This is a genomic window from Mesorhizobium mediterraneum, from assembly GCF_002284565.1.
Classification (GTDB): Bacteria; Pseudomonadota; Alphaproteobacteria; order Rhizobiales; family Rhizobiaceae; genus Mesorhizobium; species Mesorhizobium mediterraneum.
In genome coordinates this window covers 274096-329119 of sequence record NZ_NPKI01000032.1, presented here as the reverse complement: position 1 = coordinate 329119, position 55024 = coordinate 274096, and the positions used below count along the sequence as shown (strand labels likewise).

The 55024-nt window shown below is 63.3% G+C and carries 58 protein-coding genes, 1 tRNA gene and 1 pseudogene (2 of these 60 running past the window's edge); 47 read left to right on the top strand and 13 right to left on the bottom strand.

The genetic code is table 11. From position 1 onward, the window contains the following. The 4 genes and pseudogenes from CIT25_RS25440 to CIT25_RS25425 form a co-directional block, all read left to right on the top strand. Window positions 1–183, top strand: partial view of a F0F1 ATP synthase subunit gamma gene (locus tag CIT25_RS25440; protein WP_095487562.1) — the final stretch only. The gene continues 702 nt to the left of window position 1, outside the view; the window shows 183 of its 885 coding nt (coding positions 703–885); its start codon lies beyond the left edge, outside the window; its stop codon occupies window positions 181–183. 73 nt (window positions 184–256) lie between these two features. Then, complete coding sequence (gene atpD / locus CIT25_RS25435) at window positions 257–1840, top strand: F0F1 ATP synthase subunit beta (RefSeq protein ID WP_164897789.1); 1584 nt, start codon at window positions 257–259, stop codon at window positions 1838–1840. 109 nt (window positions 1841–1949) lie between these two features. Continuing rightward, window positions 1950–2357 carry a F0F1 ATP synthase subunit epsilon gene (locus CIT25_RS25430; RefSeq protein ID WP_095487560.1) on the top strand — a complete coding sequence of 136 codons (408 nt, stop codon included), beginning with the start codon at window positions 1950–1952 and terminating at the stop codon, window positions 2355–2357. Between the two features lie 44 nt (window positions 2358–2401). Beyond that, a pseudogene (locus CIT25_RS25425) lies at window positions 2402–2496 on the top strand (F0F1 ATP synthase subunit epsilon); the annotation flags it as partial. Between the two features lie 337 nt (window positions 2497–2833). Here CIT25_RS25425 and CIT25_RS25415 read toward each other — a convergent pair. After that, window positions 2834–4384, bottom strand: coding sequence for a mannitol dehydrogenase family protein (locus CIT25_RS25415; protein ID WP_164547087.1), 1551 nt, complete (start codon window positions 4382–4384; stop codon window positions 2834–2836). Window positions 4385–4545: 161 nt separating this feature from the next. Between CIT25_RS25415 and uxaC the strand changes: the two genes are divergently transcribed. The 10 genes from uxaC to recQ all read left to right on the top strand — a co-directional run bounded on the left by uxaC (window position 4546) and on the right by recQ (window position 13959). Next, window positions 4546–5955: a glucuronate isomerase gene (uxaC, locus tag CIT25_RS25410; RefSeq protein WP_095487556.1), complete on the top strand. Its 1410-nt coding sequence runs from the start codon at window positions 4546–4548 to the stop codon at window positions 5953–5955. Window positions 5956–5992: 37 nt separating this feature from the next. Then, window positions 5993–6970 (top strand): TRAP transporter substrate-binding protein, encoded by a 978-nt coding sequence (locus CIT25_RS25405; RefSeq protein ID WP_095487554.1) that lies wholly within the window; start codon window positions 5993–5995, stop codon window positions 6968–6970. Between the two features lie 103 nt (window positions 6971–7073). Continuing rightward, window positions 7074–7601 carry a TRAP transporter small permease gene (locus tag CIT25_RS25400; RefSeq protein WP_091600171.1) on the top strand — a complete coding sequence of 176 codons (528 nt, stop codon included), beginning with the start codon at window positions 7074–7076 and terminating at the stop codon, window positions 7599–7601. A 4-nt stretch (window positions 7602–7605) separates the two neighbouring features. Continuing rightward, window positions 7606–8886, top strand: coding sequence for a TRAP transporter large permease (locus CIT25_RS25395; protein ID WP_095487552.1), 1281 nt, complete (start codon window positions 7606–7608; stop codon window positions 8884–8886). Between the two features lie 9 nt (window positions 8887–8895). Further along, a complete protein-coding gene (locus CIT25_RS25390) occupies window positions 8896–9672 on the top strand; it encodes a FadR/GntR family transcriptional regulator (protein WP_095487550.1) in 777 nt (258 codons plus the stop codon). A gap of 27 nt (window positions 9673–9699) precedes the next feature. Beyond that, window positions 9700–10557 carry a 5-dehydro-4-deoxy-D-glucuronate isomerase gene (gene kduI, locus CIT25_RS25385; protein ID WP_095487549.1) on the top strand — a complete coding sequence of 286 codons (858 nt, stop codon included), beginning with the start codon at window positions 9700–9702 and terminating at the stop codon, window positions 10555–10557. Beyond that, window positions 10554–11321: a 2-dehydro-3-deoxy-D-gluconate 5-dehydrogenase KduD gene (kduD, locus tag CIT25_RS25380; protein ID WP_095487547.1), complete on the top strand. Its 768-nt coding sequence runs from the start codon at window positions 10554–10556 to the stop codon at window positions 11319–11321. Before kduI ends, kduD begins: the two co-directional genes overlap by 4 nt. A 13-nt stretch (window positions 11322–11334) precedes the next feature. Further along, complete coding sequence (locus CIT25_RS25375) at window positions 11335–11673, top strand: cupin domain-containing protein (protein WP_095487715.1); 339 nt, start codon at window positions 11335–11337, stop codon at window positions 11671–11673. A 304-nt stretch (window positions 11674–11977) separates the two neighbouring features. Further along, on the top strand, window positions 11978–12121 hold the full coding sequence (locus tag CIT25_RS36485) for a hypothetical protein (RefSeq protein ID WP_158302646.1): 144 nt from the start codon (window positions 11978–11980) through the stop codon (window positions 12119–12121). Continuing rightward, window positions 12121–13959, top strand: coding sequence for a DNA helicase RecQ (gene recQ / locus CIT25_RS25370; protein WP_095487545.1), 1839 nt, complete (start codon window positions 12121–12123; stop codon window positions 13957–13959). Before CIT25_RS36485 ends, recQ begins: the two co-directional genes overlap by 1 nt. Window positions 13960–14043: 84 nt before the next feature. Here the strand turns inward: recQ and CIT25_RS25365 are convergent, their stop codons facing one another. Next, window positions 14044–14433: a hypothetical protein gene (locus CIT25_RS25365; RefSeq protein ID WP_095487543.1), complete on the bottom strand. Its 390-nt coding sequence runs from the start codon at window positions 14431–14433 to the stop codon at window positions 14044–14046. Window positions 14434–14514: 81 nt separating this feature from the next. Here CIT25_RS25365 and CIT25_RS25360 point away from each other — a divergent pair, with 81 nt between their 5' ends. From CIT25_RS25360 to CIT25_RS25345, 4 genes are all read left to right on the top strand, one after another. Then, the gene (locus CIT25_RS25360) at window positions 14515–14925 is read left to right on the top strand and encodes a DUF3024 domain-containing protein (RefSeq protein ID WP_095487541.1); all 411 of its coding nucleotides are present in this window, start codon (window positions 14515–14517) and stop codon (window positions 14923–14925) included. Window positions 14926–14989: 64 nt separating this feature from the next. Further along, entirely contained in the window at window positions 14990–16135 is a 1146-nt protein-coding gene (locus CIT25_RS25355; protein WP_095487540.1) for a hypothetical protein, read from the top strand. Between the two features lie 124 nt (window positions 16136–16259). Beyond that, the gene (locus tag CIT25_RS25350; protein WP_164759292.1) at window positions 16260–16484 is read left to right on the top strand and encodes an antitoxin MazE family protein; all 225 of its coding nucleotides are present in this window, start codon (window positions 16260–16262) and stop codon (window positions 16482–16484) included. After that, on the top strand, window positions 16481–16828 hold the full coding sequence (locus CIT25_RS25345; protein ID WP_095487536.1) for a type II toxin-antitoxin system PemK/MazF family toxin: 348 nt from the start codon (window positions 16481–16483) through the stop codon (window positions 16826–16828). The genes CIT25_RS25350 and CIT25_RS25345 overlap by 4 nt, the downstream gene beginning before the upstream one ends. A gap of 109 nt (window positions 16829–16937) precedes the next feature. Here the strand turns inward: CIT25_RS25345 and CIT25_RS25340 are convergent, their stop codons facing one another. After that, window positions 16938–17261, bottom strand: coding sequence for a hypothetical protein (locus CIT25_RS25340; protein ID WP_095487534.1), 324 nt, complete (start codon window positions 17259–17261; stop codon window positions 16938–16940). 104 nt (window positions 17262–17365) lie between these two features. Further along, on the bottom strand, window positions 17366–18289 hold the full coding sequence (locus tag CIT25_RS25335; protein ID WP_095487532.1) for an alpha/beta fold hydrolase: 924 nt from the start codon (window positions 18287–18289) through the stop codon (window positions 17366–17368). Between the two features lie 184 nt (window positions 18290–18473). Between CIT25_RS25335 and CIT25_RS25330 the strand changes: the two genes are divergently transcribed. After that, window positions 18474–19448 carry a Tim44 domain-containing protein gene (locus CIT25_RS25330; RefSeq protein ID WP_095487713.1) on the top strand — a complete coding sequence of 325 codons (975 nt, stop codon included), beginning with the start codon at window positions 18474–18476 and terminating at the stop codon, window positions 19446–19448. Window positions 19449–19472: 24 nt separating this feature from the next. On the opposite strand, the gene CIT25_RS25325 is transcribed toward CIT25_RS25330, so the two are convergent. The 4 genes from CIT25_RS25325 to CIT25_RS25315 all read right to left on the bottom strand — a co-directional run bounded on the left by CIT25_RS25325 (window position 19473) and on the right by CIT25_RS25315 (window position 21977). Next, window positions 19473–20114, bottom strand: coding sequence for a class I SAM-dependent methyltransferase (locus CIT25_RS25325; protein WP_095487530.1), 642 nt, complete (start codon window positions 20112–20114; stop codon window positions 19473–19475). Between the two features lie 211 nt (window positions 20115–20325). Continuing rightward, the gene (locus CIT25_RS35935) at window positions 20326–20508 is read right to left on the bottom strand and encodes a hypothetical protein (RefSeq protein WP_127205609.1); all 183 of its coding nucleotides are present in this window, start codon (window positions 20506–20508) and stop codon (window positions 20326–20328) included. 189 nt (window positions 20509–20697) lie between these two features. Next, window positions 20698–21414, bottom strand: a complete 717-nt coding sequence (locus tag CIT25_RS25320) for a pentapeptide repeat-containing protein (RefSeq protein WP_095487528.1) — start codon at window positions 21412–21414, stop codon at window positions 20698–20700. Window positions 21415–21887: 473 nt separating this feature from the next. After that, a tRNA-Ser gene (locus CIT25_RS25315) sits at window positions 21888–21977 on the bottom strand. A 303-nt stretch (window positions 21978–22280) separates the two neighbouring features. Between CIT25_RS25315 and CIT25_RS25310 the strand changes: the two genes are divergently transcribed. The 3 genes from CIT25_RS25310 to CIT25_RS25300 all read left to right on the top strand — a co-directional run bounded on the left by CIT25_RS25310 (window position 22281) and on the right by CIT25_RS25300 (window position 24010). Beyond that, complete coding sequence (locus CIT25_RS25310; RefSeq protein ID WP_095487711.1) at window positions 22281–22934, top strand: 50S ribosomal protein L21; 654 nt, start codon at window positions 22281–22283, stop codon at window positions 22932–22934. A gap of 100 nt (window positions 22935–23034) precedes the next feature. After that, on the top strand, window positions 23035–23304 hold the full coding sequence (gene rpmA / locus CIT25_RS25305) for a 50S ribosomal protein L27 (protein WP_095487526.1): 270 nt from the start codon (window positions 23035–23037) through the stop codon (window positions 23302–23304). Window positions 23305–23422: 118 nt separating this feature from the next. Further along, window positions 23423–24010 (top strand): GNAT family N-acetyltransferase, encoded by a 588-nt coding sequence (locus tag CIT25_RS25300; RefSeq protein WP_095487524.1) that lies wholly within the window; start codon window positions 23423–23425, stop codon window positions 24008–24010. 218 nt (window positions 24011–24228) lie between these two features. On the opposite strand, the gene CIT25_RS25295 is transcribed toward CIT25_RS25300, so the two are convergent. After that, window positions 24229–25098: an endonuclease/exonuclease/phosphatase family protein gene (locus CIT25_RS25295; protein ID WP_095487522.1), complete on the bottom strand. Its 870-nt coding sequence runs from the start codon at window positions 25096–25098 to the stop codon at window positions 24229–24231. 114 nt (window positions 25099–25212) lie between these two features. Here CIT25_RS25295 and obgE point away from each other — a divergent pair, with 114 nt between their 5' ends. Both obgE and proB read left to right on the top strand, forming a co-directional pair. Continuing rightward, window positions 25213–26244: a GTPase ObgE gene (gene obgE / locus CIT25_RS25290; protein WP_095487520.1), complete on the top strand. Its 1032-nt coding sequence runs from the start codon at window positions 25213–25215 to the stop codon at window positions 26242–26244. Window positions 26245–26246: 2 nt separating this feature from the next. Next, window positions 26247–27392, top strand: a complete 1146-nt coding sequence (proB, locus tag CIT25_RS25285) for a glutamate 5-kinase (protein WP_095487518.1) — start codon at window positions 26247–26249, stop codon at window positions 27390–27392. A gap of 7 nt (window positions 27393–27399) precedes the next feature. Here the strand turns inward: proB and CIT25_RS25280 are convergent, their stop codons facing one another. Further along, window positions 27400–27888: a hypothetical protein gene (locus tag CIT25_RS25280; RefSeq protein WP_095487517.1), complete on the bottom strand. Its 489-nt coding sequence runs from the start codon at window positions 27886–27888 to the stop codon at window positions 27400–27402. 77 nt (window positions 27889–27965) lie between these two features. Between CIT25_RS25280 and CIT25_RS25275 the strand changes: the two genes are divergently transcribed. From CIT25_RS25275 to CIT25_RS25260, 3 genes are all read left to right on the top strand, one after another. Beyond that, window positions 27966–29246, top strand: coding sequence for a glutamate-5-semialdehyde dehydrogenase (locus tag CIT25_RS25275; RefSeq protein ID WP_095487516.1), 1281 nt, complete (start codon window positions 27966–27968; stop codon window positions 29244–29246). A 249-nt stretch (window positions 29247–29495) separates the two neighbouring features. Further along, the gene (locus tag CIT25_RS25265) at window positions 29496–30083 is read left to right on the top strand and encodes a nicotinate-nucleotide adenylyltransferase (protein ID WP_095487709.1); all 588 of its coding nucleotides are present in this window, start codon (window positions 29496–29498) and stop codon (window positions 30081–30083) included. A gap of 100 nt (window positions 30084–30183) precedes the next feature. Then, a complete protein-coding gene (locus CIT25_RS25260; protein WP_095487514.1) occupies window positions 30184–31479 on the top strand; it encodes an MFS transporter in 1296 nt (431 codons plus the stop codon). 20 nt (window positions 31480–31499) lie between these two features. Here CIT25_RS25260 and CIT25_RS25255 read toward each other — a convergent pair whose 3' ends face one another. Beyond that, the gene (locus CIT25_RS25255; RefSeq protein WP_095487707.1) at window positions 31500–32354 is read right to left on the bottom strand and encodes a mechanosensitive ion channel family protein; all 855 of its coding nucleotides are present in this window, start codon (window positions 32352–32354) and stop codon (window positions 31500–31502) included. A 238-nt stretch (window positions 32355–32592) separates the two neighbouring features. Here CIT25_RS25255 and rsfS point away from each other — a divergent pair, with 238 nt between their 5' ends. The 8 genes from rsfS (at window position 32593) to CIT25_RS25215 (ending at window position 40833) form a co-directional block, all read left to right on the top strand. Beyond that, a complete protein-coding gene (rsfS, locus tag CIT25_RS25250) occupies window positions 32593–32970 on the top strand; it encodes a ribosome silencing factor (RefSeq protein ID WP_095487705.1) in 378 nt (125 codons plus the stop codon). A gap of 83 nt (window positions 32971–33053) precedes the next feature. Further along, entirely contained in the window at window positions 33054–33536 is a 483-nt protein-coding gene (gene rlmH, locus CIT25_RS25245) for a 23S rRNA (pseudouridine(1915)-N(3))-methyltransferase RlmH (RefSeq protein ID WP_095487512.1), read from the top strand. A gap of 148 nt (window positions 33537–33684) precedes the next feature. Beyond that, window positions 33685–35046 (top strand): murein hydrolase activator EnvC family protein, encoded by a 1362-nt coding sequence (locus CIT25_RS25240; RefSeq protein WP_095487510.1) that lies wholly within the window; start codon window positions 33685–33687, stop codon window positions 35044–35046. A gap of 1 nt (window position 35047) precedes the next feature. After that, window positions 35048–36373, top strand: coding sequence for a S41 family peptidase (locus CIT25_RS25235; protein WP_095487508.1), 1326 nt, complete (start codon window positions 35048–35050; stop codon window positions 36371–36373). A gap of 112 nt (window positions 36374–36485) precedes the next feature. Further along, a complete protein-coding gene (locus CIT25_RS25230) occupies window positions 36486–37655 on the top strand; it encodes a divergent polysaccharide deacetylase family protein (protein ID WP_095487703.1) in 1170 nt (389 codons plus the stop codon). Window positions 37656–37657: 2 nt separating this feature from the next. Continuing rightward, window positions 37658–38179, top strand: a complete 522-nt coding sequence (locus tag CIT25_RS25225) for an RNA pyrophosphohydrolase (protein WP_095487505.1) — start codon at window positions 37658–37660, stop codon at window positions 38177–38179. 89 nt (window positions 38180–38268) lie between these two features. Then, window positions 38269–39411 (top strand): alanine racemase, encoded by a 1143-nt coding sequence (gene alr / locus CIT25_RS25220; protein WP_095487503.1) that lies wholly within the window; start codon window positions 38269–38271, stop codon window positions 39409–39411. Window positions 39412–39576: 165 nt separating this feature from the next. Next, window positions 39577–40833, top strand: a complete 1257-nt coding sequence (locus tag CIT25_RS25215) for a D-amino acid dehydrogenase (RefSeq protein WP_095487501.1) — start codon at window positions 39577–39579, stop codon at window positions 40831–40833. 109 nt (window positions 40834–40942) lie between these two features. Here the strand turns inward: CIT25_RS25215 and CIT25_RS25210 are convergent, their stop codons facing one another. Then, a complete protein-coding gene (locus tag CIT25_RS25210; RefSeq protein WP_095487499.1) occupies window positions 40943–41824 on the bottom strand; it encodes a LysR family transcriptional regulator in 882 nt (293 codons plus the stop codon). Between the two features lie 380 nt (window positions 41825–42204). On the opposite strand from CIT25_RS25210, the gene CIT25_RS25200 reads away from it, so the two are divergent. The 3 genes from CIT25_RS25200 (at window position 42205) to CIT25_RS25190 (ending at window position 44833) form a co-directional block, all read left to right on the top strand. After that, window positions 42205–43701 carry a CoA-acylating methylmalonate-semialdehyde dehydrogenase gene (locus CIT25_RS25200; RefSeq protein ID WP_095487497.1) on the top strand — a complete coding sequence of 499 codons (1497 nt, stop codon included), beginning with the start codon at window positions 42205–42207 and terminating at the stop codon, window positions 43699–43701. A 223-nt stretch (window positions 43702–43924) separates the two neighbouring features. Next, a complete protein-coding gene (locus CIT25_RS25195) occupies window positions 43925–44224 on the top strand; it encodes a hypothetical protein (protein ID WP_095487495.1) in 300 nt (99 codons plus the stop codon). A gap of 294 nt (window positions 44225–44518) precedes the next feature. Next, entirely contained in the window at window positions 44519–44833 is a 315-nt protein-coding gene (locus CIT25_RS25190) for a hypothetical protein (RefSeq protein ID WP_095487493.1), read from the top strand. Window positions 44834–44864: 31 nt separating this feature from the next. On the opposite strand, the gene CIT25_RS25185 is transcribed toward CIT25_RS25190, so the two are convergent. After that, on the bottom strand, window positions 44865–45557 hold the full coding sequence (locus CIT25_RS25185; protein WP_245329984.1) for a GntR family transcriptional regulator: 693 nt from the start codon (window positions 45555–45557) through the stop codon (window positions 44865–44867). Window positions 45558–45626: 69 nt separating this feature from the next. On the opposite strand from CIT25_RS25185, the gene CIT25_RS25180 reads away from it, so the two are divergent. The 9 genes from CIT25_RS25180 to CIT25_RS25140 form a co-directional block, all read left to right on the top strand. After that, window positions 45627–46520: a dihydrodipicolinate synthase family protein gene (locus CIT25_RS25180; RefSeq protein ID WP_095487491.1), complete on the top strand. Its 894-nt coding sequence runs from the start codon at window positions 45627–45629 to the stop codon at window positions 46518–46520. Window positions 46521–46568: 48 nt separating this feature from the next. Further along, entirely contained in the window at window positions 46569–47906 is a 1338-nt protein-coding gene (locus tag CIT25_RS25175; RefSeq protein WP_095487489.1) for an NAD(P)/FAD-dependent oxidoreductase, read from the top strand. Window positions 47907–47918: 12 nt separating this feature from the next. Next, a complete protein-coding gene (locus CIT25_RS25170; protein ID WP_095487487.1) occupies window positions 47919–48920 on the top strand; it encodes a 4-hydroxyproline epimerase in 1002 nt (333 codons plus the stop codon). A gap of 336 nt (window positions 48921–49256) precedes the next feature. After that, window positions 49257–50159: a branched-chain amino acid ABC transporter permease gene (locus CIT25_RS25165; protein WP_095487485.1), complete on the top strand. Its 903-nt coding sequence runs from the start codon at window positions 49257–49259 to the stop codon at window positions 50157–50159. A 4-nt stretch (window positions 50160–50163) separates the two neighbouring features. Next, complete coding sequence (gene livM, locus CIT25_RS25160) at window positions 50164–51759, top strand: high-affinity branched-chain amino acid ABC transporter permease LivM (protein ID WP_095487483.1); 1596 nt, start codon at window positions 50164–50166, stop codon at window positions 51757–51759. Then, window positions 51759–53219 carry an ATP-binding cassette domain-containing protein gene (locus CIT25_RS25155; protein ID WP_095487481.1) on the top strand — a complete coding sequence of 487 codons (1461 nt, stop codon included), beginning with the start codon at window positions 51759–51761 and terminating at the stop codon, window positions 53217–53219. The genes livM and CIT25_RS25155 overlap by 1 nt, the downstream gene beginning before the upstream one ends. Then, window positions 53219–53947: an ABC transporter ATP-binding protein gene (locus CIT25_RS25150; protein WP_095487479.1), complete on the top strand. Its 729-nt coding sequence runs from the start codon at window positions 53219–53221 to the stop codon at window positions 53945–53947. The genes CIT25_RS25155 and CIT25_RS25150 overlap by 1 nt, the downstream gene beginning before the upstream one ends. A gap of 17 nt (window positions 53948–53964) precedes the next feature. Then, window positions 53965–54312, top strand: coding sequence for a DUF6867 family protein (locus CIT25_RS25145; protein WP_095487477.1), 348 nt, complete (start codon window positions 53965–53967; stop codon window positions 54310–54312). Window positions 54313–54451: 139 nt separating this feature from the next. Next, window positions 54452–55024 carry the 5' portion of a branched-chain amino acid ABC transporter substrate-binding protein gene (locus tag CIT25_RS25140; protein WP_095487475.1) on the top strand. The gene runs 546 nt beyond the window's last position, so only the first 573 of its 1119 coding nucleotides appear in the window; its start codon is at window positions 54452–54454; the stop codon falls past the right edge of the window.

Below are 55024 nucleotides of genomic sequence, written 5' to 3'. Positions count from 1 at the left end.
GTTTTCCGTGCGCTGCTCGAAAATGCGGCCGGCGAGATGGGTGCCAAGATGAGCGCCATGGATAATGCGACACGCAACGCCGGCGACATGATCAACAAATTGTCGATCACCTACAACCGCCAGCGGCAGGCGCAGATCACCAAGGAATTGATCGAAATCATTTCGGGCGCCGAGGCGCTCTAGGCGTGCTCCCACGAAGGTCTGTGACCTTCAAGCGGATCGCGTGAGAAACAAAGAGACGAAAAGGGTAAAGACGATGGCGAAAGCAGCGACCCCCCAGAAGGCGGCCCCGAAGACCGCCGCGAAGGCGGCAGCACCGGCAAAGGCTCCGGCAGCGGCAGCAAAGGCGGCTCCGGCCAAGAAGGCGGCCGCGCCCGCCAAGGCTGTTGCGGCGAAGGCGCCGACCGTCGCCATCAAGAAGACTGGCTTGGCCGGCAAGGTTCGCCAGGTCATCGGCGCCGTTGTCGACGTGCAGTTCGGCGAACATCTGCCGGCGATCCTGAACGCGCTGGAAACGTCCAATGTCGGCAATCGCCTCGTGCTCGAGGTGGCCCAGCATCTCGGCGAGAACACCGTGCGCTGCATCGCCATGGACTCGACTGAAGGTCTGGTTCGCGGCCAGGACGTCTATGACACAGGCGCGCCGATCACCGTGCCGGTCGGCCCGGGCATGCTCGGCCGCATCATCAACGTCATCGGCGAGCCGGTCGACGAGGCAGGCCCGGTCGACGGCATCGAGATGCGCTCCATCCACCAGCCGGCCCCGACCTATGTCGAGCAGTCGACGGAAGCGCAGATCCTGGTCACCGGCATCAAGGTTCTCGACCTGCTTGCGCCTTATGCCCGCGGCGGCAAGATCGGCCTGTTCGGCGGCGCCGGCGTTGGCAAGACGGTGCTGATCCAGGAACTGATCAACAACGTCGCCAAGGCGCATGGCGGCTTCTCGGTGTTCGCCGGCGTCGGTGAGCGCACCCGCGAAGGAAACGACCTCTACCATGAGTTCATCGAGTCCGGCGTCAACAAGAAGGGCGGCGGCGAAGGCTCAAAAGCGGCGCTCGTCTATGGCCAGATGAACGAGCCGCCGGGCGCGCGCGCCCGCGTCGGTCTGACCGGTCTGACGGTCGCCGAATATTTCCGCGACCAGGGCCAGGACGTGCTGTTCTTTGTCGACAACATCTTCCGCTTCACGCAAGCGGGTTCGGAAGTGTCGGCGCTGCTCGGACGTATTCCTTCGGCCGTGGGCTACCAGCCGACGCTGGCCACCGACATGGGCGCGCTGCAGGAACGCATCACGACGACGACCAAGGGCTCGATCACCTCCGTGCAGGCGATCTACGTGCCGGCCGACGATCTGACCGACCCGGCGCCGGCGACCTCTTTCGCCCACCTCGACGCGACGACCGTGCTCAACCGCGCGATCTCGGAAAAGGGCATCTATCCGGCCGTCGATCCGCTCGATTCGACCTCGCGCATGCTCGACCCGATGGTCGTCGGCGAAGAGCACTACCAGGTGGCCCGTCAGGTGCAGTCGATCCTTCAGCGCTACAAGTCGCTGCAGGACATCATCGCCATCCTGGGCATGGACGAGCTGTCGGAAGAGGACAAGCAGACGGTCGCCCGCGCCCGCAAGATCGAGCGCTTCCTGTCGCAGCCCTTCTTCGTCGCCGAAGTGTTCACCGGCGCGCCGGGCAAGCTGGTCGATCTCGCCGACACCATCAAGGGCTTCAAGGGCCTCTGCAACGGCGACTACGACCATCTGCCGGAGGCCGCCTTCTACATGGTCGGCGGCATCGAGGAAGCGGTCGAGAAGGCTCAGCGCCTGGCGGCTGAAGCGGCGTAATCAAGGCAATAGGGAGTAGTCAGTAGTCAGTAGTGAATAGCAGCCGGGTGATCGGGACAATTGTCCTCTCCCTACTCCCTACTCACTATTCCCTACTCACTAAATTGACATGGCTGAAGCTTTCAAATTCGAACTGGTCTCGCCGGAGCGCCTGCTGGTTTCCGAGCAGGTCGAATCCGTCGTCATTCCGGGCGCCGAAGGCGAAATGACTGTCATGGCGCATCACGCGCCGGTCATGACCACGATCAAGCCGGGTGTCGTCACGGTGAAGACCGCCGCCGGCAACGAAGAACGCTACGTCGTGTTCGGCGGCTTTGCCGACATCGTTCCGGCTGGCTGCACGTTGCTGGCAGAATCGGCGGTAGCCGTCGGCGACATCGACCGCGCCGACCTTGCCCGCCGGATCCAGGAAGCCAGGGAAGACGCCGCCGACGCCAAGGACGATCAGACCCGTACCAAGGCCGAGCAGTTCCTTAGCCAGCTCACCACACTTGAGAGCGCCATCCTGCCGGCCTAAAGGCTGGGCTATCCCTCGTCATTCAGGGCGAAGCGGAGGATTTNACGCCGCCGACGCCAAGGACGATCAGACCCGTACCAAGGCCGAGCAGTTCCTTAGCCAGCTCACCACACTTGAGAGCGCCATCCTGCCGGCCTAAAGGCTGGGCTATCCCTCGTCATTCAGGGCGAAGCGGAGGATTTATGCTACGACATAGGCCAAGAGTAGGACGGCCCAGGATAAAGCTTCCGTCGCGTTCCTTCGCGCCCCCCTCTGTCCTGCCGGACATCTCCCCCACGGGTGGGGAGATTGGCCGACACTGCGGCTTTCGCAAATCTCCGACGTTGCTGAACTGGCGCCGGCATCAGAGCTGCCAATCTCCCCCCTTGTGGGGGAGATGTCCGGCAGGACAGAGGGGGGCGCTGTCCCGCCGACGTCAAAGTTCTGCATCGCCCGCTACGCCCTGATCCCGGATCAGTATCAGATCAGCCTAATAGTCATTCGCTCCCAATGCCCAGCGATGCGAAAGCAGCAGCCACACCACCTTGTCGCAGGCGCTCGAGATGGGCGGCCGCTAAGTCGATCAGCGTCAGGCGCTCAGCACCGCCCTTGGCGAAGCCGGCCAGGTCGAACACCGCCGCCACCGCTTCGCCAGCCGATAGCTGTCGGGTGCCTAGTGCGGCCAGGGCCAAGTCGAGCGGGTCGGTGAAATGGTTTTCCGGCAGGGATTTGCCGCGCGCCTCGCAAGCGGCGATCCAGGCGGCCACCACCAGCATCAGATGCGCGGGCGGGGCACCGGCACTCAGCCGCTCCATGGCGGAGGCAACGATGCGCTGCGGCAGTTTCTGGCTGCCGTCATTGGCGATCTGCGCCGTCCGGTGGGCAAGCGCGGTGTTCGAATAACGCTTAGCGAGTTGGGCCGTGTAGTCGGTCGTGTCTAGCCCGGCGTCCTGCGGCAGCGTCGGGATGGCCTCTGCCCACAATCCGTCGACGAATTGCCGGATCGCCGGATCGGCAAAGGCGCGGTCGACCGTCTCATATCCGCTGAGCAGGCCGAGATAGGCGATGGCCGAATGCGAGCCGTTGAGCAGGCGCAGCTTCATGTCCTCGAACGGCCCGACATCACCGACCATGGTGACGCCGAACTTTTCCCAGGCCGGCCTGCCCGCCGGGAAATCGTCTTCGACCACCCATTGGCAGAATGGCTCGGTCATCACCGGCCACGCGTCTTCGACGCCGAGCTGGCCTGATATCCGTGTCCGGTCGGCATCGGTGGTCGCCGGCACGATGCGATCGACCATGCTCGATGGAAACGCCACCTCGTCGGCGATATGGCGGGCGAGATCGGCATCGCCTGAAGTGGCGAGCCTGGCATCGCCTGAAGTGGCGAGCCTGGCATCGCCTGAAGTGGCGAGCCTGGTACCGCGTAGCGCGGCGAATTCGACCAGCAGCCTGTGCAGCGTGGCGCCATTGGCCGGGAGATTGTCGCAGCAGAGCACGGTGAATGGCCGGATGCCGGCGGCACGGCGGCGCGAAAGGGATTCGGTCAGAAAACCATGCGCCGTTCGCGGCATTTGCGGGTTCGCCAAGTCGTGGACGATGTCGGGATGGGCTGTGTCCAGTCCGCCACCCGCCGCCCTGAGATAGGCTTTCTCGGTGATCGTCAGCGTGACGATCGAGGTGCGCGGATCGGTCAGCGCGGCCAGCACCGCGCCCGGATCTTCCGGGGCCACCAGCATCGACAGGATCGAGCCGACGACGCGCAGGCTTTCACTGTCGCTGCTTCTGACCGCCAGCGTGTAGAGCCCGTCCTGCGGCGCCAGCGCGTCGCGTGTGTCGGCGCTGCGCAGCGAGACGCCGACAATGCCCCAATCCGTCTCTCCCGTCGCCAGGCAGTCGTCGACATAGGCTGCCTGATGAGCGCGGTGGAACGCGCCGACGCCGAGATGGACGATGCCTGGCACGATCTGGTCGCGATCATATCCAGGGATCGCGGCCAGAGCCGGCAATGCCTGCAGCGTGCTGTTGGAAAGGCGTCTGTTGGTCATGGTGCGGCGATCGTCCGGAGGCGTGGCTGGCAGCGGCGTAACATCCGTTTCCATCCTGCACAATGGGTCACCGCCATCAAGTCATCATATAACAACCCGATTTTTGTATGTTGACATTACTTCTTTCCGATCCTACCGATTGCCGTATTGGGAGGATTGATGTGGCCGTGCTGACGCATCCGGATTTGCTGTTTCCATCGGAGACGCGTCCGCTTTCGGTTGCCCGCGATCTTTACGCCGGCGTGAAGAACCTGCCGATCGTCAGCCCGCATGGTCACACCGATCCGCGCTGGTATGCGCTCAACGAGGCGTTTGCCGATCCGGCGCAATTGCTTGTTGTGCCGGACCACTACATCTTCCGCATGCTGTTCAGCCAGGGCGTCCGCCTCGAGGACCTCGGCGTGCCAACGCTCGACGGCTCACCGGTGGAGACCGACGGCAGGACGATCTGGCGGCGCTTCGCCGAGCACTATCATCTGTTCCGCGGCACGCCGACGCGGCTGTGGTTCGACCATGTGCTTGCCCATCTGTTCGGCATCGAAGAGCCGCTGACGGCCGCAACCGCCGACCGCCATTACGACATGATCGCGACCTTGCTGCAGTGGGAGAATTTTCGCCCGCGAGCGCTGTTCGAGCGCTTCAACATTGAGGTCATCGCGACGACCGAAGGCGCGCTCGACGATCTCAAATGGCACCAGATGATCCGCGACAGCGGCTGGGATGGGCGCGTCGTCACCGCCTATCGGCCGGACGCGGTCGTCGATCCCGATTTCGAAGGGTTTTCGGCCAATCTCGACCAGCTCGGAGAAATCACCGGCTGCGACACCGGCACCTGGGCCGGCTATCTCGATGCGCATCGCCAGAGACGAGCCTTCTTCAAAAGTTTCGGCGCGACCGCGTCGGATCACGGCCATCCAACGGCGGAGACCGCCAATCTGTCGGATGCCGCCGCGCAGGAGCTGTTCAACCGCATCCGCCGGGGCTCGGATGACGAGCGCGAGCGAAAACTGTTTCGTGCCCAGATGCTGACCGAGATGGCCAAGATGAGCCGCGACGATGGGCTTGTCCTGCAAATCCATCCCGGCTCCTGGCGCAATCATTCGCCTTCCGTCTTCCAGAGGTTCGGCAGGGACAAGGGCTTCGATATCCCGACCAGAACCGACTATGTGACGGCGCTGAAGCCGCTGCTCGACTGCGTCGGGCTGGAGCGCGACCTCACCGTCATCGTCTTCACGCTCGACGAGACCAGCTATGCGCGCGAGTTGGCGCCGCTCGCCGGCGTCTACCCGGCGCTGAAACTCGGGCCGGCCTGGTGGTTCCACGACAGCCCGGAGGGCATGCGCCGGTTCCGCGAGATGACGACCGAGACGGCCGGCTTCTACAACACCGTCGGCTTCAACGACGATACCCGCGCTTTTCCATCCATCCCGGCTCGCCACGATGTGGCGCGTCGGGTCGATTGCGCCTTTCTTGCGCGTCTCGTCGCCGAGCACCGACTCCGCGAGGACGAGGCGCACGAGTTGGCGCAGTATCTGGCCTATACGCTCGCGAAAAAGGCGTACCGGCTCTAACGGCGCTTGCCGCCATCGTTCAAACGGGAGGAAACCAATGCTGCATTTTTCTAGACTGGCGGGAGCTACGCTGCTTGCCGCCGCACTGATGGCTGGAACGGCAAGCGCCCAGACGGTTCTGCGCTCGTCCGACACGCATCCGGACGGCTATCCGACGGTCGAGGCGGTCAAATATTTCGGCGAGCTTGTGAAGGAGCGGACGGCCGGCCGCTATACGGTCGAGCTTTATCATTCCGCGCAGCTCGGCGAGGAAAAGGACACGATCGAGCAGGTGCGCTCCGGCGTGATCGACCTCAACCGCGTCTCGATGGCGCCGTTCAACGGGCTTATTCCCGAAACCACCGTGCCTTCGCTGCCCTACATCTTCCGCTCGGAAGACCATATGCACAAGGTCATTGACGGAGCGGTCGGCGACCAGATCGCGGCGGCGTTCGAACAGGTCGGGCTGGTGCTGCTTGCCTTCTATGACGGCGGCGCGCGCTCCTTCTACAATTCGAAGAAGCCGATCAACTCTGTAGCCGATCTGGCCGGCATGAAGTTCCGCGTCATCCAGTCCGACATCTTCGTCGACATGGTGGCGGCACTCGGCGCCAACGCGACGCCGATGCCGTATGGCGAGGTATATTCGGCGATCGAGACCGGGGTCATTGACGGCGCGGAGAACAATTTTCCGAGCTACGATACCGCCAAGCATGCGGAAGTGGCCAAGTTCTATTCGCTCGACGAGCACACGATGGTGCCGGAAGCCTTCGTCATGGCGAAGTCGAGTTGGGACAAGCTGACGCCGGAAGACCAGGCGATCTTCAAGGCGGCCGCCAAGGAAAGCGTCGCCAAGCAGCGTGGGCTGTGGGCCTCCAAGGTCAAGGAATCGCGTGCCAAGGTCGAGGCGGCCGGTTCGCAGATCACGACGCCGGACAAGCAGCCCTTCATCGACGCGATGGGCCCGGTCTACGAGAAGCACGTCAAGGACGACAAGCTGAAGGCCATGGTCGAGGCCATCAAGGCCGCGCAGTGATCAAGCGGCGGCGCGGGCATTCCGCGCCGCCATCCTCTTGCGGAGAGAACCGGTGACCTTCAGCCCAGAACAGAGACCGCCCCTTGCCGGCATCGCGCGCGTGATGTCGCGCGTCAGCACGGCGGCGCTGTGGATCGCCGGCATCGGGCTGGTGCTGATGACCGCCTTCGTCGCCTGGCAGGTGTTCGGCCGCTATGTTCTGAACCGCTCGCCGAGCTGGACCGAGCAGGGCTCGGTGATGCTGATGAGCTGGTTCATTTTCCTCGGCGCCGCCGTCGGCGTGCGCGAGAACTATCACCTCGGCTTCGACGTCCTGCTCTACGTGCTGCCGAAAGGCGGCAAGCGTTGGCTGAGGATGATCTCGGACCTCGTCGCGCTCGCCTTCGGCATCGGCATGATCTGGTATGGCAGCCAGCTGGTCGCCTTGACCTGGGGCGCCACCTTGCCGTCGCTCGGCATATCAGGGGGCTGGGACTACGTCCCGCTTGTCGCGGGAGGCGCGCTCATCGTGCTTTTCACGCTGGAGCGGATCGTGCTTCGCCTCTCCGGTGCGCCGATCGACGATGCGCTCGATGAGCTGCCGCCGGCGGAAGTCGCAGCCGAACTCGACACAGCGAACGTGAAGGTCTGACGCCATGGAACTCTGGATACTCTTCGGCGTCTTCACCGTTCTGATGCTTATCGGCACGCCGATCGCCTTCTGCCTCGGCGTCGCAAGCTTTGCCACCGTCCTCTACATGGGCCTGCCGCCGCTCATCGTGTTCCAGCGCCTGAATTCCGGCATGAGCGTCTTTTCGCTGCTGGCCATTCCGTTTTTCATCTACGCCGGCGACTTGATGGTGCGCGGCGGCATCGCCAGCAAGATCGTCGCCTTCGCCGGCTCGCTCGTCGGCCACATGCGTGGCGGTCTCGGGCAGGTCAACATCGCGACCGCTACACTGTTCGGCGGCATTTCGGGCTCCGCGGTGGCGGAGGCGGCAGCGGTAGGCGGCTTGATGATCCCGCAGATGAAGGCGCGTGGATATGGAGCGGACTACGCCGTCAACGTCACGTCGATGGCGGCGCTGATCGCGCTGCTCCTGCCGCCGTCGCACAACATGATTATCTACTCGATCTCGGCAGGCGGAAAGATCTCGATCGCCGACCTGTTCACGGCCGGCATCATCCCGGGCCTGCTTTTGGCCCTGGCACTGATGGTCACCGCCTATTTCGTGGCGCGCTCCCGCGGCTATCCGACCGAGCCGTTTCCGGGTTTCGCCGCCGTCGCGCATCTCTTCGCCGTCGCGGTGCCCGGCCTGCTGCTGATCGCGATCATCTTCGGCGGCGTGCGATCGGGTATTTTCACGGCCACCGAGAGTTCCTGCATCGCAGTCATCTATGCGTTGCTCGTGACTGTCTTGGTTTACCGGCAGATGACTTGGGAAGGTTTCGTTCATGCCACCCATGGCGCCGTGCGCACCACCGCCATGGTGCTGCTCATCATCGGCATGGCGGCGGCGTTCTCGTGGTTGATGGCCTTCCTGAAAGTGCCGGCGGCGCTCATAGCCTCGATGAACGCGATCTCGGAAGATCCGCTGGTCGTGCTTCTCCTGCTCAACCTCTTGATGCTGTTTCTCGGCACGTTCATGGACATGGGGCCGACGATCATCATCTGCACGCCGATCTTCCTGCCCGTGGCACAGGCCTACGGCGTCGATCCGGTGCATTTCGGCGTCATCATGATCCTCAACTTCGGCATCGGGCTGAACACGCCGCCGGTGGGCGCGGTGCAGTTCGTGGCGTGCGCGGTGGGCAAAATATCCGTCTGGGAAGCGATGCGCTCGATCTGGCCATTCTATGGGGCAGGCCTCGTGGTGCTGGGGCTCGTCACTTACATTCCGGCCATCTCGCTATGGCTGCCGAGCGTCTTCAAATAGGGGTTGGCAATGGCATCGGATACGGCGATCAGCCTGAAGGTCGAACGCAAGCCCAAGCTGTCGGAGACCGTGGTCGCGGCGATCCGCAAGCAGTTGCAGGCGGGCGAGATCCAGCCAAGCCAAAAGCTGCCGACCGAGGGTCAGCTGACCGAAACCTTCGGGGTCAGCCGCACCGTCATCCGCGAAGCGCTGGCCAAGCTCGCTGCCGACGGTCTGGTTGAGCCGCGCCAGGGCGCCGGTGTCTTCGTCACCGAGCATATATCGACGATGTTCGGCGCGCTGGCCGCGGACATGGGCAGCAAGGATTCGATCGCGCTCAACGTGCTCGAAGTGCGCCTGGCGATCGAGATCGAATCCGCCGGGCTCGCCGCTATCCGTCGCAATGCCGCGCAGGAAGCGGCGATCCAGGAGGCGTTCTTCGAGTTCGAGAGGCTGCTCTTGAACAGCGAGCCGACGGGTCCGGCCGACCTTGCCTTCCACCGCGCGATCGCCAGCGCCACCAACAACCCGTTCTATGTCGAGATGCTCGACGTGCTCGGCCGGCGCGCCATTCCTTGCGACGTGACGTCACCGTGGTCCACCGAGCTCGCCCAATCCGACGTCTACCAGCGGGGACTGCAAGGCGAGCATCTGGTGATCCTGAATGCCATTACGACAGGCGATGCCGAGTCCGCGCGCGAAGCCATGCGCGCGCATCTCACCGCTAGCCAGCAGCGCTATCGTGAGCGGCTGCACGCACGTCAAAGTTTTTATGCTGAGTCGGTTAAGGCCGCGGCAACCGAATGACCAATGAGGCAGCCCAATGGGACAGCAATGAATCACACTGACAATCACACGGACTTCACCTCGCGCTTCGCCATCGACCCTGTTACCGCCGCGGCGATGGGGACGGACGAGCTTCGTCACAATTTCCTGATCGAAGGCCTGTTCCAGTTAGGCCGCATCGGCCTGACCTACACGCATTACGACCGCATGATCGTCGGCGGCGCCATGCCCGCGGGCACGCCGCTGCCGCTGGAGGCGATCAAGCCGACCGGGACCAAGAACTTTCTCGATCGCCGCGAAATGATCGCCGTCAACATAGGCGGCGCCGGCATGGTGAAGGCGAGCGGCCAATCCTACGAGCTGCAGCCGCGCGACATGCTGTATCTCGGCATGGGCGCCAATGAGGTGTCGTTCGCCTCAGTCAATCCGGCCGAGCCGGCCAAGTTCTATCTACTCAGCGCGCCGGCGCATCAGAGCCATCCCAGCCAGCTGATCCGCATCGGCGATGCCAAGCGGCTCGACCTCGGCAGCCAGGCGACCTGCAACGAGCGCTCGATCTTCCAGTTCATCCATGCCGGAGGCGTCAAAACCTGCCAGCTCGTCGTCGGCATGACCCAGCTTGCGTCAGGCTCGGTCTGGAACACCATGCCGTGCCATGTGCATGACCGACGCATGGAGGCCTACCTCTATTTCGACCTACCGGAAGCGGCGCGCGTGTTCCATTTCATGGGCGAACCGGACGAGACCCGCCACCTCGTCATGCGCAATGAAGAAGCGGTGCTGTCGCCGGGATGGTCGATCCATTCGGGCGCCGGCACCTCCAACTACGCCTTCATCTGGGCGATGGCCGGCGACAATGTCGACTATACCGATGTCGATCCGGTAGCGATGGAAGAGCTGCGGTGAGCGACCTCTCGGCTTTCAGCCTCGCCGGCAAGCGCATCCTTGTCACCGGCGCCAATACCGGCATCGGTCAAGGCATCGCCCTGTCGATCGCGCGCGCCGGTGGTGCTGTGGTCGGCGTCGGCCGTTCGGCGATGGACGAGACGGCGGAAAAGGTCGCGGCGGTGGGCGGACGCTTCGAGGCGGAACGCTGCGATCTTGCCGATCATGCCGCCGCCCAGGCGATGCTCGATCGCGTCTGGGACGAAACCGGGCCGCTCGATGGGCTGGTCAACAATGCCGGCATCATTCGGCGCGCCGACGCCGTCGATCTGACGGAAGCCGATTGGGACGACGTCACGGACGTCAATCTGAAGACGGTCTTTTTTCTCGGCCAGAGCTTTGCCCGGCGCGTGCTTGCCGATCCGGGGCGGCGCGGCAAGATCGTCAACATCGCGTCGATGCTCAGCTTTCAGGGCGGCATCCGCGTCGCCTCCTATACCGCCTCGAAACACGGCGTGCTCGGCATCACCCGATTGCTCGCCTGCGAATGGGCGTCGAAAGGCATCAACGTCAACGGCATTGCGCCCGGCTATATCGAAACCAACAACACCGAGGCGCTGCGTGCCGATCCAGACCGCAGCGCCGCCATTCTGGCGCGCATTCCGGCCGGGCGCTGGGGCGGTCCGGAAGACATCGGCGACGCGGCTGTCTTCCTGCTGGCGCCGGCGTCCAACTATATGCATGGCGCGGTGGTGCCGGTGGACGGCGGCTGGCTGGCGCGATGAGGAGGATTTGGCGATGACCGGAACGAAGATCTTCTCGCACGCCGGCGAGGGCGCATGGACGCCGACGCCGGACGGCAATCGCAGGCGTGTGCTGCTGCACACGGACGAACTGATGATGGTCGAGTTCGGGTTCGACAAGGACGGTGTCGGCGCGCTGCATTCGCACCCGCATGTCCAGGCGAGCTACGTCGCCGAAGGCCGCTTCGAGGTCACCATCGACGGCAGGACCGAGATCCTGGAGACGGGAAGCAGCTTCATTGTCCCTTCCAACCTGGTTCATGGCGTCAGGGCGCTCGAGGCCGGGCGCCTGGTCGACAGCTTTACGCCGCACCGCGCCGATTTTATCGACTGAAGCCGCGCGAAGGCAGGTCATCGCGGCGTGTGTCCGGCCGAGGGGGCAGGCGCTTCCAGCATACCCCGCAAACGAAAAGCCCGCGCCTCCGGAGAGACGCGGGCGTGTTGCCTGGGCGCTTGTGGCGCCGCGGTACTCAAAACATCACCGCAGAACCTGAACCTGCCGAATTATGATGAAGATAGGATTAACCGGCCAGAGCCAACGCGATATTCACAGCCAAAGCGAATAGGGGCTGGAATCACGATCCCATATCCGCCAATGAGGGAGATATTCTTTCAGTTGGCGCCGACGGAGACAGGGCTTGAAGGGGGATCAAGTGTTCGAAACCGCGGTCAAGGCAGTCACCTGGAGATTCGTCGGGGAGCTTCGGCAGGTCACGTCGCCGCTGCTCCTGACCGTTCCCACCTTGCCTTTTCAGGCGGCGCCGATTGTAGAAATTCCCTGATGCAGGTATCGACGGCGAGCGTCCCGGCGGAGGATCCCAAGCGGCGCGTCCTGAAGGACGTGTTCGGCTTCGACGATTTTCGTCCCGGCCAGGACGCTGTGACGGAGGCGCTGCTGGCCGGGCGTCATGTGCTGGCTGTGATGCCGACCGGCGCTGGCAAATCGCTCTGCTACCAGGTCCCGGCGCTGGTCCTGGGCGGGCTCACCATTGTCGTTTCGCCCCTGGTGGCGCTGATGCAGGACCAGGTCGCCGCATTGCGTCTTGCCGGCGTGGCCGCCGATACGATCAATTCCTCGCTTGACCGCGATGCCAATGTCGCCGCATGGCGCCGCGTTGCGGCGGGCCAGACGCGCCTGCTCTATCTTGCGCCGGAACGGCTCATGACCGCGCGGATGCTCGAGGCGCTCGCCAGGCTCGATATCCGGCTGATCGCCGTCGACGAGGCGCATTGCATCTCCCAGTGGGGCCCGGCGTTCCGGCGCGAATATGAAGAGTTGTCGCGGCTGCGCGACATTTTCCCTGGCGTGCCGATCATTGCGCTGACGGCGACGGCGGACGAGGCGACGCGCACCGACATCGCCGCGCAGCTGTTCGCCGGGCGTGTCGAAAGCCTGGTGCTGGGGTTCGACCGGCCGAACATCAAGCTTGGCATCGAGGCCAAGCAGGACAGCAAGCGCCAATTGCTGAGCTTCGTAGAGCGTCATGCCGGCCGCAGCGGGATCGTCTATTGCCTGTCGCGCAAGAAGACCGAGGAGATGGCGGCGTTCCTCGAGAAGAACGGCGTGCGTGCCCTGGCCTATCATGCCGGCATGAGCAAGGACGCGCGTGAAGCAAATCAAAACGCTTTCATGACCTTGTCCGGCGTCGTGATGGTGGCGACCATCGCCTTCGGCATGGGCATCGACAAGCCTGACGTCGCCTATGTCTTCCATACCGATCTGCCGGGCAGCCTCGAAGCCTATTATCAGGAAATTGGGCGCGCGGGCCGCGACGGGCGGGCTGCCGAGGCACATATGCTCTTCGGTCTCGGCGATATCCGCATGCGCCGGCTTTTCATCGAAGACGAGGATGCGCCGGCGGAGCATAAAAGACGCGCGCATGGCCGCCTCGACACGCTGATCGGTTATTGCGAGACGGCGCAGTGTCGCCGCCAGATCCTGCTTGGCTACTTCGGCGAAACAGCAGTGCCTTGCGGCAATTGCGACAATTGCCTTGACCAGACGCCGCATGCGGATGGCGAGGCGGAGGCACGGATCATCCTCGCGGCCATCGCCCAGACCGGCGAGCGCTTTGGTGCTGCCCATGTCGCCGATGTTTTGATCGGCCACGAAACCGAGAAGGTCCTGGCCAGGAACCACCACAGGCTTGCCAGCTTCGGGACCGGTGTGGCGCACAAGAAGGATGTGTGGCTGTCGCTGGTCCGCCAGCTTGTCGCGGGAGGGTTTCTGACATTGGACTCAGGCGGCCATGGCGGCCTCGCCATCGCCGAAAAGGGCCGTGAGCTGGCCCGTGGCGATGTCCCGTTCCGGTATCGCGTAGAGGTGCGGAGCCGCGCTCTGCGTGGCAAGACACGTCCCGATGCTGCCGCGGGCACGGAAGGGCTGGATTCCGCGCTGTTGGCCACGCTCAAGGCGGTGCGGCTGCGTCTTGCCCGGGAGCGCCAGGTGCCGGCCTTCGTGATCTTCTCCGATCGCACACTGATCGACATGGCCGAACGCTGCCCGCGCGACCTCGACGCCTTCGCCGCAGTCAACGGTGTCGGCGCCGCGAAGCTTAGGGAATTCGGTCAGATTTTTCTGAGCGCGATCGCCGCGCACCAATCCGGGGCATCGGGCTGAGGTTATCCATTACGCTGACGATGGACCGCGCGGGATGAAGAGTCCTGCATCGGCGCCATAGCCCACGAAACCACCTGTCGGGCATCAGTTCCTACCGAGCTCGCCTGTCCAACGATCTCGCCCTGCCCAGTACGGGCAGTTCGGGCAAGTGCCGCCTTCCGGGTACTCGATTCCTTCCTCGTGCGGACAGCCGAGAATTCCGTCCACCATCGCTACGGAATGCACCCCATGCCCGCGCAAGAGCGCGGCGATCTCGGCGAAGACCGTATCGTTCCTCCGTACGTCGCTGGTTTCGTCAAACCAGCGACGCAGGATCGTCGCCTCGGATTGAGGGGCGGGGACGATACCCACCGCCACCTTCGTGGCGCGGAGGCCATCGGGGCCATAGAAGGCGATGGTGCCGACCGGATAACTGCGCACGCCCAGCTTGGCCTTCTTGGCGATCCATTTCCTTGCCCGCTGGTCCGGTTTCATGGTTGCTGCTCTCGCGTGAATCGGCAGAATATCGCTACCCGCGTATGAGATAAATCAGCAACGCAAGGGTGGATCAAGGCCGTGGCCAAGAGGAAACAATGGGTCATCGCGCCGCGTGCCGGAAGGCTGGCCGTGGCCGACGAGCGGGAAAAACAAGCGATCGTAGCGACCTGCGAGACGTTCATCCGTGACGTCCTGAAACCTCGGTTCCTGCCCGAGATCCGACCGACCGAATGGAATTACGTGATTGATATCCGCGGCTCCTGGGCAGCTGGTCGATACCGCTTCATCCAGCGCTACCGGTCGGGCATGGAACACAATCGCGGCGAGGAGTTCGACGCGGCTTTCGCCAGAATCGATCGCGTGGGGCCAGATCAATTCGATATCTACTGGATGCGGCACACGGGCAAATGGTGGCGGCTTTACGCCGGCAAGACGCTCATCGAGGCGCTTCGCATTCTCGAAACGGACGGTATTCTGCATCCGGTCTGAATCACTATCGCCGGCCTGCTGGCGGTGTCGGCGTCGGCCATTACAGAACCAAGCGAACGCGGTCATGAGCGAATACCAATATTACGAGTTTCGGACGGTCGACCGTCCGCTCAGCGAAGCGGATCGCCGGGTCTTGCGCGATTTGTCGACACGAGCGCGGATCACCGCCACGAGCTTCACGAATTCCTATGAGTGGGGCGACTTCAAAGGCGACCCGGTCGAGTTGATGGAGCGCTGGTTCGATCTCCATCTCTATCTGGCCAATTGGGGCACGTACCGCCTGATGGTTCGTCTGCCGAAGCGGCTGGTCGATCGGCGGCGTCTCGACGGATTTCTCCACTCGGTCGATTGCGTCGATGTCACGACATCGGGTGAAAATCTGATCGTCGACATCCTGTGCGAGGAACTGGAGCCCGAGGACTATTGGGACGACGAATCGGACTGGCTCGAGGCGCTCGCGCCGCTGCGTGCGGATGTGCTTGGCGGCGACCTGAGGCTTTTCTATCTGGTGTGGCTGATGGCGGTCGAGGCCGGTTCTATCGAGCCGGACGAGGCGGAACCGTTGCCGGGGATCGGCCCGATGACTGGCGCGCTCGACGCTTTCGCGCGGTTCTTCCGTCTCGATGCCGATCTCGTCGAGGCGGCAGCCGAACGTCCCGCCGGCACGACGGCGGAGGACCCATTGTCATCGGATGTCATCCGTCGTTCCCTTGCCGATTTGCCTGATCGTGAAAAAACGATGCTGCTTGCTCGACTGGCCGAGGGCGATTCGCATGTGGCGAGTGAGCTTCGGCCGCTCGTTCGGGATCGCCAGGCGTTGCAGACCTCGGCGGCTCGACCCGCCGTCGCTCCGCGCTCGGCTGGCGAATTGCGCGCCCATGCCGATGCGATCCGTGAGGCTCGCGAGCGCGAGCAAAGCGAGCGGCGGGAGGCCGAAAGGAAACGGCGGGAGGCGGAAGAGTTACGCGCCCGCCGCGCCCGGCTCGATGCGATCATGCAGCGCGGCGAAACCGTGTGGCGCGAGGTGGAGACCGAAATCGAGCGCCGCAACGCTTCCGGCTACGATACGGCCGCCGGTCTTCTGCTCGACCTCAAGGCGATTGCCGAGGAGCGGGGGACGATTGGCGACTTCGCCCGCCGGTTGCAGGCGATCCGCGAACGGCATATCCGCAAGGGGCGCTTCATCGAACGGCTGAAGCCAATAGGATAACATGGCTCGCAATAGTAGCGAGTCACAGCCGTTGTCGTAGCCCCGTTGTGGGCTTTCCGATGAGGACTGGTCAAAGCTCGCCCTCCGCAATAGGTTACATGTAACCATTAGCGGGAGAATCGTCATGGCCTCGGCATCGAAGCCTAAGTCCTCAGGCATGAAGGTGCGGGAACATCGTGAACGTCTGCGCCGGCAGGGTCTGCGCCCGATACAGATATGGGTGCCGGACGTGCGTGCGCCGGCCTTCCGTTCGGAAGCGCATCGTCAGTCGCTGGCCGTCGCGGCAAGCGCCCATGCAAGCGAGGATCAGGCGTTCATCGACGCGATATCGGATTGGGGTGATGAATGAAGCGTGGCGATATCTGGACGGTCGCCGGCGGCAAGGATTTCGCCGGCAAACCTCGTCCTATCGTCATCATCCAAGATGACAGTTTCGATGCGACGGATTCGATTACCATCTGTGGCTTGACGACCGACGAGACGGACGCGCCATTGTTCCGTTTGGCCGTCGAACCGAACGAGCGCAACGGGCTGCTCGCCGTCTGCCGACTGATGGTGGACAAGATCACCACGGTCCCGAAATCCAAGATCGGCGCAAATATCGGGCGATTGGACGACGCGGACATCCTGCGCCTCAATCAGGCCGTTATCGTTTTCCTCGGCTTGGCCGTGTCGCCGAGACTGAAGCCGTGACGGTGAGGATGACCGAATTCATGAAGCCGTCGAGCCTCGGCTCCAATGCCACGTCCTGCGACGTTGACCTTCTGCCTTCGGCTTGCAGGCTCTCACTCCGGCGCCGCAATCAGCATTTGCTTCGTCTCACCGCTGCGATCGCAGCCTCCTGCTGCCGCAAGCGCTCGATTTTCGCGCTCTGGCGGGCAGTGATGGTAGAGGCGACACGCCGTCCTCCCCATAGCCAGCTCGGAATGTTGGTTTGAGCGACTTTGCCCCGAGTGATCGCAGTCGCCGACATCTCCTTGGCGACTTCGCCCATGGCCACATTGAGTTCGACGCAGCTCATCTTGTCGTATTTCGCGGCATCAAAGGATGCGCGGAAGGGTGATGCGCAACCTCCGAGAAATACGAAGCTGCATATCAGGGGCGCGGCTTTAGTGATCGCCTTCATTTTTTATCAAGCAGGTTTGACGCCGAACGGGCGAATATCAGAGGGTTCTCGGTCTCGGGCCGCGGAGCGTTCCCGAGGTTTTGCGTAACGGAAGCATGTGACCTCTACAATACTCTGTTCGACGCGTCATTCCCCCTATTATCCTCGAAGAATTTCGAGAGAGCCGCTGCGGTCTGGTGAGGATGCTCTTCTGGAAAGAGGTGCCCGCCTGGGACAGGGCTTCCTTCAACGCTGTCGGCCCATTTTCTCCAAATAGCCAGCGGCCCGCCTTCCTCCGCATACCAGTTCTCCACGGCGCCTTCGCTACTCCATAGCGCCAGGAGCGGACACTCGATGCGACGACCGTTTGCCTGGTCCAGCGCGTCATGTTCACGATCGATCATGGCAGCGGCCCGATACTCTTCGCATATCGCATGAACATGAACGGCATCGCGAAGCGCATCGACATAGGCGTCCCTGACCTCCGCAGAGAACATTTCTGCCGGCGACCCCCACTGCACAATCGCATTGTCGACGATGGCATCGGGCGCCGCGCCTATCAGTCGCTCCGGCAGAGGCTCCGGTTGCGCAAGAAGGCTCCAGGGCCAGAAGCTCAGAGCCAGCCTGGCGTCCGCCCTATCCCACGCGGCGGCGGTGGGGATGACGTCGAGGACGGCGACTTTGGAGATTTCGCCGGGATGGTCGAGCGCCAGGCGATAGGCGACCCGCCCGCCGCGATCATGTCCGGCAACCATGAACTGCTCAAACCCCAGCCGCTTCATGACTTGAACCATGTCGCCGGCCATGGCGCGTTTGGCGTATGGACTATGATCGGCAGAGGAAATCGGACACCCGCTTTGCCCGTAGCCTCGAAGATCGGCGGCGATCACCGTAAAGCGGGGCGCCAATGCTGTGGCGATATCTCTCCACATCAGATGTGTCTCGGGAAAACCATGAAGTAGCAGCAGCGGCGGACCCGTTCCGCCGACCCTTGCGAAAATGGTCGTCTCGTCCAGTTGCAAGCTGGTGGCGCTGAAACCTGCAAACATTGTTCGTCTCCCTCGGCGTGCCCTCAGGCAACAACGCACAATTTAGCAGAAGGATCACGTCAGCTGCCGTGCCTGGTGGAGAGGCGGTAACGGAATTTCTCCTCAATGGCTGGTGCGGGTCACTGATATTTCGATCGGCGCACCCCATATGAGCGGCAAGAGTGTCGCTTAAGGGTTTGCTATGATGATTTCGCGTTCGAGCCGGTTTGCAGTTTTGTTTGCAGGACTGTTCCTGGCACTTTCCATGGTCACGGCCGATTACGCCGAGGCGCGCCGTGGCGGCAGCTTCGGCAGCCGCGGCACGCGCACTTTCCAGTCGGTCCCGCCGACGAGGACGGCGCCACAGCCGGCCGCGCCGGTCGAGCGCTCGATGACGCCCGCGACGAACAATGCGGCCCGCCAGACGCCGGCATCCCAACGACCAGGGATCTTCAGCGGCCTCGGCGGTTCGATGATGCGTGGCCTGCTGCTCGGCGGTCTGATCGGACTTCTTTTGGGTCAAGGGTTCGGCGGCTTGGCTGGCATGTTGGGCCTGCTGCTTCAAGGTCTGCTGATCGGCGGCGCGATCATGTTGGCCATCCGCTTTTTCCGGTCGCAATCGGCACGCAACCAAGCGCCCGCCATGGCCGGTGTCCCGCGGAGCATGGGCAACTTCGGGCGAAACGCGGCAGGCCAGCCCGAGACGGGCAACGTGTCGTCTTTCGCCATTCCAGGCATCGGGTCTGGATTTGGCCGGACGGCTCAAGCCTCCGATGAAATCACAATGACGCCGGCCGACCTCGACACATTCCAGCAACGGTTGACGGAGGTTCAGGAAGCGTTCGGACGCGAAGATCATGCTGGCCTGCGCCGGCTGGCGACCCCCGAGATGGTGTCGTACCTGTCCGAGGAACTTGCCGATAATGCCAAAAAGGGCATCAGGAACGACGTGTCTGACGTCAGCCTGTTGGAGGCCGATATTGCGGAGAGCTGGCGGGAAGACGATCGCGACTACGCGACGGCTGCGCTGCGCTACGAGTCTCTCGACGTGATGCGTGATCGCGCCAGCGGCAAGATCGTCGCGGGCGAAGCCGATCAGCCGACGGAAACGACCGAACTGTGGACCTTCACACGTCAGAACGGTGGCGACTGGAAGCTCGCAGCAATCCAGCAGCCCTGACCGATACGCTGCAGCCTCGGCCGCTCACGTCCTCTTGCGAGCCACGATGTAGGGACGGTTGTCGTTGCCCTTCGTTGCGTGGCTTTCGGTGGCAAGAACGTCGAAGCCCGCGGCACAGATATGCTGGCTCAGGTCTGCCGCCCGAAAGACGCCTGCATAGGGTGCTTTGCCGATCGCGTGCATTGCGGGCAGCAAGGCAAGCCGGATGAGTGGGTTCATATCGCCGACGCAGGGTGTCTTGGAGATGAACAAGCCCTCCGCTGCAAGTAAGGCGTGGATGCGGCGCAGAGTGCCAGGCAGGTCGCGGACCATATGGAGATAGTTGAATCCCAGAACCGCGTTAAACTGCTCGTCGTCAGGCGCAAGCGCGTCTACGGTCGCGGTGCGGAAGACAAGCGCCGGGATGGGGCCAGCGGCGTGTTTCTCGTTGGCAATCGCGATCATTCCGGCGGAAATATCCGTCGCAAGATAGTTTTGAACATCGCCCGCGAGCCGGAGCGCGGTTGTTCCTGTTCCGCAACCCAGCTCCAGCACCCTGTCGCCTGGTCCCAACAGGGCGCGGGTCCGGTCCAGCGTGCGCTCATATCCGGCCTGATCCGCAATCGCGCCCATGGCGTATTTCCGTGAACTGCGGTCCCAGAAGCGGGCGTCGCTCGCTATGCTCATGATGGTTGCTCCTCAGATCGCGGCCTCGCCCTAATCCGCATTAAGTTCGGCATTAAGAATGATCTGAGGCGAGTCGTGTCCGCTCAAGTCAAGTCCCGCAGAAGCTCGTTCGGCTAGATGCGGTGATTGGGCAGTTATTTCGCAGAATAGCGTAGACTCGGCGGAACTGGCGGAGAGGGAGGGGTCCAACTGTCTGGGCATTAAGGTTTCCTCACAGATATCGCTCGCCGTTGGCGCGGTGCTCGAAACAGAGCCAGTGCGGCGTCTGCCTCGGCTTGGCAAAGCTCCATCCCGCATTCTTGGCGCAGCCGGGATGCTGGCACCGATGGCGTATAATGCCGGGGCGAGTGACGGGCTCCATCGCATCCGGACGGCGGATCAGTATGTCACTCATGCTATGATCCTTCCTTCTGAGCAGGAGGTGGACTAGCCACCTCTGCGAACAATGCGGAAAGCACGAGTTCATGCATGTCGAGACGCAAAACCCAACCGCTCGGGAACGGCAGGGCATTCGGGTTAGGCGGCTTGCCGAAAGGTTCGAATCCTGTCGGGTGCAGCATTGCCGCAGTTCGCTTGCCGACAACTATTCCTGCTGGAATTGACAGGGCCAATCTTCAGGCCTCGTCAAGCCAGAAGGCAACTCGGTCCGGGCGTCTCCGCAAGCCATGTTGAGCTGCCACTGGGACAGACCCGCCGAATTGGAAAGGTCGACGCCCTCGATACGGGTCAGAAAGAAAAAGGCGCGGTCAAAGTCTATCGACGCGGTGAACGTCGCTCCTCGGAAATCCGCCCGTGCGAGATTGGCAAACGAGAAGCGGCTGCCGCTGATATCGGCGTTATGGAACTGCGCACGCCCCAATTCTGCCTTTGTGAAATCAACGTTGGTCAGATTGGCGTCCTGGAAATTCGAGCGCTGCATTTCCGCGCTCGCAAACACAGCGCCCTGCGCGTCCATACGGCTGAAGTCGGTCCTGTAGGCCTCGATTCTGTCGAACCGGGCGCCTTTGGCGGTCGAGTCGGCCAGGGAAGCACGCACAAGCGTTGCCTTCTCAAGATTTGCCCCAAGGAGATTGCTGTTCCTGAGGTCGGTCGAAGTGAAATCAACACCGAACAGGTTCGCCCCGCTCAGGTCCTGTCCTTCTAGGATGAGAAGCTTCTTGTCACACTCGTGCCAATTGACGCCAGGGGTCGCGGCTGCGTGGCAATTGTGAGCAGCAGTGGCGTTCTGCCAAGCAAACATAGTGCAAACCGCTAGAACCAGGCCGGATGCGGCGTAAGCTCTGGTTCGCCTCAAAGTCATTGTTGCTGAACCTCTGCTACTCGCCGACACTCAACCTGACCACATCTGCTGACATTCGAGAGTGCTCCTCGTCTACACCACCGTCAACCCGGGAGCAGAGGACATGGCGACGGTCGCCGCAGATGCGCAGCGGACGTCAACAATGGGGAGCCTGCTCGGGTGCTGACCGCCACCGCCGGCGTCCGCTGCCGACAAGCGTGAATCCGCTTGGGTCCGCACCGATCGGTACTTCCCGACGGCGAGGTTGACCCGGCACGGGGGCTAGTCGCGTACCCTCATTCCGCTGTCGCATGAACCCCACGACTTCGCTTAGCGAGGCCGAAGTTGATCTCTGCCATCTATCAGGTCGAGGCATGAACCCCGCATACTTGTGTCGTAAGCTGACGTGCCGCGAATACGCCGTTCTCGGTAGGCGGGCTTTATGGCGGCGCGCAACCTATTCTTTGATTTTTATTAATGTAAACAATGCCATATGGCGGAGAGGGAGGGATTCGAACCCCCGATGGGCTTGCACCCATGCCGCATTTCGAGTGCGGTGCATTCGACCACTCTGCCACCTCTCCGCGGTCATGGTCCGCCGTTGCCGGCGCGGCGCACTAGATAACGGCTGGGCGGCCAGGTTACAAGGGCCAATCTGCCCGACGATCCGGCTTCTTGTCAGGTCGCGCGCTTAGCTTGAATGCGTTCGCGGCTCGCTGGCTGACTGCTCGCCTTGACTCGCGCCGAACCTTCGGTTAGGGACAGCGCGCAATCGGCGTGGAGGGTTCTTCCGCGCCGCTTGTTTTTTGAACCCGCAGACTGACAAAAAGACGGCCGAACCGCCTGAAGCGGTTCATCAAGGCCGACCGAACAGCGAAAGGCAAAAAATGTTCGCAGTCATCAAAACGGGCGGCAAGCAGTATCGCGTCGCCGCCAACGATCTCCTGAAGATCGAAAAAGTCGAAGGCCAGGTCGGCGATATCGTCGAGATCGGCCACGTGCTCGCGCATGGCGAGGGCGAGAATGTCACGTTCGGCGCGCCGTTCGTCGACGGCGCCTTGGTCACCGCCGAAGTCGTCGAACAGGGCAAGAACCGCACCGTCATCGCCTTTAAGAAGCGCCGCCGGCAGAATTCGCGCCGCAAGATCGGCCATCGCCAGCTTTTGACCACCGTGCGGATCGCCGAGATCCTGCTGGATGGTGCCAAGCCGACGAAGAAGGCCGCGGCCAAGACCGAGGCAAAGGCTGCTCCGAAGAAGGAAGCCAAGGCAGAAGCTGCGCCGAAGGAAGCCGAGGCCAAGGCAACCGAAACCGCCGCTCCGCTGTTCAAGGCGCCGAAGGGCGAGCCGGACGATCTGACCGTGATCAAGGGCATCGGCCCGGTCGCGGCCGGCCAGTTGAACGAACAGGGCATCACGACGTTCGCCCAGATCGCCAAGCTGTCCGACAAGGATGTCGCCAAGATCGACGAGCATATGCCGTTCAGCGCCGACCAGATCATGGACTGGCGCGAGCAGGCCAAGGAATTGGCGAAGAAGTAAAGCAAGCCGGCGCAATCGTCGCCGGATCGGACTTGAAACGGAACGCGAACGCGTTCATAAGACCTTTTAGGCGCCCCTGCGGCGCATCGGAGTTAGTTAGATGGCACACAAGAAAGCTGGCGGTTCGTCGCGCAATGGTCGCGACTCGCATTCCAAGCGGCTCGGCGTGAAGAAGTTTGGCGGCGAAGCCGTGATTCCGGGCAACATCATTATTCGTCAGCGCGGCACGACGTGGCATCCCGGCGTCAATGTCGGCATTGGCACGGATCACACGCTGTTTGCGCTCGAAGCTGGCGCAGTCACCTTCAACAAAAAAGCCAATGGCCGAACCTACGTATCGGTGAACCCGATGACGAAGGCCGCGGAGTAGCCGGTTCCGTACGAGAACACCGGCACCCATCTCGGGAACCGGTGTCTGGCCAAGCCAGGAAATGGATCAGGGGAGATGGGTTTCCATCTCCCCTTTTTCTTGTGCCTGGAGGACTGACATGGTTGCCGAAGCGGAAGACACAGACGGTGAAAGTTACGCGATAGATTGCCCGGTCGTGATGACCGAGCGGCTGGTGCTGCGGGCGCCGCGCGAAAGCGATATCGAGCAATTGGTGGTGCTCGCCGACAACCGCCATGTCGCCGAAATGCTGGCCCGCATGCCGCACCCCTATGGTGAGGCCGAGGCGCGTGCTTTCCTCGCGATGACGGCCTCGCGCCGGGCCGGGATTGCCTATGCCTTGACGCTGGCCGGGACCGAAACCTTCGTCGGTTGCGCCGGCCTCAACACCACCGATCGCGGGCTGGAGCTCGGCTACTGGATCGGCGAGCCCTACTGGAAGCGCGGCTATGCGACGGAGGCAGCGCACGCGCTGGTCGACCTCGCCTTCCAGAAGACGGCGATCCAGGTGCTGCATGCCTCGACGCGGGTCATCAATCCGGCCTCGCGCCGGGTCATCCACAAATGCGGCTTCCAATATGCCGGCCAGGGCATGCTGAACTCGATCGTCGCCGGCCAGGTGCCCGTCGAGCGCTATCGTCTCGACCGCAAGACCTGGACCAGCCTCAGGAACTGGGTGCATTTTTGAGGCGCGTTGATATTCAGGTGAGGCCGGCCTGCGAATGGCGGCTTCCTGCGCTTCCGGTGCTCACGTACTCTATGTACGCTCCGCTCCGGTTCTCGGAAGCCACCACTCTCGGCACGGCCTGCCCTGAATCTCAACACACCTCGGCGCATGGCCTCGAACCAAAGGTTCCGAAAGAATCATTGTGAATTCAAAAAGTCAGTTGCGAACCAAACTCGGGGTCAGGCCATCTCGACCCAGACCGGCAGGTGGTCAGAGCCGACCGCTTGCCGGTCGACCCACAGGGCCTTCGGCGATTTGGCGAGCGAGGCGCTGGTAAAGACATAGTCGATGCGCTTGTGGCGGCTGGCGTCGTCAGGCCGCTTGGGGTCGACCCAGGTGACGAGATCGGGGCTTGCGGTGGCAAGACGCAAGGCAACATCGACGGCAAGATCGGCGGTCACAGGCATGCCGAATTCGTGATCCGGGCGGCCGGCGAGTTCGACATATTCCGGCGATCCGGACAGCATGTTGAAGTCGCCCATGACGACGAAGGCTTCGGGACAAGGCAGGTCCGGCAGGCCGACTTCGGCGACGCCGGACAGCGCGCCGCCCTCGATCGCATAGTTCAACAGGCGCTGGCGCAGAAACCGGATCTGGCTCAAGCGTTCGAGCGGGCTGCGATGGTCGAGATGGGTGGAATAGAAGCGGATGAAACCAAGCGGCGTCTCGATCAGCGCCTCCAGCGCGCCGCGCTGGAAATTCATCAGTTCGAAACTGCGGCTGCGCGGCAAGAGGAGATTGCGCGACAGATGAACAGGCGTTTTCGACAGCACCATATTGCCGAGCTGGAAGGTGGTCGTGATGGCGCGGCCGTTTTCCAGGCGCGAGCCGACATTGGCCTCGAAATTGCTGCCGTAGACGGCGAAGTATTCGGGCAACGCCTTGGCGAGCTCGGCCACCATGTCGCGCCCGCCATTGTTGGGGTTGTTGCGCGAGACCTCCTGCAGCGCGATCACGTCGGCGCCGCGCACGGCGTCAGCAATGCGGCCGACATCGTAGCGGCCGTCGAGACCGACGCCGTAGTGGATGTTGTAGGTTACGAGCTTCATTGCGACTCCGGCCATGTTCATAAACAGCCTCGCCCTTCGCCCCGCCTTGGTTTAGAGCAGTGCCAAAGGTTTAGAGCAATGCCGCAAGGCCAATAACAGAAACTCAGCAATCCGATGAAATTTCTCGATCAAGCCAAGGTTTATATCCGCTCCGGCGACGGCGGCGCCGGTTCGGTGTCGTTCCGGCGCGAAAAATTCATCGAGTTCGGCGGTCCCGACGGTGGCGACGGCGGCCGCGGCGGTGATGTCTGGGTGGAGGCGGTCAATGGGCTGAACACGCTGATCGACTATCGCTACCAGCAGCATTTCAAGGCCAAGACCGGCACGCACGGCATGGGCCGCAACATGACCGGCGCCAAGGGCGCCGACGTGACGCTGAAAGTGCCGGCGGGAACGCAGGTCTTTGCCGAGGACAACGAGACGCTGATCTGCGACATGACGGTGGTCGGCCAGCGCTTCCTGCTTGCCAAGGGCGGCAATGGCGGCTTCGGCAACCAGCATTTCAAGACCTCGACCAACCAGGCGCCCCGCCGCGCCAACCCCGGACTGCCGGGCGAAGAGCTCAACATCTGGCTCAGGCTCAAGCTGATCGCCGATGCCGGCCTGGTCGGCCTGCCCAATGCCGGCAAGTCGACTTTTCTGGCTGCCGTGACCGCGGCCAAGCCGAAGATCGCCGATTATCCCTTCACCACGCTGCATCCGGGCCTCGGTGTGGCCCGCATCGACGGGCGCGAATTCGTCATCGCCGACGTTCCCGGCCTGATCGAAGGCGCGCATGAAGGCGTCGGCATCGGCGACCGTTTCCTCGGACATGTCGAACGCACGCGCGTCCTTCTGCACCTCGTCTCCGCACAGGAAGAAAATCCGGGGAAGGCTTACAAGACCGTGCGCACCGAACTCGATGCCTATGGCCATGGACTGATCGAGAAGGTCGAGATCGTAGCACTTTCCCAAGTCGACACGCTCGATGCCGACGCCCGCAGGAAGAAGGTCGCTTCGCTGAAACGCGCCGCCGGCCGCGCGCCGATGCTTTTGTCCGCGGTCACTGGCGAAGGCGTCGAAGCCGTTCTGCGCGCGCTGATGGCGGTGGTGGCCGAGGCACGCGAAGCTGTCGCCACGCCGGTCGAGACGCGCTGGAACAAATAGCGATGACCGCGCAGTCGCTGAGAAAATACCGGCGCATCACCGTCAAGATCGGCTCGGCGCTGCTTGTCGACCGCACGACGGGCCTGAAGCGCGACTGGCTGGCCTCGCTTGCCGACGACATCGCCGTGCTGGCTGAAGGCGGCGCCGAAATCCTCGTCGTGTCGTCCGGCGCCATCGCGCTGGGCCGCACCATTCTCGGCCTCGGCAAGCGGGCACTGAAGCTCGAGGAGAGCCAGGCGGCGGCTGCCGTCGGGCAGATTGCGCTGGCTGGCGCCTGGTCGGATGCGCTCGGCAAGGGCGGCCTGAAATCGGGCCAGATCCTGCTGACGCTCGGCGACACCGAAGAGCGCCGCCGCTATCTCAATGCGCGGGCGACGATCTCGACGCTGCTCAAGATGAAGGCGGTGCCGGTCATCAACGAGAACGACACGGTGGCGACCTCCGAAATCCGCTATGGCGACAATGATCGGCTGGCGGCGCGCGTCGCAACGATGATGGGCGCCGACCTCCTGGTGCTGCTCTCCGACATTGACGGGCTGTATACGGCGCCGCCGGCCAAAGACCCTGGCGCAAAGTTCATTCCGGTCGTCGACCGCATCACCCCTGATATCGAGGCAATGGCCGGTGCGGCGGCGTCCGAATTGTCGCGCGGCGGCATGCGGACAAAACTCGACGCCGGCAAGATCGCCACCGCCGCCGGCACCGCCATGATCATCACATCAGGCACGAGACTGTCGCCGCTGATGGCGATCGAGCGGGGCGAGCGGGCGACTTTCTTCCGTCCGAGCGCCAATCCGGTCAAGGGCTACAAAACATGGATCGCCGGGCAGCTCGAGCCGGCTGGCCGGCTGACTGTCGACGCCGGCGCCATCGGTGCGCTGCTGTCGGGCAAGTCGCTGCTGCCGGCCGGCGTCAAGCTGGTCAGCGGCAATTTCTCGCGCGGCGACACGGTGGCGATCCTGTCGCCCGAGGGCCGCGAGATCGCGCGCGGACTGGTTGCCTACGATGCCGCCGATGCCGTAAGGATCGCTGGCTTGAAGACAGCCGAGATCGAAACGGTGCTTGGCTACGAAGCGCGATCGGCGATGATCCACCGCGACGACCTTGTGGTGAGCGGCGCGGCCGACGGAGATGCGGCCCGCCATTGACGGCGCGCTACTGGTCAGGCTCACGCGGCCATTTGGGTGGGTTGCGATATCGATCCTGAAAGTCCTGGTATATCTTCAGAAGCTCGCTGCAACCTCCCAACTCCGCTTCGATGCCAGCCCTGGCACGTCGATCCACTTCGGCTTGGGGAACATCCTTGTCGTCTCCGACGACGAGATCACGGATGAGCGCGTCAGTCGTCATTGCTTCTGCCCCTTTTTCCTCTTCCATCCTTTTTTTGAATTCTGCCTCAAGCCGAGAGCGCGGCCCACATCCATGCAGCTCTTCAATAACGACGTCGATCTGGGAAAGCGGTGTCGGTGACGCGCCGCAATAGCGCTCAGCAAGTGCGAGGGACATCATCGAGCTTACCATAGTCATGGCCTTGCCGTCGGGGCTCTCGCCGGGTTCAAACTTGTCGTCGCAGTAGTCGGCGGCACGGAGGCCTGTTGGTATGAGCATCGCGCCGAGAGCAACGAGGATTATGACTCTCTTCATTCTGCTTCCTCAAATTTACGGCCATTGCCGCGAAGGCCGGCCGCGTGTAAATCCACCAGCTTCACTGGATCGGTCAAATGCTGAACAAACACCAAGGCGATGATGTAGCCAGTTTGATGGCACGGATAGGCCGCAGGGCGCGCGCTGCCGCCCGACCGCTGGCCATCGCCACGACCGCCGCCAAGAACGCCGCGCTTGTCGCCATGGCGGAGGCGATTGTCCGTCGCGAGCAGGATATTCTCGACGCCAACGCCATCGACATCTCGAATGGCCATGAGTCGGGGCTTTCCGCCTCCTTCATGGACCGGCTGAAGCTCGATGCCGCCCGCATCCGCGCCATGGCTGACGGCATCCGCGAGATCGCCGAACTCAGTGATCCGGTCGGCGATGTCATTGCCGAATGGGACCGCCCGAACGGGCTGCATATCGAACGCGTTCGCACGCCGCTCGGCGTCGTTGGCGTCATCTATGAGAGCCGGCCGAACGTGACGGCCGATGCCGGCGCACTTTGCCTGAAAGCCGGCAATCCGGTGATCCTGCGCGGCGGCTCGGATTCGCTCAACTCCTCGGCGGCGATCCATGCCTGCCTGGTCGAGGGGCTGAAGACGGCCGGTCTGCCGCAGGACGCCATCCAGCTGGTGCCGACCACCGACCGCGCCGCCGTCGGCGAAATGCTGAAGGGCCTCGGCGGCAATCTCGACGTGATCATTCCGCGCGGTGGTCGCAGCCTGGTCGAGCGTGTGCAGAACGAAGCTCGGGTGCCGGTCTTTGCCCATCTCGAAGGCATCTGCCATCTCTATGTCGACCGTTCGGCCGATCTCGACATGGCGGTCAAGATCGCCGTCAATGCGAAGATGCGGCGCACCGGTGTCTGTGGTGCGGCCGAAACGCTTTTGGTCGACCGTGCCGTCGCTTCCACCCATCTGGTGCCGATCCTTGACGCGTTGCGCGCGGCTGGATGCGAGATCCATGCCGACGCCGAAGTGCTGAAGCTGTTCTTCGACGCCAGTCCGGCGACCGACGCCGACTGGATTACCGAATATCTCGACGCGATCATCGCAGTGAGGCTGGTCGATGGCGTTGCGGGCGCGATCGAGCATGTCGAGACGTTCTCCTCGCACCACACCGAGGCGATCGTCGCCGAGGATGCCGGTGCAGTCGAACGTTTCTTCAACGAGATTGATTCGGCGATCCTTCTGCACAATGCCTCGACTCAATTCGCCGATGGCGGCGAATTCGGCATGGGCGCCGAGATCGGCATCGCCACCGGCAAAATGCATGCGCGCGGCCCGGTCGGTGTCGAGCAATTGACCTCGTTCAAATACCGCGTGCGCGGAACGGGACAGGTGCGGCCTTGACGCTACTTGCTCGAAGAACCTGAAGCTTTGCGCCCAGCCACCCCCCTCTGTCCTGCCGGACATCTCCCCCTCAAGGGGGGAGATTGCCTGTCATTTCTGATTTCGCCAATCGCCGGTGCTGCAAGATTTGCGCCTGCGATGAAGCCGCCAATCTCCCCCCTTGAGGGGGAGATGTCCGGCAGGACAGAGGGGGGCGCCTGACGCATGCTTTCCTCGCCCGAGCATCCCGCTCCCTCCCGCTACCTCAAAATGCCGCATGCCGAAAAGGGCCTGGCCGTCGGGCTGTTCGGCGGCTCGTTCAATCCCGCCCATGCCGGCCATGGCCTGGTCGCCGAGATCGCGCTCAGACGTCTGGCGCTCGATCAGTTGTGGTGGATGGTGACGCCCGGCAATCCGCTCAAGAACAAGCGGGAACTGACGCCGCTGACTGAGCGGCTCCGCCTATCCGAGCAGATCGCCAGGAACCCGAAGATCAAGGTCACCGCCTTCGAGGCCGCGCATCACGTCCGCTTCACCGCCGACACGCTGGCGCTAGTCAAGGCGCGCAATCCCGGCGTCGACTTCGTCTGGATCATGGGCGCCGACAGTCTGCGCGACTTCCACCGCTGGCAGCGCTGGCGCCAGATCGTCATGACGTTCCCGATCGCGGTGATCGACCGCCCTGGCGCGACGCTGTCCTTCCTGTCCTCGGTCGTTGCCAAGACCTTCGATTATGCACGTGTCGACGAGGGCGACGCGCCGCGGCTCGCCCGCATGAAGGCGCCGGCCTGGACCTTCATCCACGGCCCGCGCTCGTCGCTGTCGTCGACCGCGATCCGCAACATGGCGAAGGGCTGAGCCTGCACGGACCTCCCTTCTCCACAAGCAGAGGAGGCAAGTCCGGCCATGTCGCATTTGCGGCTGCTTTTCCCCGATCCGTGGGCGATCCTGCGCGCGCATGGCGATTCTCGAGCAAAACCAGACCAGACGCGATCCGGCGCAAGGCAGCCCGCCAACCCCGGCGATCGCCATCGCCAGCGTCGTCCTGTCGATGGCGCTGGTTGCGGTCGGTAACGGACTGATGTTCGCCTATATCCCGGTCCGGCTCGGCGCCGAGGGCTTCGATCCGACCTGGGCCGGGCTGATCGTCACCGGCCTTTCGGCCGGCGGCCTGGCAGGCTGCATCCTGACCGGTCCGCTGGTGCGGCGCGTCGGCCATGCTCGCGCGTTCATGGTGCTGTCGGCGTTGATTGTGCTGTCGAACGCCGCTGTCGGAGCCGGGCCGCACCCGCTGTCGTGGATCGCGGCACGCGCGCTCTATGGCTTTGCCATATGCGGCCTGTTCATCGTCGCGCAAAGCTGGCTGAACGACGTCATTGCCAACGCCATTCGCGGCAGGGTCATGGCCTTCTTCTACGTCGCCTATGTCGCCGGGCTCGGTGTCGGCTACGCCACACTGGCGCTGATCGATATAAGGGCTGCGGACGCGCCGCTGATCGGCATCGCCTTCACCGCGCTGTCGATCCTTCCGGTCGGGCTGACGCGGCTCGCCCAGCCACCGCCGCCGCAGGCGGCATCGGTCGCGCTTGGCCGGGCCTGGCGGATTTCGCCGGTCGGCGTCGCCGGCATGCTTGCCGTCGGCGGCCTGTCGATGACGATTTCGGGCTTCGCGCCGATCCATGCCACGGCCAAGGGCTACAGCCAGGCAGACGTGGCACTGCTTTTGTCGGCGATGCCGGTCGGCACATTGATCCTGCAGATCCCGCTCGGATGGATTTCCGACCGCACCGACCGGCGCTTTGTGCTGGTCGCCGCTTCGGCGCTTGCCTTGGCGGCGGGTCTGTTTGCGCTGGGCTTCGACGGCGGTGGGCTGGCGGCGCTGGTCGTCATCTATGTGGTCTGGGATGGCGCGTCGGAATCGATCTATTCGCTGGCCAGCGCGCATGCCGCAGACCGCGCCGGCAAGGACGACATGGTGGCGCTGTCCAGTTCGCTTCTGTTTGCGTGGTCGCTGTCCGGCTTCATCGTGCCCGGCATCGTCACCGGGCTTTCCGCTGTCTATGGAACGCAGGCCTTCATCTATGTGGCCATCGTCATTGCCGCTGTTTTTTGCCTGTTCGTGCTGTGGCGTGTGGTGGCGATGTCGCCTGTTCCCGCCGCCGAGACCGGCAATTTCGCGCCGATGAGCGCGCAGGCCCCACTGCCGGTGGAACTGGCCTTTCCGTCCGAAGAGCAGCGCCGCGCGGACAAGTAGACCTGCGGGAATTGATCATCTCACTGTCTGGTGGCCGCTTCCTGCCGCGGCGCTTCCGGCGGCGGCGCGGGTATAGAAATGCCTTCGCTGTCGAAAGCCTGCTTGGCGCGTTTGGTGAGATCGATCTGGGTGGCGAAGAAATCCGCAGCCGAGGTCCAGTAGCGCAAGGTGATGGCGACGTTGCTGTCGCCGACGGTCGCCACAAACGCAATCGGCGCCGGCTCCCGCCTGACGCGCCGCTCGGCGGCGGCGACGCCAAGCATGGTCTTCTGCGCGAGATCGATATCGTTCCAGGAGCCGATGGTCAGCGTGATGTCGCCACGGCGGGCACCGTTGCGCGTATAGTTGCGGACAGGCTGGTTCCACAGCGTCGAATTGGGGGCGAGGACGTAGACGCCCTCGACCGTTCTCAGCGTGGTGGCGAACAGGCCGACTTCCTCGATGGTCCCGGCGATGGCGCCGACCTCGACATATTCGCCGATGCGGAATGGCCGTAGCGCCAGCAGCATGATGCCGGCGGCAATGTTCTGCAGCGTACCCTGCAGCGCCAGGCCGATGGCCAAGCCGATGGCGCCGATGGCGGCAATGATCGAGGCCGTCTGGACGCCGAACTGGCCGAGCACCATGATAACGACGAGGATCAGTATGGCGTAGCGGGCGATCCTCGAGAAGAAGTGGCGCAGCGTCACGTCGAAGCCATGGATATGGCCGAGGCCGGCATAGATCGAGCGCTGCGCGAGGCCGGCGACGATATAGCCGAGGACCAGCAGGATGACGGCGCCGATGGCGGAGAATGAGTACGAGACGATCAGCGCGCTGAGCTGCGCAAGGCCGGCCTGCACGGTGTCAACGGCATTCTCAGGGTCGATAGGCATGGCGGGAATCCGATTGGTCAATGCGCCGATAACCCCAGCAAGGCGGCAAGAGTTCCGATTTTTCTTCTGCGGAACCGGAAGAAACAGCACTTCGTGGACCACGGCAGGGTTGCCGTCTTGAAACTGCAACCCAACTCTGCCTATCTAAGGAGTGTCACCTGCTTTGAAGGGTGATTTGGTTGTTCTTGCTGCGAAAGGAAATACACTGAGAACAGCACTGCGGAAGAAGGCCGACATCGTGCCTTCGCCGGCCGGGATCAGCGTAAACGACGCCGTGTCCCGCGCCATCAACACAGTCCTTGTCAGTCTGGAAGACTCCAAGGCCGAAAACATCGTCTCAATCGACATTCAGGGAAAATCGAGCCTCGGTGACTATATGGTCATCGCGTCCGGCCGATCTCACCGTCATGTCTCGGCTGTCGCCGATCATCTCCTCAAGGCGCTCAAGGATGCCGGCCTCGGCACGGCGCGCGTCGAGGGACTGGCCGGCGCCGACTGGGTCCTGATCGATTCGGGCGATATTATCGTCCATGTCTTCCGTCCCGAAGTCCGCGACTTCTACAATCTCGAAAAGATGTGGCAAGCGCCGGACCTCGAGGAAGAGACCCTCCACTGAGCCGTAATTTGATTGATGCATGTCGTTTCCAAAAACCGGTGACCACTTTTGGTGACATGCATTAGCGGCTCTTCGAGGCAGGGATGAAAATTACAGTTCATGCCGTGGGCCGGATGAAAGCCGGCCCCGAGAAGCAGCTCGCCGACCGATATTTCGAGCGCTTCGCCAAGAGCGGGCCGGCCGTGGGTCTCGAATTCTCAGGTGTGGTCGAGATTCCGGAGGGCCGCGCCCAGACCGCCAACGAGCGCCGGCGCGAGGAAGGCCAGAAACTGCAGGCGCAGTTGCAGCCTGGTACCGCGCTCATGCTGCTCGACGAGCGCGGCAAGAACTTTTCCTCCGAGGATTTCGCCGGCCGCATCGGCCTGTTGCGTGATGGCGGCCGCAAGGCGCTTATCATCGCCATCGGCGGTGCCGACGGTCACGACCAGTCGCTGCGCGATCAGGCCGATCTGATGGTGTCGTTCGGCGCGCTGACATGGCCGCACCAACTGGTCCGTGTCATGTTGGGCGAGCAGCTTTACCGGACGGCCACGATCCTGTCCGGCCATCCCTATCATCGCTCGTGAGCTTTGCAGGTTCCCACCCGAAACCGGTGGATTGGCGTGAGCCGCCCGGATTTTCGCCTCAATGCGTCACGAGGCTGTTTGCGGTCGGCAGGGCTCTCGAACATGGTTGATGGTTCGTTAACGAAGCCACACATAGAGTCGGGCTTCAATGTCTGAAGGTTGGAAATCGCGAACGGGCTTTTGGCGCGCACGCTGCGGCTTGGCAGCGGCGGCGCTCGTGCTGTCGTTCAGTGCCGCGCGGGCGCAGAACAGGCTCGACATGACGCCTGATCCGGACCAAAGCCGCGCCGAATACGAACGGGTGTCGAAGGAGATCACGCTTTCGTCCGAGCGGCTGGCCAAGCTCGCCGCCGACATGGCGACCGTCAAGAAGGATCATGCCTCGATCACCGCGGCGCTGATCCAGTCGGCGATGACCGAGCAGAAACTTGGTCAGGACATCGAGGACATCGGCGCCAAGCTGGAAGGGCTGAAAGGCGAGGAGCAGAAAATCCGCGCGTCGCTGGCCGCTAGACGCGACGTTTTGGCCGAGGTGCTGGCCGCGCTGCAGCGCATGGGGCTCAATCCGCCGCCGGCCATCCTGGTCAAGCCGGAAGACGCGCTGTCGTCGGTACGCAGCGCCATCCTGCTCGGCGCCGTGGTGCCGGAACTGCGCCAGCAGACCGAGATACTGGTGGCGGACCTCAAGGAGCAGTCGCGGGTGACGGCCTCGATCGAGGCGGAGCGGGCGCGGCTGACGGCGGCAGTCGGCGAGCAGACGGCGGAAAAGAAGCGGCTCGGCATGCTACTTGAAGCCAAGCAGAAGCTTGAGGCCGAGACGCAAACGGCGCTGGCCGCGGAAAAGCAGCGATCCGCAGCACTGGCGGCCAAGGCCGGCAGCCTGAAGGAACTGATCGCCTCGCTCGAGGCCGACAAGGCCCGCAAGGCGGCCAATGCGGCGAAGGCAGCGGAGCAGAAGACCGCGGATGCCGACAAGGCCCCGACACAGGAGGGCCCGGCACAGACGGCCCCGGCACAGACGGAACTGGCGGCGCTGCCGGTCCCGGAAGCCAACCGGCTCACCGCCGCCGCACCGTTTTCGGCGCTTCAGGGGCAGATCGCGCTGCCCGTCACCGGCAAGATCAAGCGGCGGTTCGGGGCCAGCGACGGTAACGGCGCAGTGATGCTCGGTGACATGGTTGCGACACAATCGGGAGCCATCGTTACCGCGCCGGCGGACGGAAATGTGCTTTATGCGGGACCTTTTCGCTCCTATGGTCAACTCTTGATCCTGAACGCGGGTGACGGCTATCATGTCGTTCTGGCGGGGATGAGCAGAATCAGTGTCGCGTCTGGCCAGTCGGTGCTCGCAGGAGAGCCGGTCGGCGCGATGGGAGAGGCCCGGGTGGCGAGCACCTCGGCATCGAAGAATGGAAATGCCACGCCGGAGCTCTATGTTGAGTTCCGCAAGGATGGAAAACCCGTCGATCCGACCCCATGGTGGGCGGACCGTTTGTCTGGAAGGACGTGAGATGATGCGGAAACTGTCGCTTCTGTTTGCCGGTGCGCTAATGGGCGCATCCGCGATGAGCCTGGTCTATGGCGCGCCCGGCTCGACGGCGAACGCTGCGGGCTCCGAGACCTACAAGCAGCTGGCGATCTTCGGTGACATCTTCGAGCGGGTGCGGGCGCAGTATGTGACGCCGCCCGACGACAAGTCGCTGGTCGAAAACGCCATCAACGGCATGCTTACGTCGCTAGACCCGCACTCCTCGTATATGAACGCCGAAGAGGCGCAGGACATGCGCGTGCAGACCAAGGGCGAGTTCGGCGGCCTCGGCATCGAGGTCACGATGGAGAACGACCTGGTCAAGGTGATCACGCCGATCGACGATACGCCGGCCGCCAAGGCGGGCGTGCTTGCCGGCGATTATATTGCCAAGATCGACGGCGAGGAGGTTCGCGGCCTGAGCCTCAACGACGCGGTCGAGAAGATGCGCGGGCTGGTCAACACGGCGATCAAGCTCACCATCCTGCGCCAGGGCGCCGACAAGCCGATCGAGCTGACGGTGGTGCGCGACATCATCAAGGTCAAGGCGGTCAAGTTCCGGGTCGAGAACGACATCGGCTACATGAAGATCACCTCCTTCACCGAAAAGACCCATGATGACCTCGAGAATGCCATCGACACCATCAAGAAGCAGGTGCCGAACGAAAAGCTCAAGGGCTACGTGCTCGATCTGCGCCTCAATCCGGGCGGCCTCCTCGATCAGGCGGTGAGCGTGTCCGACGCCTTCCTCAACCGTGGCGAGATCGTCTCGACACGCGGCCGCGATCCGAAGGACGTCACCCGCTTCGACGCGCGGCCCGGCGACGACATCGACGGCAAACCGCTGGTCGTGCTCGTCAATGGCGGCTCGGCCAGTGCGTCCGAAATCGTCGCTGGCGCGCTGCAGGATCTGCGCCGCGCCACGGTGGTCGGCACGCAGTCCTTCGGCAAGGGTTCGGTGCAGACCATCGTCCCGCTCGGCGAGAACGGCGCGCTGCGCCTGACGACGGCGCTCTATTACACGCCGTCCGGCAAGTCGATCCAGGGGAAGGGCATCACGCCCGACATCAAGGTCGACCAGCCGTTGCCGCCGGAACTGCAGGGCAGGGACCTGACGCGCGGCGAGTCGGACCTCAAGGGCCACATCAAGGGTACCGACGAGGGCGATACCGGTTCGGGCTCGGCAGCCTATGTGCCGCCGGAGCCGAAGGACGACCTGCAGCTTATCTTTGCCGAGCAGTTGCTGCGCGGCGAGAAGACCGATCCGGCGTTCCCGCCGAATCCGGACAAGGCTGTTTTGAACCAGTAACGTCGATCGGCCGGGCAAACAGGTCTGGCCGCCTGATCGAAGCGATGTAATGCTGCCGGGGCCGCAAGGCCTCGGCAGTTTGATTCGGGGGAACCGCGGCTGGGGATGCGGCTTGGCTGACATCGGCAACGACATCGAACGCCCGCTCGGACAGGCCGTCCGGCCGCCGCGCGCGGCCCGCAGGATCAACGCCGGCGTGGTCACGGCCACTCTCCTGGTGCTGGCCGTGATCGGCGTCTCCGGCGCGATTGCGCTGCGTGAAAGACCGTTTCGAAAGCCGGAAGAAGTCGCCGTTTCGACGCCGAAGACGACCGCGGTGGTCGAATCCGCAGCGCCGGCCACTGAGCCCGCGCCGCAGGCGCAAGCGGGACCCAAGATAAGTGGGCCGCAGATCATCCATATGCCGACCGAAGCGGACGGTGGTCCGCCCAAGGCGGCCATCGTCATCCACGACCCTTCGACGATCGGCCAGAACCTGAGGATCGCGCATATTCCCGACAGGGCGCTGATCGAGACCAGTGAGACCGGCCCGTTGCCGGTTCGCGCCGCCGACGGAAGGCGGCCGTTCGATGTCTATGCGCGGCCGTGGTCCGGTGCGCGCGGTGCGCGCGTGGCGATCGTCATCGGCGGGCTTGCCGTGTCGCAGACCGGCACGCAGGCGGCCATCGCCAAGCTGCCGGCCGAAGTGACGCTGGGCTTCGCGCCGCAGGGCAACAGCATCAGCCGCTGGATGCAGGCGGCGCGGCAGAGAGGCCATGAGATCGTCATGCAGGTGCCGCTCGAACCGTTCGACTATCCGAACGTCAATCCGGGCCGCAACACGCTGACGGTCGCGGCGACACCGGACGAGAATTTGAAGAACTTGCGCTGGGCGCTGTCGCGGATGACCAACTACACCGGCGTCATGAACTATATGGGTGCGCGATTTTCGGCCGATGCGGCGGCGATGGCGCCATTCATGGCCGAACTCGGCAGGCGCGGCCTGGCCTATCTCGACGACGGCTCGTCGGCGCGCAGCCTCGCGTCCGACCTGGCACTGAAGGACGGCGTGCCCTTCATTGCCGGCGACACGTCGATCGACGCCGTGCAGGACCGGGGCGCCATATTGAAGAAGCTGGACGAGCTGGAAGCCACCGCGCGGGCGAAAGGCTTTGCCGTCGGCATCGGCTCGGCCTTCGACCTGACGGTCGACACCGTGTCGTCCTGGGTGATCGAGGCCAAGAAGCGCGGCATCGAGATCGTGCCGATTTCGGCAGTGGCGGTGGATCCGGAAAAAGGTTGAGCATGGCGAAGAGAAAACCGGTCGATCCCGAGACGCTGCCTTATCGCCCCTGTGTCGGACTGATGATACTCAATGGTGACGGCCTGGTCTGGGTCGGGCATCGCATTGCCGAGCCGGATAGCGAATTCGCCGGCACGACGCAGCTCTGGCAGATGCCGCAGGGCGGCATCGACAAGGGCGAGGAACCGCTGCAGGCGGCGCAGCGGGAACTGTATGAAGAGACCGGCATGCGCTCGGTCTCGCTGCTGGATGAGGCGCCGAACTGGATATATTACGACCTGCCGGCCGATCTGGTCGGCATCGCCTTCAAAGGGCGATATCGCGGCCAGACGCAAAAATGGTTTGCCTTCCGCTTTCACGGCGACGTGAGCGAGATTGAGATCAATCCGCCACCGGGCGGCCACACCGCCGAGTTCGACAAATGGGCATGGCGGCCGATGCAGGAATTGCCCGACCTGATCGTGCCGTTCAAGCGCAAGGTTTATGAGGACGTGGTTGCGGCGTTCCGGCATCTGGTTGCGTAGCTTGGCGCTAGCCGCGGTCGCGCCGACCACGGTTGCCGCGTCAGCGCGGTGGCCTTATTGATGGCCAATCCGCCGCAGACGGGGTTGGCATGAACGACGCCTCCAAAAAATCTCTTTCTGAAAAGGTTGCCGTCAGCGAGACAGCGGCCGGCGCCATATTGACCGTCGATCTCGGCGCCATCCGCGAAAACTACCGGCGGCTCAAGGCGCGGCTGGGCGGCGTCGGCTGCGCGGGTGTCGTCAAGGCCGACGGCTACGGGCTCGGCGGGCCCCAGGTGGCGGCAGCGCTGGCGGCCGAGGGCTGCGATATTTTCTTTGTCGCGCATCTGGTCGAAGGTGTCTTGCTGCGCCAGGTGCTCGGCTCACGGCCGGCGATCTATGTGCTGAACGGCATTCAGCCGGGCGCTGAAAGCGAAGCGGTCGAAGCGGAGCTGGGCGCGGTCATCAACAGCGTCGGCCAACTCGCCGCCTGGCGCGCGGCGGCGCAGCGGGCCGGCCGCACGCTTAAAGCTGCAATCCAGGTCGACAGCGGCATGTCGCGGCTCGGCATGGCGGCAGCGGAGGTGGAGGCCGTCGCTGCCGATCCGCAGGCGTTCGACGGTATCGACGTCACCTTTGTGATGAGCCATCTTGCTCGCGCCGACGAGCCCAAGCATCCGGCCAACGAGCAGCAGCGGCTGGAATTCGAGCGGCTGCGCAGGATGCTGCCAAAGGCGCCGGCCTCGCTCGCCAATTCCTCCGGCATCTTTCTTGGGCAGCCCTTTCATTACGACCTCGCCCGGCCCGGTGCGGCGCTCTACGGCATCAATCCGATGCCAGCGGAGGAAAATCCGATGCTGCCGGTGGTGCGGCTTCAGGCAAAGGTCATTCAGACGCGCAGCCTCGATAGGGGAGCCGGCGTCGGCTATGGCCATATTTTTCACGTGACCGAACCGCTGGCCGCAGCAACGATCTCGCTTGGCTATGCCGATGGCTGGCATCGTCGCGCGGCCTCAGCCGCCTGGTTCGAAAATGTGCCGCTGCCCTTCCTCGGACGCGTATCGATGGATTCGATCGTTCTCAACATTTCGGCCCTGCCGCCCGACAGGCTAAAGGCGGGCGATCTCGTCGAGCTGATCGGGCCGTCGCAGACGGTGGATCAGGCGGCCGGCCATGCCGGCACCATCGGCTATGAAATCCTGACCAGCCTCGGACACCGCTTTCACCGGCGCTATGTGACCGGCGCTATGTGAATGGATAGCGCGCGGGCTTTTTTATGCATGCCGTTGTCCCAAAACCGCTGCATACTTTTGGGCGACATGCTTGGGCACTTGGCGGACGCCGTAAAATCCGGCAGACAGAAGCCACGATGCCGCGCCCCAAACCCCTGACGAGACGTCGTTCTGGAGAGCTATGCGATGAAGATCTTCGTGCTGGGCGGCGGCGTTATCGGAGTCACCACCGCTTATTATCTCGCCGAGGCCGGCCATGAAGTGACGGTGATCGACCGCCAGAAGGGCCCGGCGCTGGAAACCAGCTTTGCCAATGCCGGCGAGATCTCGCCCGGCTACGCCTCGCCCTGGGCCGGTCCCGGCGTCCCGTTGAAGGCGATCAAATGGCTGTTGATGAAGCATGGTCCGCTGGTGGTGCGGCCGACTCTTGATCCGCATATGTGGCTATGGCTGGTCAGGATGCTGCGCAACTGCACGGCCGAGCGCTATGCGGTGAACAAGGCGCGCATGGTGCCGCTGGCCGAATACAGCCGCGACACGCTGAAGGCGCTGCGCGAGGCGACCGGCATCGCCTATGATGAACGCGCCAAGGGAACGCTGCAGCTTTTTCGCACGCAACAGCAGCTCGACGGCACGTCAGGCGATGTCGAGGTGCTCAAGACATATGGCGTTCCTTACGAGATTCTCGATCCCGACGGCTGCATAGCGGCCGAGCCGGGGCTGGCAGGGGTGCGTGAAAAATTCGTCGGCGGCCTGCGGCTGCCGGGCGACGAAACCGGTGACTGCAAGATGTTCACCGACCGTCTGGCCGAGCTCTGCGTGGCGCGCGGCGTCACCTTCGAATACGACATGTCGATCAGGCGCATCATCCGCAAGCGCAACAGTATCGCCAACATCAATACCAGCAAGGGCTGGAAGACTGCCGACGCCTATGTGATGGCGATGGGCAGCTATTCGGCCAAGTTCATGCGCATGCTGAGACGGTCCATACCGGTCTATCCGGTCAAGGGCTATTCGATCACCCTGCCGATCAAGGATGCTGTCGCAGCACCGGTGTCGACAGTGATGGACGAGACCTACAAGGTGGCGATCACCAGGCTCGGCGATCGCATCCGGGTCGGCGGCACAGCGGAGATTTCCGGCTTCGACCTGAGGCTGCATGAAACGCGGCGGCGCACGCTAGAACATTCGGTCGGCGACCTTTTTCCAGGCAGCGGCGACATGCGGTCAGCGAGTTTCTGGTGCGGGTTGCGGCCGATGACGCCGGACGGGCCGCCGCTGATCGGCCGCACCGAATTTTCCAACCTCTATCTCAACACCGGCCACGGCACGCTCGGCTGGACCATGGCCTGCGGCTCGGCCAAGGTGCTGGCCGACATCATCTCCAACCGGGTACCGGACATCAATGTCCGCGATCTCGGACCGGAGCGATACCAGCGGTAGGACCAGAAGGCTTCCTTCATCGAGCCCGGCCTTTGAGGGCGGTGACTTCGCCCCAAAACTGCGCAGTGTTTTGGGGACATCACAATTTCAATGGGTCGGGTGAATCTCGTCAGACGAACAATCCCCGCTCCCGTTCCACTGCCTTGGTGATGAAGCTCGCGACGATCTGGACGCGGCGCAGCGGCCTGACCGATTCGTGATAGACCAGCCAGTAGGCACGGCGGATGGGCGCGACGATGTCGACAGCCACCAGTTCCGGCATCGAGCGGGCGACGAAGGTGTGCAGGATGCCGATGCCGGCGCCGGAGCGCACCGCTTCGGCCTGGCCGAGCGCCGAGGAGATGGCGAAGCTGGTGCGCCAGTCGGCGCTGAACTCGGCCGCATAGTCGAGCGAGGGGCTGACGATGAGGTCCGGCACATAGCCGATCAGCGTGTGCCGCCCGAGCTCGGCGGGCGTTTGGGGCAGGCCATGCGCTTCGGCATAGGCCTGGGACGCGAACAGGCCGAGCGTGTAGTCGACCAGCTTGCCCGCCACCAGCCTGCCTTCGGTCGGCCGCTCGACGGTGATGGCGATGTCGGCCTCGCGCCTGGACAGCGAGAAGGAACGCGGCACCGGCACCAGCTGGATGGTAAGTTCGCGGTGAAGCGCCGTCAGTGCGCCGAGGCGTTTGGCCAGGAAGGCGACGCCGAAGCCATCAGGCGCGCCGATGCGCACGGTGCCGGAGACATCGTCGCCTTCGCCCGCCACGGTCGAGCGCGCGGCGATCATATCGCCTTCCATGCGCTCAGCGATGTCGAGGAAGCGCTCGCCCGACGGCGTCAGCTCGCTACCGGTGGTAAGCCGGCGAAAGAGTTTTGTGCGCAGCGCATCCTCAAGTGCGGCGATGCGGCGCGAGACAGTGGCGTGATTGAGCTCCAACCGCTTAGCCGCGCCGAGGATTTGGCCGGCCCGCGCCACGGCGAGGAAGATGCGGACGTCATCCCAGTTCATGGGAATGGTCCGTATGACGCCGATTACGGCAGCGCTCTAGGGCGCGCCCCTCTGTCCTGCCGGACATCTCCCCCACTTGGGGGGAGATCGGCCGGCCGCTCCGGCGGCGACTTTCTTGCAGCGTTGCGGGTTGGCGAAAGCGGGGATGACAGCCAATCTCCCCCCTCGTGGGGGAGATGTCCGGTAGGACAGAGGGGGGCGCGAAGGAACTCATCTCTCAATCCTTGCTGCTAGGGACCTGCATCCTTACTATTTGCGAGAATTGATGTTCTGCCGTCAATTGCTATCTATTTTACGCACAACGGTTGCGTTTTCGCTCGCGTTGCCATCGGTCGCGCAAAGGCGGACAATGCCGCATCACAAATACAGGGAGAGAGATCATGATCGAATACGGTCATTTCATCGGCGGCAAGCGTGTCGCTGGGACCAGCGGCCGCAAGCAGGATGTCATGCAGCCGATGGACGGCACGGTGCGCGGCACGGTGGCGCTGGCTTCGCAGGCGGAACTGCGCGCGGCGGTGGAAAACGCCAGGGCCGCGCAGCCCGGCTGGGCAGCGACCAACCCGCAGCGGCGCGTGCGCGTCTTGATGAAGTTCCTCGAACTGGTCGCCAAAGAGTATGATTCGCTGGCCGACATTCTGGCGCGCGAGCACGGCAAGACCATCGCCGACGCCAAGGGCGACATCCAGCGCGGGCTGGAAGTGGTCGAGGTCTGCATCGGCGCGCCGCATATGATGAAGGGCGAGTTCACCGATGGCGCCGGCCCCGGCATCGACGTCTATTCGATGCGCCAGCCGCTCGGCGTCGTCGCCGGCATCACGCCGTTCAATTTTCCGGCGATGATCCCGTTGTGGAAGATCGCGCCGGCCATCGCCTGCGGCAACGCCTTCATCCTGAAGCCTTCGGAGCGCGACCCGGGCGTGCCGTTGCGCATCGCGGAGCTGTTCATCGAGGCCGGCCTGCCGGCGGGCATCCTCAACGTCGTCAACGGCGACAAGGAGGCGGTCGATGCCATCCTCGACGACCCCGATATCAAGGCCATCGGCTTTGTCGGCTCGACGCCGATCGCCCACTACATCTATTCGCGCGGCACCGCCTCGGGCAAGCGCGTGCAGTGCTTCGGCGGCGCCAAGAACCACATGATCATCATGCCCGACGCCGACATGGACCAGACCGTCGACGCACTGATCGGCGCCGGCTACGGCTCGGCCGGCGAGCGCTGCATGGCGATTTCCGTCGCCGTCCCGGTCGGCAACGATACCGCCAACCGGCTGATGGAAAAGCTAGTGCCGCGGGTGGAAAGCCTGAAGGTCGGTCCCTCGACGGATTCATCCGCCGATTTCGGCCCGCTGGTGACGGCGCAGGCGCTGGAGCGGGTCAAAGGTTATGTCGACACCGGTGTCAAGGAAGGCGCCAAGCTGGTCGTCGACGGCCGCGGCTTTTCCATGCAGGGCTACGAGAACGGCTACTATATGGGCGGCTGCCTGTTCGACAACGTGACATCAGACATGCGCATCTACAAGGAAGAGATCTTTGGGCCGGTGCTCTCGGTGGTGCGCGCGCCGACCTATGAGAACGCGATCAAGCTCGCCAACGACCACGAAATGGGCAACGGCGTCGCCATCTTCACCCGCGACGGCGATGCGGCGCGCGACTTCGCCTCGAGGGTCCAGGTCGGCATGGTCGGTGTCAATGTGCCGATCCCGGTTCCGATCGCCTACTACACCTTCGGCGGCTGGAAAGCGTCCTCCTTCGGCGACCTCAACCAGCACGGACCGGACGCGTTCCGTTTCTATACCAAGACCAAGACGGTGACCTCGCGCTGGCCGTCAGGTGTGAAAGATGGGGCAGAGTTCGTCATCCCGACGATGAACTAGCCGGACGGTTCCGGATTCAGATTGAAGACGAAGAGGCCCGGCTAGAGACCGGGCCTTTTTGCTGACCGGTCGCGGTCCATATATTCCTGAACGCTAATGTGATGGAACCGGGCGGGCAGCAGAAGTCTTAACTTGCAATCCTGCCGCGAAGGAGGCGCGGCAGATCAACCAACGGCGCTGGCGACAGCTGCGGGGGCATCGGTCGGCGCAAGGGAGGTGTCAGATGACACGTCTTATGGTGACGATACTTTGCGCCGCCGCGGCGGCGTTTTCCGCCGCCCCGGCAATGGCGGCCGAACAATGCGCGGCACGAGCCGACATGATCAAGGCGCTCGGCGAGAAGTTCCGTGAAAATCCGACCGCGCTCGGCGTCGTCAATCGGAATGTGATCGTTGAAGTCTTCGTTTCCGACCAAGGCACCTGGACCATCCTCGCCAGCGACACACGCGGTCAAAGCTGCGTGGTTTCGGTGGGTGAAGGCTGGGAGAGCGCGGTGACGACAGCGGCGCTGCCAGGCACCTGAGCGTGGCCCTTTTTTTGCTGCGGCCGCGGTTTCGGCATAGCCGCGCAGGCCGCGGTTCTCTGCGATCACCTTGAAACGGATCCACAGGCGCCCGCTGCGGGCGCCTGCTTGCGCTTTTTCGTTGCCGACACCATATATGGAACATAGTGGGAACATCAAAAATCGTCCCCGCTGATGACAGACCGGAACACGGAAAGGAACGACGCGATGGTGATGACGTCGGAACCGGCCTGGATCGTTTCGGCAAAATGAGGCGTCTCCCTTTGCCGGACGTGATGGCAAAGGAGGTGCCCTATGGCACGCAAATCGCTATTGGGTTGGGTGAAAACCCTGGTTCTTGCTGGCGCATTGGCGGCGGGTACGAACGCCGCAAGCGCCCAATATCAGTACTGCGTTGAACATGGCGATCTCGTCGCCCACCTGACTGAGAATTTCCAGGAAAGACAGTTTGCTTTCGGGCTGATCGGTCAAGTGGCGATCATGGAAGTTTTTGTCGCCGAGACCGGAAGCTGGACGATCATCGTCACCGATGTCGCCGGCAGAAGCTGCATCGTCGCGGCCGGCGAACATTGGGAAAACGTGGTGATCCCGGCCGACCAGGACGCATGACGGTCAGGACACATTGATCGGATGAGCGGTCTCAGCGCGTAGCGGCCGTCTCGGCATGGCCGCGTAGCAGCGCCATCAGGCGCTTGGCATCTTTAGCGGCAGCATCTTCGTCGCCGGCGAGGATCGAGCGGATCAGCGCGACGTGGTGCTCGGCCGATTCGGCGAGCCCGGTTTCGGCCTTGTAGCGGAACCAGAAGCGGCGGCTGTGGGTCTGCAAGGGGGCGGCCAGCCGTGCGGCGAAGGGGTTGTCGGCAGCCAGCGCCAGCGCCTCGTCGAGCGCCTTGTCGGCTTGAATGAAGGCCAGCACATTGCCTGATATCACCGCTTTCTGCATGGCCAGTGCCGCATCGTGAAACAGGTCAGCGGCTTCACGGGTGACGAAGCGGGCGGCCGAGCGGGCGAGAACCACCTCGATGCCACGCCGCGCATCGAGGACGCGCAACCAGTCGCCGGGATGGAGCGGGGCAATGGCGATGCCGGCACGGGGCCGGACATCCAGCAGTCCTTCCCAAGCCAGTCGCTGGATCGCCTCGCGCACCGGCGTGCGGCCAAGCCCGAGCCTGTCGATCAGGGCGCCCTCGGTGATGAAGCTTGCAGGCGCCAGTTCGAGCGTCACGATCATATGCTCGAGCACACGGTAGGCTTTCGCCGCCACAGGCTCGAATGCCGGGCTTGTGTCACTGAATATCAAAGGTGAGCTCCTGATATATTTTCGATATATCATAGCGAAATCCGTGTTGACAGTCCGTTTCTTAATAAATATACGACTGATATATCAGATGGAGCGACCACCATGTGGACCGGAGTTTTCCCCGCCGTCACGACCAAATTCACTGAGGACGATCGTCTCGACCATGGCGAGATGGAGCGCTGCTTTGCGCTGCAGATGGAGGCCGGCTGCGACGGCATCATCGTCTGCGGCTCGCTCGGCGAAGGGCCGATGCTGTCACATGACGAGAAGATCGACGTGCTGAAGACCGCGCAGAAGATCGCAGGCAACAAGCCGGTTCTGCTGACGGTCAACGAAGCCGGCACGCGCGAGGCGGCGGCGATCGCGCGCCGCGCCGCGAAAGAGGGCGCCAACGGGCTGATGGTGGTGCCGAGCCCGATCTACCACACCAATGAGGAGGAGACGGTCGCCGCACTGCGCGCTGTCGCCGAGGCCGGCGACCTGCCGGTGATGATCTATTCCAACCGGCTTGCCTATCGTGTCGACGTTACCGTCGACCAGATGGAGGAGCTGGCGAAGGACAAGCGCTTTGTCGCCATCAAGGAATCCTCGGACGACATCCGCCGCTCGACCGAGATCATCAACCGCTTCGGCGACCGCTACGACCTGTTCACCGGCGTCGACAATCTGGCGTTCGAGGCGCTGTCGGTCGGCGCCATCGGCTGGGTGGCGGGGCTGGTCACCGCGTTTCCGCGCGAGACGGTCGCCATCTACCAGTTGATGAAGCAGGGTCGCCGCGAGGAGGCACTGAAAATCTACCGCTGGTTCCGGCCGCTGCTCGACCTCGACGTCTCGACCTATCTGGTGCAGAACATCAAGCTCGCCGAAGTCTTGGCGATCAGCACCAACGACCGCGTGCGCATGCCGCGCCAGCCATTGTCGGGCGAGCGCCGCAGGACGGTCGAAAAGATCGTCAGGGATGCGCTGGGGGCAAGGCCGGAGCTGCCGACGTTTTGAGGCAAGCTCTCTTCTTCCCGTTTTACGGGAGAAGATGGCGGCAGCCAGATGAGGGGCAGCGCCCACGTGCAAGGAATTTCCAAGTCGGCAAAAGCGGGGAGCCGCCCCTCATCCGCCCTTCGAGCACCTTCTCCCCGTGAACGGGGAAAAGGGGAAGACATCGCCATTATCGGCGGCGGCATCATCGGCGTCTGTGTCGCCGCCTATCTGGCCGAGGCAGGGCGAAACGTCACGATCTTCGATCGGACGGGGATCTGCGAGGAGACGAGTTCCGGCAATGCCGCCGCCTTGGCCTTTTCCGACGTGCTGCCGCTGGCCCACAAGGGCATGATCAGGCATCTGCCAAAATGGCTTGCCGATCCGCTCGGCCCGCTCAGCATCCCGCCCGCCTACCTGCCGAAGCTGTTGCCCTGGCTTGTCCGCTTCTGGCGCGCCGGGCGAAGCGACCGCTACGAGGCCAGCCTCGCGGCGCAGGCCGGCATGATGCGGCTCGCCGAGGCCGAATGGGTCGGGCTGATGGCGCGCTCGGGCACCGGAAACATGCTGCGCGAGGACGGCTCGCTCGAACTTTACGAGAGCGAGGCCGAGTTCAAGGCGTCGCTGCCCGGCTGGGCGGCCAGGCAGCGCTTCGGCATCGGCTTCAGCCATGTCGAAGGCGATGCTCTCGCCGCCTTGCAGCCGGGCCTGTCGCCGCGCTTCGTCAAGGGTACTTTCGTGCCGGGATGGAAGACCGTTACGGACCCGAAATCATTGGGCAAAGCGATCTGGGCCTATGCCGAGAAGAACGGTGCGCGTTTCGAAAAGGCTCGGATCGACCGTGTCGGAGCGGGGCAGGATGGCGCGACATTGACGCTGGCCGACGGCACGGCGCGGCAGGCAAAATGCCTCGTCATCGCCGCTGGCGCGTGGTCGCATCTGCTGGCGAAACATCTCGGCGACCGCATCCCGCTCGAAACCGAGCGCGGCTACAACACGACCCTGCCGAAGACCGCCTTCGACGTGAAGCGGCAACTGATCTTCTCCGGCCATGGCTTCGTCGTCACCCCGCTTGAAACCGGTGTGCGCGTCGGCGGCGCCGTCGAGCTCGGTGGCATCGAGCGGCCGCCAAACTACGCCCGCTCGAAAGCGCTGCTCGAAAAGGCCAAAAGCTTCCTGCCGGGGCTTGATCCGGCCGGTGGCCGCGAATGGATGGGGTTCCGGCCGTCGCTGCCGGATTCGCTACCGGTGATCGGTGCCGCCAGGCAGGCCGGCACGATTGTCTATGCCTTCGGCCACGGCCATCTCGGCCTGACCCAGGCGGCTGCCACCGGACGCTTGATCCGCGATCTCATTCTCGGCCAAAATCCGGTGTTTGATCTTTCTCCGTTTTCTCCGAACCGCTTCTGACGGGATCTAGAAATGGCGCGCCACTCCTTCTTCTGCATCGACGGTCACACCTGCGGCAATCCCGTGCGGCTTGTCGCCGGCGGCGGACCGCTGCTCCAGGGCGCGACGATGATGGAGCGGCGCGCGCATTTCCTGGCCGAATATGACTGGATCCGCACCGGGCTGATGTTCGAGCCGCGCGGCCATGACGTGATGTCCGGCTCGATCCTCTATCCGCCGACGAGGCCCGATTGCGACATCGCCATACTGTTCATCGAAACCTCGGGCTGCCTGCCAATGTGCGGTCACGGCACCATCGGCACGGTGACGATGGCCATCGAGCACGGGCTCATCAAGCCGAAGACGCCGGGTTTGCTGAGGCTGGACACGCCGGCCGGCCTGGTCACCGCCGAGTACAAACAGGTCGGCGACTATGTCGAGGAGGTGCGCATCACCAACGTCCCGTCCTTCCTCTATGCCGAGGGTCTGACGGTCGAATGTCCGCAACTCGGCGAGATCAGTGTCGATGTCGCCTATGGCGGCAATTTCTACGCCATCGTCGAGCCGCAGAAGAACTATCGCGACATGGCCGAGCATTCCGCCGGCGACCTCATCGCCTGGAGCCCGGTGGTGCGGCAGCGGCTCAACGAAAAGTACTCTTTCGTGCATCCCGACAATCCCGGCATCGACCGGCTGTCGCATATGCTGTGGACGGGGGCGCCGACCGACAGCCAAGCCGATGCGCGCAACGCCGTTTTCTACGGCGACAAGGCGATCGACCGCTCGCCTTGCGGCACCGGCACCTCGGCGCGGATGGCGCAGCTTCACGCCAAGGGCAAGCTTAGAGCCGGCGACGATTTCGTCCATGAATCTATCATCGGCTCGCTGTTCAAGGGCAGGGTCGAGAAAGAAGTCACGGTGGCAGGCAAGCCCGCGATCATTCCCTCGATCGGCGGCTGGGCGCGCATGACCGGATTGAACACGATCTTCATCGACGACCGCGATCCGTTCGCGCACGGATTCGTCGTCAAATAGAGAGGATCCTAACCCAAGGGAAACGAATGGAATGCAAAGATCGACTGCGTCGGCGGCGCAACGATCCCGCTCATCAACTTATTTTGACGGCGATTCCTTCGAAACGACGTGCATTTTGACGCCGAATCGTCAAAGACATTGCGTTATGCCAATGATAGGGTCCGCGATAGTCCAGAGGCCGGAAGGGAAAGAACGGGCAATCCGAGCGGCGTGCTTCAAAATCACGCATCACGATTAAAAAATGACGTTGCAATCCGGGCTCGAAACTTTACGACTAGGGGAAATACGAAAAGGAATGCGTCTGCATGGGCGACATTCCAGGGGAGCCACGACAGCATGCAGTATTTTGTCCAGCAGCTTATCAACGGGCTGACGCTGGGATCGATCTATGGACTGATAGCGATCGGCTATACGATGGTCTACGGCATCATCGGCATGATCAATTTCGCCCATGGCGACATCTTCATGATCGGCGCCTTCACCGCCCTCATCGTTTTCCTTATCCTCGGTGCGTTGTTCTATTCGGTGCCGGTGGTGATCGCGCTCCTGGTCATGATGATCGTGGCGATGCTGCTGACCAGCCTGTATAACTGGACGATCGAGAAGGTGGCCTACCGGCCCTTGCGCGGCTCGTTCCGGCTGGCGCCGCTGATCACCGCTATCGGCATGTCGATCGCGCTGTCCAACTTCGTCCAGGTGACGCAAGGCCCGCGCAACAAGCCGATCCCGCCGATGGTGTCCAAGGTCTACAATATCGAGGGCATCAGCGTATCGCTGAAGCAGATCATCATCGTCGTCGTCACCGCGCTGCTGCTGGCGCTGTTCTGGTACCTGGTCAACAAGACCTCGCTTGGTCGAGCGCAAAGAGCGTGCGAGCAGGACCGCAAGATGGCGGCGCTGCTCGGTATCGACGTCGACCGCACCATCTCGATCACCTTCGTCATGGGCGCGGCCCTTGCCGCCGTCGCCGGCACGCTGTTCCTGATGTATTACGGCGTCATCGCCTTCTCCGACGGCTTCACGCCCGGCGTGAAGGCGTTCACCGCGGCCGTGCTCGGCGGCATCGGCTCGCTGCCCGGCGCCGTGCTCGGTGGGCTGATGATCGGCTTCATCGAGAGCATGTGGTCGGCCTATTTCTCGATCGACTACAAGGACGTCGCCGCCTTCTCCATCCTGGCGATCGTGTTGATCTTCCTGCCTTCCGGCATTCTGGGCCGGCCAGAAGTCGAAAAGGTCTGAGATCATGGTCGGCACCGTATCTCCGGAGCGCGACATCGTCGCCACACCTGTGCAGCGCGCCACGCGCGAGGCGCTTTATGCCGGCGCCATCGCGCTCGGCCTGTTCGTGCTGTTCATCGGCCTGAGGACCGATCAGAACATCTCGAACGAACTGATCCTCGTACAGCGCTGGTGGCTTCTCTTTACCGTGGTTGTGCTGACCATGGTCGGGCGCTTTGTCTATGTCGCCTATGGCCAACCCTTCCTGGCCAGCCAGAAGGTCGTCGACATCGCCACCGGCCTGTTGCCGGAGAGCGCGGCGACGCGGTTCTTCCGGTTGCCGTATTTCATCGCGGCCATCGTGATTGTTGCCGTGCTTGCTCTTCTGGCCGGCTCCCTCGATGATTTGCTGGGGCCGGGTCTTGCCGGTTACGCACGGTTCGCGCGAGCGCTGGCGATCATCTATGCCCTCGCCTCGGTGCTGTTCTATTTCCGCAGCTTCATCCATGCCCACTTCTCGGCATTGGGCATCGCCGCACTGGCGATTTATCCTGTCGTCGTCGTGCTGGTGCTTGCGGTGTACAGCGGATCGATGGTGGGCGGCTTTCAGGGCTCGCTGAAATGGGTCGACAATTTCGGCATCCAGATCCTGATCTATGTGATGCTGGCGTGGGGGCTGAATATCGTCGTTGGCCTCGCCGGCTTGCTCGACCTCGGCTATGTCGCGTTCTACGCCGTCGGCGCCTATGCCTATGCGCTGCTCGGCACGCATTTTGGTCTGTCGTTCTGGATCCTGCTGCCGGCCGCCGGGGCCATGGCCGCCTTCTGGGGCGTGCTTTTGGGCTTTCCGGTGCTGCGCCTGCGCGGCGACTATCTGGCGATTGTGACGCTGGCCTTCGGCGAGATCATTCGTCTCGTGCTGATCAACTGGCGCGAGGTCACCAACGGCTCGGCCGGCATTTCCGGTATCCCGAAGGTCTCTTTCTTCGGGCTGATGTCGTTCAACGTCGCGGACGAAAACTATATCGCCAAGGTGCTCGACATCGCCCAGTCGGGCGCCTACTACAAGATCTTCCTCTACTACCTGATCCTCGGGCTCTGCCTGCTCACCGCCTTCGTCACTATAAGGCTCAGGCGCATGCCCGTCGGCCGCGCCTGGGAAGCGCTGCGAGAGGACGAGATCGCCTGCCGCTCGCTCGGCATCAACACCACCACCACCAAGCTCACCGCCTTTGCCACCGGCGCCATGTTCGGCGGCTTCGCCGGCTCGTTCTTCGCCGCGCGGCAAGGTTTCGTCAGCCCTGAATCCTTCATCTTCCTGGAATCGGCGATCATCCTCGCCATCGTCGTGCTCGGCGGCATGGGCTCGCTGGTCGGCATCGCCGTCGCCGCCATGGTGATGATCGGCGGCACCGAGGCGCTGCGCGAACTCGATTTCCTGAAGCAGGTCTTCGGTCCAGATTTCACCCCGGAACTCTACCGCATGCTGCTGTTCGGTATAGCCATGGTCATCGTCATGGTTTGGAAGCCGCGTGGCTTCGTCGGCAGCCGCGAGCCGACAGCCTTCCTCAAGGAGAGCAGGGCCGTATCCGGCTCCTTCACCAAGGAAGGCCACGGCTGATGAGTGATGCGAGCCTATCCATGAACGATGCCATCCTGCAGGTCGAGCATCTGTCGATGAAGTTCGGCGGTCTCGTTGCCATCGGCGACCTGACCTTCCAGGCCAAGCGCGGCGAGATCACCGCGCTGATCGGGCCGAACGGCGCCGGCAAGACCACCGTGTTCAACTGCATCACCGGTTTCTACAAGCCGTCGGAAGGCATGCTCACGCTCAATCGGCGCGACGGCTCGAGCTATCTGCTTGAACGCCTGCCGAATCATGAGATCCCGGCGCGCGCCAAGGTGGCGCGCACTTTCCAGAACATTCGTCTGTTCTCGGGCATGACGCTGCTGGAGAACCTGCTGGTGGCGCAGCACAACAAGTTGATGAAGGCATCCGGCTACACCATCCTCGGTCTGTTCGGCTTCGCCGGCTACCGGACAGCGTCGGCCGAGTCGATCGACCTGGCGAGACACTGGCTGGAAAAGGCCGATCTCGTCGACCGAGCCGACGATCCGGCCGGCGACCTGCCCTACGGCGCGCAACGGCGCCTGGAGATCGCGCGGGCCATGTGCACGGGTCCGGAGCTGCTCTGCCTCGACGAACCGGCCGCCGGCCTCAATCCGAAGGAATCGATGGCGCTCAATGAGCTCCTGATGGACATCAAAGACAACACCGGCACCTCAATCTTGCTGATCGAGCACGACATGGCGGTGGTCATGCAGATTTCCGACCATGTCGTGGTGCTCGAATACGGGCGCAAGATCTCGGACGGCAGTCCGCAAGCGGTACGCACCGACCCGCGTGTCATCGCCGCCTATCTCGGGGTCGAAGACGAGGAAGTCGAGACGGTGCTGACCGAGGTCGGCGACGAAGACGTCATCGAGCAATTGGATACGGGCCCGGATTCGGCGCACGGGCCGGGCACATCATCTTCGTATCTTGCCGGGCCGGTGACCGACACGGTCGGCCATAGCGAGGGCGAACGCGTCACGGTGTCGAAGGGCGCCTCGAAAGCCGGGCAAGTCGATGCAAGGTCGAGTGCCGCAGCAAGTAAGCCAAGCTCGAAGCTTGCCGCAGCCGAGCCCCGCGCGAAATCTTCTGCCGCTGCAAAGCCAGCCACCAAGGCACCGGCCAAAAAGGCCGCGGGCGTTTCGAACCGCCTCACAGCACCGCGCGGCGGCAAGGCCGACAATCTGACCCGCATCAAGGGCATCGGCACGGTCAACGAGAAGAAGCTCAACCAGCACGGCATCTTCCATTTCGACCAGATCGCGGCATGGAAGAAGGCCGACGTCGTCGCCGTCGAAGCCTATCTGGCCTTCGACGGGCGCATTGCACGCGAGGACTGGGTTGGCCAGGCCAAGCTTCTTGCCGCTGGCAAGGAGACGGAATTTTCGCGTCGCGTCGATGCGGGGAAGGTGGAGACAAGCCATGTCTCTGCAACGCCTGCGGCGGGCAAGCGCGGAGGGCGCAAGTGATGGCCGGCACAACGCTGCTCGATATCAAGGGTGTCCAGACCTACTACGGCAACATCAGGGCGCTGAACGGCGTCGATGTCACCGTCAAGCAGGGCGAGATCGTGGCGCTGATCGGCGCCAACGGCGCCGGTAAGTCGACGCTGATGATGACCATTTTCGGTGCTCCACGGGCGCGGGCGGGTACCATCACCTTCGCCGGCACCGACATCACCCAGCTGCCGACCCATGAGATCGCGCGCATGCGCATCGCCCAGTCGCCGGAGGGCCGGCGCATCTTCCCGCGCATGACGGTGATGGAAAACCTGCAGATGGGCGCCAGCCTCGACAACCTCCAGCATTACGACGAGGACGCCGAGAAGGTGTTCACGCTGTTTCCGCGCCTGAAGGAACGCATTGCCCAGCGCGGCGGCACGCTGTCGGGCGGCGAGCAGCAGATGCTGTCGATCGCGCGCGCGCTGATGGCGCGGCCGAAGCTGCTCCTGCTCGACGAGCCGTCGCTGGGCCTGGCGCCGCTGATCGTCAAGCAGATCTTCGACGCCATCCGCGAGTTGAACCGCACGCAGGGGCTGACCGTGTTCCTGGTCGAGCAGAACGCCTTCGGCGCGCTGAAGCTCGCCACGCGGGGCTATGTCATGGTCAACGGCAATGTGACGATGAGCGGCACCGGCAAGGAGCTGCTCGCCGATCCGGACGTGCGTGCCGCCTATCTCGAAGGCGGCCATCACTGAGTTCAGGAGTCTTCATCATGCAGGGCATTCTCTATGAGGAACCCTCGGTCTGGCAGTTCTTCTTCGTCACCTGCCTGCTTGGCGGCTGGGCGGCCTGGATGACGGGCAAGGCCTGCGCCCAGACATGGCGCAGCTTCGTCCAGTTGTTCGCTTACATGCTCGGCCTCGGCATCGCCGTAAGGTTCATCCATCACGCGCTGTTCGGCGGCACGATGTTCTCACTGCAGTACTACATCGTCGATACCATCGTCCTGATGATATTGGGCTTCATCGGCTATCAATACACGCGCACCAACCAGATGGTGACACAGTATAGCTGGCTCTACGAAAGAGCATCGCTTTTGAGTTGGAAACCAAAAGGTTGATGTTCATCATTAACGCCGTTTCGGGGATGAATCGGCGTGACAAGCGCCTGAAAATCGGCAAAGTACGTTTTCTGCGAGTAAAAGTGGGCATCGCATGAAAGCATCATTCACGCCCACTCTGTAAATGGGAGCGTTTTACATGAGAAAATCACTTTTGTCCGCCGTCGCCCTGACCGCGCTCGTCGCGTTCAGCGGAAGCGCGTGGGCTGACATCCTGGTCGGCGTCGCCGGTCCGATCACCGGTCCGAATGCCGCTTTTGGCGCGCAGCTGCAGAAGGGCGCCGAACAGGCTGTCGCCGACATCAATGCGGCCGGCGGCATCAACGGCGAGCAGATCAAGCTCACCGTCGGCGACGACGTCTCCGATCCGAAGCAGGGCATTTCGGTCGCCAACAAGTTCGTCGGCGACGGGGTCAAGTTCGTGGTCGGCCACTTCAACTCGGGCGTTTCGATCCCGGCATCGGAAGTCTACGCGGAAAACGGTATCCTCGAGATCACACCGGCCGCGACCAATCCGAAGTTCACCGAACGCGGCATGTGGAACACGTTTCGCACCTGCGGACGTGACGACCAGCAGGGCAGCATCGCCGGCGCTTACCTCGCGTCGAACTTCAAGGATGCCAAGATCGCGGTCATCCACGACAAGACGACCTACGGCCAGGGCCTTGCCGACGAGACCAAGAAGGCGATGAACGCTGCCGGCGTGACGGAA

Coding starts and splice junctions, on each gene's coding strand:
- kduI (WP_095487549.1), top strand. CDS start 9,700: ATGAATCACACTGACAATCACACGGACTTCACCTCGCGCTTCGCCATC.
- atpD (WP_164897789.1), top strand. CDS start 257: ATGGCGAAAGCAGCGACCCCCCAGAAGGCGGCCCCGAAGACCGCCGCG.
- recQ (WP_095487545.1), top strand. CDS start 12,121: ATGCAGGTATCGACGGCGAGCGTCCCGGCGGAGGATCCCAAGCGGCGC.
- CIT25_RS25355 (WP_095487540.1), top strand. CDS start 14,990: ATGAGCGAATACCAATATTACGAGTTTCGGACGGTCGACCGTCCGCTC.
- CIT25_RS25295 (WP_095487522.1), bottom strand. CDS start 25,098: ATGAAGCTCGTAACCTACAACATCCACTACGGCGTCGGTCTCGACGGC.
- CIT25_RS25155 (WP_095487481.1), top strand. CDS start 51,759: ATGAGTGATGCGAGCCTATCCATGAACGATGCCATCCTGCAGGTCGAG.
- obgE (WP_095487520.1), top strand. CDS start 25,213: ATGAAATTTCTCGATCAAGCCAAGGTTTATATCCGCTCCGGCGACGGC.
- CIT25_RS35935 (WP_127205609.1), bottom strand. CDS start 20,508: ATGAGTGACATACTGATCCGCCGTCCGGATGCGATGGAGCCCGTCACT.
- CIT25_RS25200 (WP_095487497.1), top strand. CDS start 42,205: ATGATCGAATACGGTCATTTCATCGGCGGCAAGCGTGTCGCTGGGACC.
- alr (WP_095487503.1), top strand. CDS start 38,269: ATGAACGACGCCTCCAAAAAATCTCTTTCTGAAAAGGTTGCCGTCAGC.
- CIT25_RS25390 (WP_095487550.1), top strand. CDS start 8,896: ATGGCATCGGATACGGCGATCAGCCTGAAGGTCGAACGCAAGCCCAAG.
- rlmH (WP_095487512.1), top strand. CDS start 33,054: ATGAAAATTACAGTTCATGCCGTGGGCCGGATGAAAGCCGGCCCCGAG.
- CIT25_RS25405 (WP_095487554.1), top strand. CDS start 5,993: ATGCTGCATTTTTCTAGACTGGCGGGAGCTACGCTGCTTGCCGCCGCA.
- CIT25_RS25255 (WP_095487707.1), bottom strand. CDS start 32,354: ATGCCTATCGACCCTGAGAATGCCGTTGACACCGTGCAGGCCGGCCTT.
- CIT25_RS25275 (WP_095487516.1), top strand. CDS start 27,966: ATGCTGAACAAACACCAAGGCGATGATGTAGCCAGTTTGATGGCACGG.
- CIT25_RS25280 (WP_095487517.1), bottom strand. CDS start 27,888: ATGAAGAGAGTCATAATCCTCGTTGCTCTCGGCGCGATGCTCATACCA.
- CIT25_RS25145 (WP_095487477.1), top strand. CDS start 53,965: ATGCAGGGCATTCTCTATGAGGAACCCTCGGTCTGGCAGTTCTTCTTC.
- CIT25_RS25265 (WP_095487709.1), top strand. CDS start 29,496: ATGCCGCATGCCGAAAAGGGCCTGGCCGTCGGGCTGTTCGGCGGCTCG.
- CIT25_RS25170 (WP_095487487.1), top strand. CDS start 47,919: ATGGCGCGCCACTCCTTCTTCTGCATCGACGGTCACACCTGCGGCAAT.
- CIT25_RS25325 (WP_095487530.1), bottom strand. CDS start 20,114: ATGAGCATAGCGAGCGACGCCCGCTTCTGGGACCGCAGTTCACGGAAA.
- CIT25_RS25185 (WP_245329984.1), bottom strand. CDS start 45,557: ATGATATATCGAAAATATATCAGGAGCTCACCTTTGATATTCAGTGAC.
- CIT25_RS25225 (WP_095487505.1), top strand. CDS start 37,658: ATGGCGAAGAGAAAACCGGTCGATCCCGAGACGCTGCCTTATCGCCCC.
- CIT25_RS25415 (WP_164547087.1), bottom strand. CDS start 4,384: ATGACCAACAGACGCCTTTCCAACAGCACGCTGCAGGCATTGCCGGCT.
- CIT25_RS25320 (WP_095487528.1), bottom strand. CDS start 21,414: ATGACTTTGAGGCGAACCAGAGCTTACGCCGCATCCGGCCTGGTTCTA.
- CIT25_RS25365 (WP_095487543.1), bottom strand. CDS start 14,433: ATGAAACCGGACCAGCGGGCAAGGAAATGGATCGCCAAGAAGGCCAAG.
- rpmA (WP_095487526.1), top strand. CDS start 23,035: ATGGCACACAAGAAAGCTGGCGGTTCGTCGCGCAATGGTCGCGACTCG.
- CIT25_RS25190 (WP_095487493.1), top strand. CDS start 44,519: ATGGCACGCAAATCGCTATTGGGTTGGGTGAAAACCCTGGTTCTTGCT.
- CIT25_RS25430 (WP_095487560.1), top strand. CDS start 1,950: ATGGCTGAAGCTTTCAAATTCGAACTGGTCTCGCCGGAGCGCCTGCTG.
- CIT25_RS25235 (WP_095487508.1), top strand. CDS start 35,048: ATGATGCGGAAACTGTCGCTTCTGTTTGCCGGTGCGCTAATGGGCGCA.
- CIT25_RS25180 (WP_095487491.1), top strand. CDS start 45,627: ATGTGGACCGGAGTTTTCCCCGCCGTCACGACCAAATTCACTGAGGAC.
- CIT25_RS25400 (WP_091600171.1), top strand. CDS start 7,074: ATGTCGCGCGTCAGCACGGCGGCGCTGTGGATCGCCGGCATCGGGCTG.
- CIT25_RS25240 (WP_095487510.1), top strand. CDS start 33,685: ATGTCTGAAGGTTGGAAATCGCGAACGGGCTTTTGGCGCGCACGCTGC.
- CIT25_RS25375 (WP_095487715.1), top strand. CDS start 11,335: ATGACCGGAACGAAGATCTTCTCGCACGCCGGCGAGGGCGCATGGACG.
- CIT25_RS25165 (WP_095487485.1), top strand. CDS start 49,257: ATGCAGTATTTTGTCCAGCAGCTTATCAACGGGCTGACGCTGGGATCG.
- proB (WP_095487518.1), top strand. CDS start 26,247: ATGACCGCGCAGTCGCTGAGAAAATACCGGCGCATCACCGTCAAGATC.
- CIT25_RS25335 (WP_095487532.1), bottom strand. CDS start 18,289: ATGTTTGCAGGTTTCAGCGCCACCAGCTTGCAACTGGACGAGACGACC.
- CIT25_RS25310 (WP_095487711.1), top strand. CDS start 22,281: ATGTTCGCAGTCATCAAAACGGGCGGCAAGCAGTATCGCGTCGCCGCC.
- CIT25_RS25175 (WP_095487489.1), top strand. CDS start 46,569: ATGAGGGGCAGCGCCCACGTGCAAGGAATTTCCAAGTCGGCAAAAGCG.
- CIT25_RS25195 (WP_095487495.1), top strand. CDS start 43,925: ATGACACGTCTTATGGTGACGATACTTTGCGCCGCCGCGGCGGCGTTT.
- CIT25_RS25350 (WP_164759292.1), top strand. CDS start 16,260: ATGGCCTCGGCATCGAAGCCTAAGTCCTCAGGCATGAAGGTGCGGGAA.
- CIT25_RS25340 (WP_095487534.1), bottom strand. CDS start 17,261: ATGAAGGCGATCACTAAAGCCGCGCCCCTGATATGCAGCTTCGTATTT.
- livM (WP_095487483.1), top strand. CDS start 50,164: ATGGTCGGCACCGTATCTCCGGAGCGCGACATCGTCGCCACACCTGTG.
- CIT25_RS25210 (WP_095487499.1), bottom strand. CDS start 41,824: ATGAACTGGGATGACGTCCGCATCTTCCTCGCCGTGGCGCGGGCCGGC.
- CIT25_RS25260 (WP_095487514.1), top strand. CDS start 30,184: ATGGCGATTCTCGAGCAAAACCAGACCAGACGCGATCCGGCGCAAGGC.
- CIT25_RS25150 (WP_095487479.1), top strand. CDS start 53,219: ATGGCCGGCACAACGCTGCTCGATATCAAGGGTGTCCAGACCTACTAC.
- CIT25_RS25300 (WP_095487524.1), top strand. CDS start 23,423: ATGGTTGCCGAAGCGGAAGACACAGACGGTGAAAGTTACGCGATAGAT.
- CIT25_RS25345 (WP_095487536.1), top strand. CDS start 16,481: ATGAAGCGTGGCGATATCTGGACGGTCGCCGGCGGCAAGGATTTCGCC.
- CIT25_RS25215 (WP_095487501.1), top strand. CDS start 39,577: ATGAAGATCTTCGTGCTGGGCGGCGGCGTTATCGGAGTCACCACCGCT.
- CIT25_RS25330 (WP_095487713.1), top strand. CDS start 18,474: ATGATTTCGCGTTCGAGCCGGTTTGCAGTTTTGTTTGCAGGACTGTTC.
- CIT25_RS25395 (WP_095487552.1), top strand. CDS start 7,606: ATGGAACTCTGGATACTCTTCGGCGTCTTCACCGTTCTGATGCTTATC.